The organism is Achromobacter sp. 18P8.1.1, from assembly GCF_057799415.1.
This window is the reverse complement of sequence record NZ_JBYOKH010000055.1, coordinates 1-47,086: the sequence shown is the minus strand read 5'-3', so window position 1 is coordinate 47,086 and position 47,086 is coordinate 1. Positions and strand designations below refer to the sequence as shown.

36 protein-coding genes and 1 pseudogene are annotated in these 47,086 nt (G+C 66.6%); 16 read left to right on the top strand and 21 right to left on the bottom strand.

All coding sequences use genetic code 11. The annotated features are described in order from the left end of the window. Positions 1–150: 150 nt before the first annotated feature. Together AC27VE_RS26045 and AC27VE_RS26040 are read right to left on the bottom strand one after the other, a co-directional pair. On the bottom strand, positions 151–1,155 hold the full coding sequence (locus AC27VE_RS26045) for a FecR domain-containing protein (RefSeq protein WP_488705392.1): 1,005 nt from the start codon (positions 1,153–1,155) through the stop codon (positions 151–153). Beyond that, complete coding sequence (locus tag AC27VE_RS26040; RefSeq protein ID WP_454676278.1) at positions 1,134–1,670, bottom strand: sigma-70 family RNA polymerase sigma factor; 537 nt, start codon at positions 1,668–1,670, stop codon at positions 1,134–1,136. The genes AC27VE_RS26045 and AC27VE_RS26040 overlap by 22 nt, the downstream gene beginning before the upstream one ends. A 210-nt stretch (positions 1,671–1,880) precedes the next feature. Here AC27VE_RS26040 and AC27VE_RS26035 point away from each other — a divergent pair, with 210 nt between their 5' ends. The 6 genes from AC27VE_RS26035 (at position 1,881) to AC27VE_RS26010 (ending at position 8,668) form a co-directional block, all read left to right on the top strand. Further along, positions 1,881–2,750: an alpha/beta hydrolase family protein gene (locus AC27VE_RS26035; RefSeq protein WP_006223710.1), complete on the top strand. Its 870-nt coding sequence runs from the start codon at positions 1,881–1,883 to the stop codon at positions 2,748–2,750. 58 nt (positions 2,751–2,808) lie between these two features. Beyond that, positions 2,809–3,753, top strand: coding sequence for an ABC transporter permease (locus AC27VE_RS26030; protein ID WP_006223711.1), 945 nt, complete (start codon positions 2,809–2,811; stop codon positions 3,751–3,753). After that, positions 3,750–4,571: an ABC transporter permease gene (locus AC27VE_RS26025; protein ID WP_006223712.1), complete on the top strand. Its 822-nt coding sequence runs from the start codon at positions 3,750–3,752 to the stop codon at positions 4,569–4,571. Before AC27VE_RS26030 ends, AC27VE_RS26025 begins: the two co-directional genes overlap by 4 nt. Continuing rightward, the gene (locus tag AC27VE_RS26020) at positions 4,568–6,223 is read left to right on the top strand and encodes an ABC transporter ATP-binding protein (protein ID WP_006223713.1); all 1,656 of its coding nucleotides are present in this window, start codon (positions 4,568–4,570) and stop codon (positions 6,221–6,223) included. Before AC27VE_RS26025 ends, AC27VE_RS26020 begins: the two co-directional genes overlap by 4 nt. Positions 6,224–6,304: 81 nt before the next feature. After that, positions 6,305–6,925, top strand: coding sequence for a GntR family transcriptional regulator (locus tag AC27VE_RS26015; protein WP_006223714.1), 621 nt, complete (start codon positions 6,305–6,307; stop codon positions 6,923–6,925). Between the two features lie 192 nt (positions 6,926–7,117). Next, positions 7,118–8,668, top strand: a complete 1,551-nt coding sequence (locus tag AC27VE_RS26010; protein ID WP_006223715.1) for an ABC transporter substrate-binding protein — start codon at positions 7,118–7,120, stop codon at positions 8,666–8,668. A gap of 72 nt (positions 8,669–8,740) precedes the next feature. Here AC27VE_RS26010 and AC27VE_RS26005 read toward each other — a convergent pair whose 3' ends face one another. The 12 genes from AC27VE_RS26005 to AC27VE_RS25950 form a co-directional block, all read right to left on the bottom strand. Next, the gene (locus AC27VE_RS26005; RefSeq protein WP_488705391.1) at positions 8,741–11,257 is read right to left on the bottom strand and encodes a TonB-dependent siderophore receptor; all 2,517 of its coding nucleotides are present in this window, start codon (positions 11,255–11,257) and stop codon (positions 8,741–8,743) included. Positions 11,258–11,447: 190 nt separating this feature from the next. Then, positions 11,448–12,425, bottom strand: coding sequence for a FecR family protein (locus AC27VE_RS26000; protein ID WP_488705390.1), 978 nt, complete (start codon positions 12,423–12,425; stop codon positions 11,448–11,450). 49 nt (positions 12,426–12,474) lie between these two features. Beyond that, the gene (locus AC27VE_RS25995) at positions 12,475–12,981 is read right to left on the bottom strand and encodes an RNA polymerase sigma factor (RefSeq protein ID WP_427955544.1); all 507 of its coding nucleotides are present in this window, start codon (positions 12,979–12,981) and stop codon (positions 12,475–12,477) included. 105 nt (positions 12,982–13,086) lie between these two features. Next, positions 13,087–14,082 (bottom strand): Bug family tripartite tricarboxylate transporter substrate binding protein, encoded by a 996-nt coding sequence (locus tag AC27VE_RS25990; protein WP_488705389.1) that lies wholly within the window; start codon positions 14,080–14,082, stop codon positions 13,087–13,089. Between the two features lie 44 nt (positions 14,083–14,126). After that, positions 14,127–15,053 (bottom strand): allantoinase PuuE, encoded by a 927-nt coding sequence (locus AC27VE_RS25985; RefSeq protein ID WP_488705388.1) that lies wholly within the window; start codon positions 15,051–15,053, stop codon positions 14,127–14,129. A gap of 24 nt (positions 15,054–15,077) precedes the next feature. Then, the gene (locus AC27VE_RS25980; protein ID WP_488705387.1) at positions 15,078–15,572 is read right to left on the bottom strand and encodes an ureidoglycolate lyase; all 495 of its coding nucleotides are present in this window, start codon (positions 15,570–15,572) and stop codon (positions 15,078–15,080) included. A gap of 4 nt (positions 15,573–15,576) precedes the next feature. After that, entirely contained in the window at positions 15,577–16,215 is a 639-nt protein-coding gene (locus tag AC27VE_RS25975) for a GntR family transcriptional regulator (protein WP_488705386.1), read from the bottom strand. Between the two features lie 560 nt (positions 16,216–16,775). Then, positions 16,776–18,338, bottom strand: coding sequence for an ABC transporter substrate-binding protein (locus AC27VE_RS25970; protein WP_006223723.1), 1,563 nt, complete (start codon positions 18,336–18,338; stop codon positions 16,776–16,778). Positions 18,339–18,373: 35 nt separating this feature from the next. Continuing rightward, positions 18,374–19,510 carry a C45 family autoproteolytic acyltransferase/hydrolase gene (locus AC27VE_RS25965; protein ID WP_006223724.1) on the bottom strand — a complete coding sequence of 379 codons (1,137 nt, stop codon included), beginning with the start codon at positions 19,508–19,510 and terminating at the stop codon, positions 18,374–18,376. Positions 19,511–19,617: 107 nt separating this feature from the next. Continuing rightward, a complete protein-coding gene (locus tag AC27VE_RS25960) occupies positions 19,618–20,388 on the bottom strand; it encodes a polysaccharide deacetylase family protein (RefSeq protein ID WP_488705385.1) in 771 nt (256 codons plus the stop codon). Continuing rightward, positions 20,385–21,269 carry a polysaccharide deacetylase family protein gene (locus AC27VE_RS25955; protein ID WP_424626707.1) on the bottom strand — a complete coding sequence of 295 codons (885 nt, stop codon included), beginning with the start codon at positions 21,267–21,269 and terminating at the stop codon, positions 20,385–20,387. The genes AC27VE_RS25960 and AC27VE_RS25955 overlap by 4 nt, the downstream gene beginning before the upstream one ends. Continuing rightward, positions 21,269–22,291, bottom strand: a complete 1,023-nt coding sequence (locus AC27VE_RS25950) for a Bug family tripartite tricarboxylate transporter substrate binding protein (RefSeq protein WP_488705384.1) — start codon at positions 22,289–22,291, stop codon at positions 21,269–21,271. Before AC27VE_RS25950 ends, AC27VE_RS25955 begins: the two co-directional genes overlap by 1 nt. A 231-nt stretch (positions 22,292–22,522) precedes the next feature. Between AC27VE_RS25950 and AC27VE_RS25945 the strand changes: the two genes are divergently transcribed. Continuing rightward, the gene (locus tag AC27VE_RS25945) at positions 22,523–23,293 is read left to right on the top strand and encodes an IclR family transcriptional regulator (RefSeq protein ID WP_088587917.1); all 771 of its coding nucleotides are present in this window, start codon (positions 22,523–22,525) and stop codon (positions 23,291–23,293) included. 40 nt (positions 23,294–23,333) lie between these two features. On the opposite strand, the gene AC27VE_RS25940 is transcribed toward AC27VE_RS25945, so the two are convergent. The 3 genes from AC27VE_RS25940 to AC27VE_RS25930 are packed head-to-tail and all read right to left on the bottom strand — an operon-like array spanning position 23,334 to position 29,103. Then, positions 23,334–24,806, bottom strand: coding sequence for an efflux transporter outer membrane subunit (locus tag AC27VE_RS25940; RefSeq protein ID WP_488705383.1), 1,473 nt, complete (start codon positions 24,804–24,806; stop codon positions 23,334–23,336). A 14-nt stretch (positions 24,807–24,820) separates the two neighbouring features. Beyond that, positions 24,821–27,973: an efflux RND transporter permease subunit gene (locus AC27VE_RS25935; protein WP_488705382.1), complete on the bottom strand. Its 3,153-nt coding sequence runs from the start codon at positions 27,971–27,973 to the stop codon at positions 24,821–24,823. Further along, positions 27,970–29,103: an efflux RND transporter periplasmic adaptor subunit gene (locus AC27VE_RS25930; protein WP_488705381.1), complete on the bottom strand. Its 1,134-nt coding sequence runs from the start codon at positions 29,101–29,103 to the stop codon at positions 27,970–27,972. Before AC27VE_RS25930 ends, AC27VE_RS25935 begins: the two co-directional genes overlap by 4 nt. Positions 29,104–29,287: 184 nt before the next feature. On the opposite strand from AC27VE_RS25930, the gene AC27VE_RS25925 reads away from it, so the two are divergent. Next, positions 29,288–29,917 carry a TetR/AcrR family transcriptional regulator gene (locus AC27VE_RS25925; RefSeq protein WP_315132556.1) on the top strand — a complete coding sequence of 210 codons (630 nt, stop codon included), beginning with the start codon at positions 29,288–29,290 and terminating at the stop codon, positions 29,915–29,917. 6 nt (positions 29,918–29,923) lie between these two features. On the opposite strand, the gene AC27VE_RS25920 is transcribed toward AC27VE_RS25925, so the two are convergent. Further along, positions 29,924–30,310, bottom strand: a complete 387-nt coding sequence (locus tag AC27VE_RS25920) for a VOC family protein (RefSeq protein WP_488705380.1) — start codon at positions 30,308–30,310, stop codon at positions 29,924–29,926. Between the two features lie 124 nt (positions 30,311–30,434). Here AC27VE_RS25920 and AC27VE_RS25915 point away from each other — a divergent pair, with 124 nt between their 5' ends. The 5 genes from AC27VE_RS25915 to AC27VE_RS25895 all read left to right on the top strand — a co-directional run bounded on the left by AC27VE_RS25915 (position 30,435) and on the right by AC27VE_RS25895 (position 39,021). After that, a complete protein-coding gene (locus AC27VE_RS25915; RefSeq protein WP_088587923.1) occupies positions 30,435–32,408 on the top strand; it encodes a BCCT family transporter in 1,974 nt (657 codons plus the stop codon). A gap of 160 nt (positions 32,409–32,568) precedes the next feature. Continuing rightward, positions 32,569–33,699, top strand: a complete 1,131-nt coding sequence (locus AC27VE_RS25910; protein WP_488705379.1) for an efflux RND transporter periplasmic adaptor subunit — start codon at positions 32,569–32,571, stop codon at positions 33,697–33,699. Between the two features lie 17 nt (positions 33,700–33,716). Continuing rightward, positions 33,717–36,818, top strand: a complete 3,102-nt coding sequence (locus AC27VE_RS25905) for a MexW/MexI family multidrug efflux RND transporter permease subunit (RefSeq protein WP_488705378.1) — start codon at positions 33,717–33,719, stop codon at positions 36,816–36,818. A gap of 10 nt (positions 36,819–36,828) precedes the next feature. Then, a complete protein-coding gene (locus AC27VE_RS25900; RefSeq protein ID WP_488705377.1) occupies positions 36,829–38,307 on the top strand; it encodes an efflux transporter outer membrane subunit in 1,479 nt (492 codons plus the stop codon). 54 nt (positions 38,308–38,361) lie between these two features. After that, on the top strand, positions 38,362–39,021 hold the full coding sequence (locus AC27VE_RS25895; RefSeq protein WP_006223738.1) for a helix-turn-helix transcriptional regulator: 660 nt from the start codon (positions 38,362–38,364) through the stop codon (positions 39,019–39,021). A 203-nt stretch (positions 39,022–39,224) separates the two neighbouring features. Here the strand turns inward: AC27VE_RS25895 and oprZ are convergent, their stop codons facing one another. From oprZ to AC27VE_RS25880, 3 genes are read right to left on the bottom strand one after another with little or no spacing between them, the layout of a single operon-like run. Then, positions 39,225–40,616: a multidrug efflux RND transporter outer membrane subunit OprZ gene (gene oprZ, locus AC27VE_RS25890; protein WP_488705376.1), complete on the bottom strand. Its 1,392-nt coding sequence runs from the start codon at positions 40,614–40,616 to the stop codon at positions 39,225–39,227. After that, positions 40,613–43,750 carry a multidrug efflux RND transporter permease subunit gene (locus AC27VE_RS25885; protein WP_488705375.1) on the bottom strand — a complete coding sequence of 1,046 codons (3,138 nt, stop codon included), beginning with the start codon at positions 43,748–43,750 and terminating at the stop codon, positions 40,613–40,615. The genes oprZ and AC27VE_RS25885 overlap by 4 nt, the downstream gene beginning before the upstream one ends. Positions 43,751–43,753: 3 nt before the next feature. Continuing rightward, positions 43,754–44,923, bottom strand: coding sequence for a MexX/AxyX family multidrug efflux RND transporter periplasmic adaptor subunit (locus AC27VE_RS25880; RefSeq protein ID WP_488705374.1), 1,170 nt, complete (start codon positions 44,921–44,923; stop codon positions 43,754–43,756). A gap of 319 nt (positions 44,924–45,242) precedes the next feature. Between AC27VE_RS25880 and axyZ the strand changes: the two genes are divergently transcribed. From axyZ to AC27VE_RS25865, 3 genes and pseudogenes are all read left to right on the top strand, one after another. Next, the gene (gene axyZ / locus AC27VE_RS25875) at positions 45,243–45,881 is read left to right on the top strand and encodes a multidrug efflux transcriptional repressor AxyZ (RefSeq protein WP_427961793.1); all 639 of its coding nucleotides are present in this window, start codon (positions 45,243–45,245) and stop codon (positions 45,879–45,881) included. Between the two features lie 38 nt (positions 45,882–45,919). Continuing rightward, positions 45,920–46,816, top strand: a complete 897-nt coding sequence (locus AC27VE_RS25870) for a LysR family transcriptional regulator (RefSeq protein ID WP_488705373.1) — start codon at positions 45,920–45,922, stop codon at positions 46,814–46,816. Positions 46,817–46,936: 120 nt separating this feature from the next. Further along, positions 46,937–47,086 (top strand): annotated as a pseudogene (locus AC27VE_RS25865) (ABC transporter substrate-binding protein); the annotation flags it as partial.

The following is a 47,086-nucleotide window of genomic DNA, read 5'->3' as shown; positions in this document are numbered from 1 at the left end:
GTGCGGGTCAAAGCTGGCCGTGAGCCAGGACGGCGGTGCGCCATGGGGTTCTCCGTAGATGGGCGTGTTGTGGTGTTGCTGGGGTTGTTGACACGCGAACGGAGAAAAGCGGACATGCAATGGCCGGGAAAGTTGTAACTACGCGGCGGTTCAGGCCGATCCGCCCCTGGCCTCCACCGTGACCCAGTAGCGGGTCCGGGTCACCACGCGCACGGGCAGGGTGGCGGGCAGCAGGGAAAGGATGCGGTCGGTGTCTTGCAGCTGGAACCCGCCCGACAGGCGCAGGTCGGCTACGGCCGGATCGCAACGGACGATGCCGGGCCGGTAACGCGATAGTTCGTCCAGGAAATCCGCCAGCCGGATGTTGTCGGCGACCAGGACGCCGCGCGCCCATTCCCCGGCGCCAGCGGGCAGGGCCGCGACGGGGTCGGCGCCGGTTTCGTCGAACCGCACGCATTGGCCTGCCGCGACGCGCAAGCGCTGGGCGGGGGCGTGTCGGGGCGCGATTTCCACGGCGCCGTCCAACACCGACACACGGCAGTCCTTATCGGTCTGCCGGACGGTGAAGCGGGCGTCCTGCGTGCGGATCGCGCCCGAGTCGGTCGAGACCAGGAAGGGCCGGGCCATCGCCGGATGGGCGGGGTCGGCGGCCGTGCGTACCAGGATTTCGCCGGACCGGAGGATAAGGCGCCTGACCGTGGCATCGAAAGCCACGTCCATGGCGCTGGCGGTGTTCATCTGCACGACGCTGCCGTCGGCCAGCCGGATTTCGCGGCGCACGCCCGTGGCGGTGCGGTATTCGGCTGCCCAGCTGGACCAGGGAGCCATGCGCCACGCGGCCCACGCGGCGGGCAGGCCAACCGCCATGCCGCCCAGCGCGGCAAGCGCCTTGCGCCGGGGCATCTTGCGGTTCAGCGCAGAGCGCGCCAGCTCGGGCGGCAGCGTGCTGAACTGGGCGTTGAACTGCTGCGCGCGTTGCCACGCGCGTTCGTTGTCCGGGCTTTGCGCGCGCCAGCGCTCCCATTCCTGGAAGGCTTCCGGCGCCGGCTCGGCGCCGGCGTGCAATCGCATCAGCCATTGCGCAGCCTGGCGCAACGCCAGCCGGTCCAGCGGGGCTTCGTGCGGACTGCCCATCAAGCGGCCAGCAGCAGGCATTGCTCGAACGCCTGCGCCATGTAGCGGCGCACCGTGCGGTCGGTGATGCGCATGGCGTCGGCGATCTGCCGGTAGGTCATGCCGTCAAGCTGCGCCATCAGGAACGCGGTGCGGGCCTTGGCGGGCAGGCCATCCAGCATGGCATCGATCTGATGCAGGGTTTCCAGGATGACGAGCCGCTGTTCGGGCGAGGGGGAGGTGGGCTCGGGCATCTGCGCCAGCGCCTCCAGCCAGGCGCGTTCCAACGATTGCCGGCGGTGGAAGTTGCACAGCACGTGCTTGGCGACGGTGGTCAGATAGGCGCGCGGCTCTTGCAGCCGAAGCTCCTGCGCGCCCGGCTTGCGGCGCGCCTCAAGAATGCGGGTGAACGTGTCCTGCGCCAGGTCGGCGGCATCGGACGTATTGCCCAGGCGCTTGTTCAGCCAGTTTCTGAGCCATCCGTGATGGCCGGCATAGAGTGTCTGGACGACATCCACGGCAGGATCCCCAACACGCCGGGTCCTGCCCGCACGCATCTATATTGATAATGATTCCCAATTGTATATGAGCATGGCGGCTGCGAGGGTGGCGGCGAAACAACGGACCCGGCTTGCGGCCTAGGGAATCCCCTGCCTTGTTGACCGGAAACGCATGCGCCTAAAATTGGCGCCAATTTATGTGATTATTGTTCTGACCACCGGCATAGACCATGTGCCCGCCCGCGCGGCCATGGAAACGAGGAAATCATGCAGTCCAACGCAGCTCCCGCCATCCAACCCGACGCCGCCCGCGCGCGGGCCATGTACGACCTGGGCCACAGCACCGTTTTCGCGGCCCGCACCGATCCGCGCTTTTCCTATTGCATGTATGTGCCCCCGCACATCGACGCCGCCAAGCACCCGATGGAGCTGGTGGTGATCATGCACGGCACCGGCCGCGCCTTCGTGGAATACCGCGACGCGTTCGCCGAGTTCGCGCGCTGGAACGACTGCATCGTCCTGTGCCCGCTGTTCCCCGTGGGCCCGCTGGGCGACGGCAACCGCGACGGCTTCAAGCAGCTGCGCGAAGGCGACATCCGTTACGACCAGATCCTGCTGGACATGGTGGCTGAAGTCGGTGAGAAGTTCGGCCGCGATTTCAAGAAGTTCGGCCTGTTCGGCTATTCGGGCGGCGGCCAGTTCGTCAACCGTTTCGCCTACCTGCACCCGGAAAGCCTGTGGGCCGTGTCGATCGGCGCGCCGGGTTCGGTCACGCTGCTGGACCCGAGCCAGGACTGGTGGGTTGGTGTGCGCGACGCCGAGGCACGCTTCGGCAAGGGCGTCGACATCGAGGCGCTCAAGCAGGTGGCGGTCCACATGATCGTGGGCAAGGCCGACCTGGAAACCTGGGAAATCACCCATCGCGAAGGCGGCAAGTTCTTCATGCCGGGCGCTAACGACGCCGGCAAGACGCGCCCCGAACGCCTGGAGTCGCTGCGCCGTTCGTTCGAAGCTCAAGGCGTGAAGGCGGTACTGGACGTGGTGGAAAACGTGCCGCACGACGGCTTGAAGTGCGTGGGCCAGGTGCAGGACTTCCTGGCGGGCGCGCTGCACAAGTTGCGACATGCTGATAATTGATATCGCTGGACGCGGGCGCGGCGCACCGCCGCTCCGCGTCCGGGAATAGGAGAGGGCCATGCTGCGTTTTGCGCTATCCCGAATTGTCATGGCCGTGCCGACCCTGCTGATCGTGGCGGTGGCGGTGTTCGTGATGATCCGGCTGATTCCGGGCGATCCTGCCCAACTGCTGCTGGGCGACCTGGCGACGCCGGCCGCCCTGGCGGACCTGCGTGCGCGCCTGGGGCTGGACCAGACCTGGCTGACGCAGTTCGGCATCTGGTTCGGCAACATGCTGCACGGCGATCTGGGATCGTCCATCAACACTGGCCAGCCCGTGCTGCCGCTAGTGTGGGACCGTTTCCTGATCAGCGGGCGCGTGGTGCTGGTGGCGGTGCTGTTTGCCGCGCTGGTGGCCGTGCCCGCCGGCATGATCGCGGCCTGGAAGCAGAACAAATGGCCCGACCTGTTCCTGGTCGGTTCAGCAACCCTGCTGGTGTCCATCCCGACTTTCTGGCTGGGCTTGCTGCTGCTGATCTTCTTCGGCCTGAAGCTGCAGTGGCTGCCGGTGGTGGGCTACGTGTCCATTGGTGAAGACTGGAAGGCGGGCCTGCTGTACCTGGCCATGCCGATCCTGACGCTCTTTCTGCATGAAATCGGGGTGCTGATGCGCATGGCGCGCGCCAGCACGCTGGAAGTGCTGCGGCTGGACTACATCACCCATGCGCGTGCCAAGGGCCTGTCCGAATCGGCCGTGCTGATGCGCCACGCCTTTCGCAACGCCTTCGGCCCGACCTGGACGCTGATCGGCCTGGTGCTGGGCAACCTGCTGGGCGGCATCGCGGTGGTGGAAACGGTGTTCACCATTCCCGGACTGGGGCGTTTGCTGGTGGATTCGATCTTCGCGCGCGACTACCCCGTGATCCAGGGCTGCCTGCTGTTTGTGGGCGTGGTCTACGTGATCGTGAATCTGCTGATCGACCTGTGCTATCCCATCTTCGACCCGAGAGTGACCGCCGAATGAAAAAGCGAATCGCAGCTAACGCGCTCCTGGGCGGCGTGATCGTCGGGGCGATGATCGTCGCGGCGATCATGGGCGCCTTCTGGACGCCGCATGACCCGCTCAAGATCAACTTCGTCGCCCGGCTCAAGCCGCCCGGCGGGGACTTCCTGCTGGGCACCGACGAATTCGGCCGCGACGAGCTGTCGCGCCTGTTGGCCGGCGCATCCAGCAGCGTCTGGATCAGCCTGCTGACCGTCACGTTCGCCATCGTGGCGGGCACCGCCATCGGCACCCTGACGGGTTTCGTGCGCGGTTGGACCGACCGCATCATCATGGCCTTCAACAACGCGCTGCTGGCCTTTCCGGGCCTGTTGCTGGCGCTGGGGCTGCTGGCGGTGGTGGGCGCCAACAAGTACGGCATCATCCTGGCGCTGGGCCTGGCCTATACGCCGTCGGTGACGCGCATCGTGCGGGGCACGGTGCTGTCATTGCGCGAAAAGGAGTTCATTGAATCGTCCCGGGTGCTGGGCAATTCCGAGCTCTACACGATGTTCCGGCACGTGCTGCCCAACTGCGTGGCGCCGCTTACCGTACTGGCCACATCCATGTTCGGCTGGGTGATCCTGGCGGAAAGCGCGCTGTCCTTCCTGGGCCTGGGCGTGCCGCCACCCGCACCGACCTGGGGCAACATGCTGGCCGCCGCGCGTCCGTTCATGGCGCAGGCGTCGTACCTATCCATTCTTCCCGGCCTGGCCATCGCGCTCGCGCTGCTGGGGATCAACCTGCTGGGCGATGCGGTGCGAGACCGTCTCGATCCCCGCATGAGGGGCGTGCAATGAGCGCACTGGTATCCGTATCGAACCTGACCCTGACGGTGGGCGCCGGCGGCCGCGAGATCGTCAGCGGCGTGTCCTTCGAGGTCGCGCCCGGTGAAATGGTCGGCATCGTCGGGGAATCCGGCAGTGGCAAGACCCAGGCCGCGCGCGCCATCATGGGTCTGACGCCTGCGCCGCTGGTGGTGGCGGGCGGGGCCATCCTGTTCGAAGGCGTGGACGTGACGAAGGCCGAGCCGGCCGTGCTGCGCAAGCTTCGCGGCGCGCGCATCGGCATGGTCTTCCAGGAGCCCATGACGTCGCTGAACCCATCCATGCCGATCGGCCGCCAACTGGACGAAGGCCTGAAGCTGCACCGCAAGGACCTGTCCACGGCGCAGCGCCGCGAGCGCATTCTTGAGATGCTGCGCCGCGTGGGCATCCGCGACCCCCAGGGGGCGATGGACGCCTGGCCGCACGAGTTTTCGGGCGGCATGCGCCAACGCATGATGCTGGCCTCGGTGATGCTGCTGGAGCCTGCGCTGCTGATCGCCGACGAGCCCACCACCGCGCTGGACGCAGTGGTGCAGCGCGACGTGCTGGAACTGATGGTGGATCTGACGCGCGAACATCACACGGCGGTGCTGATGATCAGCCACGACCTGCCGATGGTGGCCCGCTACACCGAGCGCATGGTGGTGATGCAGCACGGCAAGGTGCTGGAAACCGGCACGACCGCCGGCATCCTGGAGCGCCCGCAGCATCCGTACACGCGCAAGCTGCTGGACGCCATGCCGCGCCGCCTGCCGGCCCGCAAGCTGGCGCCGGAGGCGCCCATCGTCGAAGTCAAGAACCTGGTGGTGGACTACGCAGGCCATCAGCGCCTGTTCTCCCGCACGGGCGCCAAGCGCGCTTTGAACGGCATCGACCTGCACGTCCAGCCGCGCGAAGTCGTGGCCGTGGTGGGCGGATCGGGCTCGGGCAAGACGACGCTGGGCCGGGCAATCGCCGGGCTGTTGTCGCCCACGTCGGGCCAGATCCTGTTCCGCAACCAGCTGGTGAACCGGCGGTCTCCCGCCTGGCGCGACTACCGGCTGAATTGCCAGATGGTGTTCCAGGACCCGTATTCGTCGCTGGACCCGCGCATGACCATCGGCCAACTGGTGGGCGAAGGCCTGCGCATGCTGGACGACATGCCTTCGGCGGATAAGCGCCGCCGCGTGGACGAGGTGCTGGCCGAGGTAGGCCTGGGGTCCGAATACGCCAAGCGCTTTCCGCACGAAATGTCCGGCGGCCAGCGCCAGCGCGTGGCGATCGCCCGCGCCATCGTGCGCCGGCCCGCCTTCGTGATTGCCGATGAGCCGGTGTCCGCGCTGGACGTGACCGTGCGGGCGCAGGTGCTGGACCTGTTCGCCGACCTGCAGGAACGGCACGGCTTTTCGTGCCTGTTCATCAGCCACGACCTGGGCGTGGTTGAGCAGGTGGCCGACCGGGTGGTGGTGATGCGCGACGGCGGCATCGTCGAGCAAGGTTCGCGCGACGCCGTGTTCGACCGGCCGCAGGAAGACTACACGCGCAGCCTGCTGTCGGCGATTCCGGCCCTGGAATCCACCGATACCGGAGGGGTGCGCCTGCGTTGGCGGCTGGACGGCCAGGAGCCCTTGCGGGCAAGCGCGTGAGGGCAGGGGGGAACCCCCTGCTATCGCCGCAAGAAGTTATGCCTAAAATACGCGCTTGGAATTGATTGACGGGAGTGGTCCATGCCGAAAGCGGCAGCGACGCAACCCGGCCTGGTTGACCGTATTGCCCATGATATTCAGTCGGGTATGTATGGTCCCGGCGCCTGGTTGAAACAGATCGACCTGCAAGAACGCTATGACGCCAAGCGTCTGGACGTCCGGCGGGCGTTAGACCAATTGGCCGCCAAGCGGCTGATCGCGCACATCCCGAACCGGGGTTACCACGTGTACGCGATGGATCCGGACCAGCATCTGCAGATCCGCGACATCCGCGTCTTGCTGGAAACGGGGGCGGCCGCCGACCTGATGCCCAACGTCACGGCCGCCAAGGTCCGCGCCTTGCGCACCCTGGCCGAACGCTTCGCCAAGCTGCTGCACGACGGCACCTTGCTGGAGCAGTACGAGGTCAACCTGGCGTTCCACGCGGGGATGTACGACCTGTGCAGCAACCGTGAACTGGCCGCGCTGATCCAGGAAACCCGCGCGCGAGGCCCCGCGGCGCCCGCCAAGGAATGGGTGACCCGGTCACGCATCGAGATCTCGGCGCGCGAGCACTTCGATATGGTCGATGCGCTGGAGGCCCGCGACGTCAAGCAACTGCAGAAAATCATCGCCCAGCACGTGGGCCAGGATATTTCCTGACGCGAGCTTCCTGACCGGTTTGCGTTTCCCCCATGCGGCGGCTTCCTGAAAAGGGAGCCGCCGCGGTGTTTTTGCGCAGCCGTTTCAGGGATACCCCCGATGGCGGCCCTTGGCAGAGTCGCCATAATTAGCAGATTATTTTGGCGCCAATATATGCGTGAAATCTGCGCCGCACGCCGGGGAGTCTTTTCCATGCACCACCATTTCGTTCCGCGGGCGCTTGCGCTCTCCCTGGCGCTTGCCGCCGTGCCGGTCCACGCCGCAGTGCTCACCGTGGCGCAACCGGCCGACATCCGCTCGACCAACCCCGGCGTCAACCGCGACAACACCACCGACGGCGTGGTGCTGAACATCGTCGAAGGCCTGGTCGGCTACCGCGAGAACGGCACGGTCGGCCCGCTGCTGGCCAAGTCGGTCGACTTGTCGCCAGACGGCCTGACCTACACCTTCACGCTGCGCGACGGCGTCAAGTTCCACAACGGCGCCACGCTGACCTCGGCGGACGTGATCTGGAACTGGCAGCGCTACATGGATCCCAAGACGGACTGGCGCTGCCGCAGTGACTTCGACGGCCGCAACGGCCTGAAGGTGACGGACGTGTCCGCGCCCGATGCGAAGACCGTCGTGATGAAGGTCGACCGCAAGTCGGCGGTATTCCTGGATTCGCTGGCGCGCACCGACTGCGGCATGACCGCCATCATCTCCAAGGATTCGGTGGCGGCGGACGGGTCGTGGATCAAGCCCGTGGGCACCGGACCCTACATGTTCAAGGATTGGAAGCGCGGCGAATACACCCTGCTGTCCGCGTTCAAGGACTATGTCTCGCCCGAAGGCGACAAGCCGGACGGCTACGTCGGTTCCAAGCGCCCGCTGGTGGACGAGGTGAAGTTCCTGGTGGTGCCGGACCCGTCGACGTCCAAGGCCGGCCTGATGTCCGGCGCCATCGACGCCAGCCAGATCACCAATACCGACGTGGGCGAATTGAAGAGCGCCAAGAACCTCACCGTCTTCAGCCCGCACGACGCCGTCAAGCACGTGCTGCTGTTCCAGACGCAGGACCCGGTGCTGAAGAACGTGAAGGTGCGCCAGGCGATCGCCGCTTCGCTGGACATTCCGCAAGTGGTCGCCGCCGCCTCCGAAGGCCTGGGCCAACTGAACAACTCGGCGGTCTACGCCGGCTCGGCCTACTACAAGGAAGCGGAAAAGCGCAGCTACAAGTACGACCCGGCGCGCGCGCAGCAGTTGCTGAAGGAAGCGGGCTACAAGGGCGAACCCATCGTCATCTACGCCAACAAGCGCGCCCACGTGCCCAGCTATCAGGTCGCCGTGATCGCGCAGGCCATGATGCAGTCGGTCGGCCTGAACGCCAAGATCGAGGTGCTGGAATGGGCCACGCAGCTGGACCGCTACAACACCGGCAAGTACCAGGTCAGCTCGTTCTCGTTCTCGTCGCGCCTGGATCCGTCGCTGAGCTTCGAGCAGTTCGCCGGCGACAAGGAAAAGCAGCCCCGCAAGGTCTGGGATGACCCCGCGGCGCAGAAGCTGATCGACGAGAGCTTCCTGGAATCCGACCCGGCCAAGCGCCAGGCCCTGTTCGACCAGCTGCACGCCCTGATGCTGGAACAGACCCCGATGCTGATGCTGTACAACGGGGCGGACGCCTGGGCGGTCAACAAGCGCGTTGAAGGCTTCTCGGTCTGGGAAGGCAAGCCGCGCGTTTGGGAAACCAAGATCGCGAACTAAGGCGGCGCGCCTGCGCGGGCGCCGTCTTGCACACTGGGCCCCGTGGCGATACCGCCCCGGGGCCCAGTGCGTTCAGAACGTGGCGCGCATCGTCAGCATGACGTTGCGCGGCGTGCCGTAGTAGTTGTTCTTGCTGTTGGAGCCCAGGCCCGAGTAGTAGCGCTTGTCGAACAGGTTGTTGACGTTCAGCGTGGCGCTCATGGATTTGCTGATGTCGTACTGCACCAGCGCGTTGGCGACCGTGTAGCCGCCCTGGCGGGTCGTGTAGCCCGCCTGGCTCCATTCCCCGCCCGACTGCACCCATTCCTGGCCGCTGACCGAGCTCTTGCTTTGCACGGCCACGCCACCGCCCACCATCCACTTGCTGTACTGCCCCGGCAACCGGTAGGTGGACCACAGCTTGAACAGATGCGCCGGCGTGTTCTTGGCGTAGCGCTGGTCGCCCTGGCGGTCCTTGTTGTGGTTGAAGGTATAGCCCGCGTACAGCTGCCATCCGGGCGCCAGTTCGCCGCTGGCTTCGAGGTCGATGCCGCGGCTGACCACCTTGCCCTGCGCGATGTAGCAGCAGGCGCTGCCGTCGTCGGGGTTGGAGTCGGTGGGATAGCGGCCGTCGGGTGCGGCCTCGCCATTGCGCTCGGTGTAATAGAGCGCGGCCGACGTGTTGAGCTTGCCGCCCATGTGCGATCCCTTCACGCCCCATTCATAGGTGCGGCCGGTGATCGGGTCCAGCGGCCTGCCGGGCTGCGGGCCCGACAGGTATCCCGCCTGCGGCTTGTAGATCTCGGCATAGCTCACGTAGGTAGTCCAGGCCTCGTTCAGGTCGTACGTGACCGCGCCGAACGGCGTGATGACGTCGTTGTCCTTGAAGTTGTAGCGCTCGGTCCAGTTGGCGGTGCCGTCGTCGGCCATGCCCGAGCGTTCCAGGAACTGCTTGTAGTTGCTGATCCGCAGCCCGCCGATGACGTGCAGCGGATCGGCCAGCGACAGACGCAACCGGGCATAGGCGCCAGAGCGCTCTTCACCGTAATACGGGAAGTCGATGTAGGACGTGCCAACGCCGAAGTCAGGCGTCTCGGGTTCAGGCCAATACGCCTGCGACAGGTCCGCCAGGTTGACGGGGCCGCCGCCGGCAAGCTCCGTGCGCTTGGCGTGTGCCTTGTGCTTGCTGTAGTCGGCGCCGATGATGAAATCGTGCGAGCGTCCCAGCAGGTCAAAGCTGCCGGCCAGGTTGGCGTCCAGTTGGTTCTGGTAGCCGGCCGAGCGGAAATAGGCGCCGCTGTAAGCCATGCCGTCGCCGGTTGCCGGATCGACGGCGCCGCTCAGGTAGCCGTACTTGTCGTTGTAGTGCTGGGCGGAATGCGTGGCCGATAATGAGAATTTCCAGCCGTTGGCAAACGTGTGCTTCACGTCGCCGAAGATGTCCCAGGCCTCATGGTGCTTGGCGCTCCAGTCGGTTGCCAGGCTGGTGCTGCGGGTGAAGCCGATGTCCTCGCCGGTGTTGTAGCGCGGCAAACCGTAGTACCAGGGCGTTTCGCGTCGCTTGTCGTAGCTGGCGCCCAGCATGACCGTGGTGCGCGGGGCGACGTCGGCCTCCAGCACGCCGTAGAACGTCTGGCCGGCCGATGTGGCGGTGTCGTAGAAGTAGCGCTTGGTGTCGGCCGCCGCCACGATGCGCCCGCGCAGCTTGCCGTTCTCCACCAGCGGGCTGCTCAGGTCCGCGACGGCGCGATAGTTGTCCCAACTGCCGGCCGACACGCTACCCTTGGCCTGGAATCCTTCCAGTGGCCGCTTGCGCACCAGATTGATGGTGCCGCCGGGTTCGCCCGCGCCGGAATACAGGCCGTCCGCGCCCCGCAACACTTCGATGCGGTCGTACTTGACCAGATCCGGGTCCGCGATGAAATCGTTCTTGCCCAGCGCCGCGACCGCGCCGCCATCCACCCGGATGTCCGTGATCTGGAACCCGCGCGAAAAATACTTGCCGCCCGTGACGTATTCGTCGGGGACCACGGTGATGCCGGTCGCCGCGCTCATCGCGTCCGCCAGCGTCGTCATGCCGCGGTCTTCGATCTGGCGAGAGGTAATGACCGTGACGGATTGCGGCGTTTCGCGCAGTGATTCGGCGGTCTTGCCCAGGGTAACGGCCTGGGCGGCATAAGAATTGGTGTTTTCGGATGTGGCATCGTAGGCGCCCGTCACGGTGACCGGCGCGAGCTGCACCGGACCGGGCGCCGAGGTCAGCGTGATGCTGCCCCCGTCGCGCACGTAGCGGATGCCCGTGCCCTGCAGCAGTTGGTCCAGCGCTTGTTCCGGCGTCATGGTCCCGCTGACCTGGCGGGCGTTCAGCCCGGCCACCAGGTCAGGCACGAAATAGATTTCGATAGGCGCCTGCTGGCCGAGCTGCAGCAGCGCCTGGTTCAGCGATTGGGCTGGGATGTCGATCCGGACAGCGGCAGGTTGGGCCTGCGCGGTGCTGGGGGCGGGCAGGGTGCCCAGGCTTGCAGCCAGGCCGCAAGCGCCGATCCAGGTGCGCCAGGCGGCGGGGCGGGAAAGCGCTGGCTTACGCTGGCGCGAAATGTCGATGCTCACGATCCTTCTTTTCCATGACGAGGCGTGCAGGCGCGATGCGCCGGTTTTCCTTTGGCCAAAGGTGCTTTGGAAGGCGGCGGGAATCCCGCCGCGCAACCGCTACTGTCCAGAGTGGAAAACGCGCAAAAGTCCGTAATGGAAAGCGCAGGTTAATTGCAACTAAATGTATATACTCGCGCCGCCGGGCGGCTCAGCGCGCACGGATGACGATGCCGCCGTCGCTGCCCCGCAAGACCTCGACGGGAACCATCGACGGCAAGGCGTTCAGGAAGGCGCTGGGGTCGTCGACGCTGAAGACGCCTGCAATTCGTAGCCGTCCCAGGCGCGCATCGGCCAGCAGGATGGGTTGCGCCAGATATCGGTTCATTTCGCTGGTGACTTCCGCCAGCGGCGCATTGGCGACGACGATCTTTCCCTGGCGCCAGGCGGTCAGCGCCTGTACGTCGACGGATTCGATGTCCGACAGTGCTTGGCCCGCGGGCTTGCGTACGCCTTGGCCGGCGGTCAGGTTGACGGCTTGCCGTCGCCACCAGCTTCCCGTCGTCACGGCAACCGATCCGGATTCGACGGCGACGGACGTCGCATCGCCATCGCGGCGGACGTTGAACCGGGTGCCGGTCACGCGGACGTGCGTCTGACCCGCGTCGATCAGGAACGGCCGCTGCGCGTCCGGCGTCACCGAGAACATGATTTCGCCCGAATCCATGTCCACCATCCGACGGTCCGCGTAAAGCCGCACACGCGCGCGGGTGGCCGTGTTGATCTCGAGCATGGTTCCGTCCGCCAGCAGCACCTGGCGCCTTTCGCCCGCACGGGTCGTGATGACCTGTTCTTGCAGGATCGGGTCGGATGGCCACAGATTCCAGCTGACCCCGGCGATCGCGGCCGCGCTCAGCCCCAGTCCGAACGCCAGGCGCCGGCGGGCGATATTCAACGGGCGGCGCGACGGCAGCACGCGGCGCAAGCGCTCGGCGTCGAACTGGGCTGTGGCCTGCCAGACGGCTTCCATCTCGGCGTAGGCGGCGGCGTGGGTGGGATTCGCCTCTCGCCACACCTCGAATTCCGCCTGCTGGGCGGGCGTCATCCCACCCGACCGCACACGCGCGAACCAGTCCGCCGCCGCTTGCGAGGCAAGGTCGCTGGAATCGGGTTGAGAGGGATCCGTCATGGGCGCGCGGGTTGATGCCGTCTTGGGAAGCCGAAGACTATACAGGGGCTCAAGGGGCATGCTGCTTCAACCTGACGTGCAGATGGCGCATGCAGCGGGCCATATGCTTTTCCACCATGCTGACCGACAGGTCCATGCGCTGCGCGATCTCGCCCATGGTCCGGCCTTCCAGCCGATGCCAGGCAAAGACCTGCTGGCAAGGCAGGGGCAGTTCTTCCAGCGCTTGCTGCAAGGCGTCGGACAACTGGGCTGCCCGCGTGTTCGATTCGACTTCCGCGGCGGCAGGGTGCTCGTGTTCCGCCAAATCCTGCCAGGCCACGCTATGGACCGAGACCTTGTCGCGATAGCGTGCCGTCATGCCATTGCGGATGCTGCGCCGCAGGTAAGCAGCGGGATCCCGAAGCAGATCGGGCTGCGCGGCCTGCAACAGGCTCAGCGCCGCATTCTGCGCGGCATCCTGCCCCTCATCGGCATCATGCTTGCGCCGTGCCCACGCACTGACGAGCTCAGCGTAATGGGCCAGCCATCCGGGCAGGGGCGGGCGTCGGGAGGACACGGGATAGGGGCCATTGGGGACAAAGGGGCGTGCATTATTGCAAATCGTTCTCAATACAGCAATTGCCCCTCGTGCCCTACCCGAGCCCCTGACCCGCCAGGGGCGTTAATCGAGCTTCACGCCCGCCTGCTTGATGACGGCAGCCCAATCCTGGACTTCCTTGCCCAGGAAGGCGCCTAGTTCCGCAGGCGTGGAGGGCGCCAGGATCAGGCCTTCGTCGGCGTAGCGCTTGCGCAGGTCCGGGTTGGTCAGCACCTGCTGCAGCGCGGGTTGCAAGCGCTCAATGACGGCTGCCGGCACGCCGGCGGGCGCCATCAGGCTGTACCAGGTGGTCGCTTCCAGTCCTTTCACGCCCTGCGACCTCGCCGTCGAGACGTCGGGCAGCGCGGGCGACTTCTCGGTTCCCGTCACTGCCGCGGCGGCGACCCGGCCCGCCTTGTACTGGGGCAGCATTTCCACGACCTGGGTGACGCCCATGCTCAGTTCACCCGAGGCCACGGCCAGCAGCACCGGCGAACTCCCCTTGTAGGGCACGTGCACCAGTTTGCCGCCCGTGGCCAGGTTGAGGACTTCGCCCGTCAGATGGGTGATGCTGCCGGCGCCCGAAGAGCCGAACGTCAGCTTGCCGGGCTCTTTCGCGGCCAGGGCAATGAGTTCGGGCAGATTCTTCGCGGGCAGGGCCGGGTTGATGGCGAAGACTAGCGGGCTCTTGCCGACGAGGGTGATCGGCTGGAAGTCCTTGACCGGGTCATAGTTCAGGTTCGGGTACAGGCTGGGCGCGATCGCCAGCGTCGATACGTTGCCCAGCAGCAGCGTGTAGCCGTCCGGCTCGGCCCTGGCCACCGCGTTGGTCCCGATAGTGCCGCCCGCGCCTGCCCGGTTCTCGACGATGACCTGCTTGCCGAGCGTGTCGTTCAGTTGTTGTGACAGGGCGCGCGCCAGCGTGTCAGCCGCGCCGCCGGGCGGGAAGGGCACAACGATGCGGATGGGCTTGTTCGGATAGGGTTGCGCTTGCGCGGCCGTCCCCAGGCCCAGCGCCAGTAACGCAGCCAGCGCCGTGGTCATCGCGCCGCGGCGATTGAATTTCCTGTACTTCGACATACTGCTCTCCTGAAAGAGAAAACGTGGTCATTGCAGAAAACGAATCAGCGCAGCGCGTCCTGGGCGTACGGATGGCAGGCGTGCCAGTGGCGGGCGATATCCTCGCGGCGGCACACCCACACATCGCGATGGGCGGCCACGTGGTCCAGGAATCGCGCCAACCCTGCCGCGCGGCCGGGCTGGCCGACCAGGCGCAGGTGCAGCCCCACGGACATCATCTTGGGGGCCGCCGACCCTTCCTCGTAAAGCACGTCGAAGGCGTCGCGCAGGTACTCGAACAAGTCCTGTCCCGTGGCCATGCCGCCTCGGATGAACTTGGCGTCGTTGTTGGCCAGACCGTACGGCACAAGCAGATGCGGCTTGTCGCCGACTTGCGTCCAGTAGGGCAGTTCGTCGTTGTAGGTGTCGGAGTCATACAGAAACCCGCCTTCCTCCACGAGCAGCGCGCGGGTGTTCAGGCTGGGGCCGTAGCGGCAATACCAGCCCAGCGGTCGGGAGCCCACCGAGCGGGTAATGGATTGCACCGTGCGGCGGATGCGCTCGCGCTCTTCTTCCAGTGTCAGAGTCTGGTGCCGTTCCCAGCGCCAGCCGTGCGCACAGACGTCATATCCCGCGGCCTTGATCGCCTCGCAGACCTCGGGATTGCGTTCCAGCGCCAGGCCGCAACCCAACACGGTCGCGGTCATGCCGCGCGATTGCAGCATCCGATGCACTCGCCAGAAGCCGATGCGGCTGCCGTACTCGAACATCGACTCGGCGGCCAGATCACGGCCGGTGAAGCCGCCCGCGCCGCCTTCGGTCAACCCGGTCTCGGATTCCGGGTCGCCGTCCGGCACTGAAGGCTCGCCGCCTTCCTCATAGTTGATGCACAGGTTCAGCGCCAGACGCGCGCCGCCGGGCCATTGGGGATCGGGAGGATTTGCGCCATAGCCGATGAAATCGCGGCGCAAGTGGGGAGGATCGAAGTTCATGACGGACAAGCCACCTGAGAGGAATCAACCGGGAAGGGAAACGACGGCATGTGGGGCCGGCGCCTGCCAGAATTCATCGTCGTCATCGCGGCCGGTCTGGCCCATCAAGACAAGGAATTCCGCCGGCCCGCCCAGCACGGTCAGGCCGTGATGCCAGGTGCCGACGCGATAGCACACGCCCTGGCTGCCGGAAGCCAGAAAGGCCTCCAGCCGCGCCATATCCGGCAAGCCATCGGCCCCGGTTGGCGCGACCACGACAAGGTAAGGCGTCGCCGTCAAGGGAACGAAGGTCTGGGCCGCATGCGGATGCCGCTCCATCAGTTCGATCACGACCGGACCGGCCGGCCGCGCATTCACGCGGCTGACCCAGCAGGCCTGCCGTGTGGCCTGCGGCCCGTGCCGCATCGGCTCCGTCAGGAAGTGGCGGCGTTCCGCACCCTGGTGCGCAACCACCTCGCCATAAGGCGCGAACGCGTCGGCGGTAAGCGGCCGCGCGTGCACGATGGAGGGGGAATGCATCACGTCACGCGCCATGGGTCAGGTATCCCAGCGAGTTGACGTAGCTGCGGCGCACGCTCTCCAAATGGGCGACCATCGCCTGGCGCGCGCGCGCCGAATCGCCGGACAACAACCCCTGCACGATTGCCAGGTGTTCTTCCCGGGCTTGCACCTGCCGCTGCGGCAAGCGTTCAACGTCGCACATCCGCACCTGCCGGCGGGTCGCGGTGATCATCGACGCCAGGTTCCGGTTGCCGCAATAGGCGGCCACCAGATCATGCAGGGCGTTGTCGACCTCCCAATCCGACTTTTCGTCAGGCGTCTGGGCATTCAGCAAGGCCTGGAGACGCGTGCGCAGTCCTTCCAGCGGCTCGGCCGGAATACGCCCCGTCGCCATCGCCGCCGCCTCGCTTTCCAAGAGGCTACGGATCTGCAGCAGTTCCAGCAGATCCGTCACACCGAACGACCGCACCACGATCGACCCGTTGGACAGGCGCTCCAGCATGCCTTCGCCCAGCAACCGATTCATCGCGGCGCGCAACGGCGTGCGCGACACATCCAGCTCATCCGCCAGGCGGCGCTCCTCCAGCACCTCACCAGCCGGAATCCGGCGCGAAACGATTTGGTCCAGCAATGTTTGATAGGTGCGTTGCGTAGCGTTCATGGCGTGTTGCAGAAATAGAAGCGGCGCCGCCACCAGAAAAACCGGGTCGCGGCCATGCGATGCTGAACGGTACTTCATTGGTATCCCAGTGGGATACCAGTAGTATCCCGAGTATAGGGGCCGAACGCGCCTGCGCAGGCGAAGGGCAAAAAACGAGAAACGGAAATGCCCCGATCAGAGACCGGAGTCGAAGAGGAAGGAGGAAATACGCCAGAAAAGGGGGGGGGGCGGAATTGGCGCATAGACACCGCCACGACGCCCACAACCATGTATGCCGATTGTGGCCGCCCGCGCGGCCGCAATTCGGCGGGCGACGCAAGACTCTCCACCAACACGGGTCTAGCAGCGCCTCGAGCCAAGACGCGGGTAGCCCGTCGGTGCAGTCATCCTGATGGCGCGCAACCTCGATGCGCCCGAGGGAATCTGAAGGCAGCGGCCGCAGGCCGCAACGAAGATGACAAAGGGGCAGTCCGGAGCGAAGGCTCCGGACCGCAATCGTGGGCGCGCGCCATCAGGATGGCTGCGCCGATGGGCGGCCTACCTCACCACGTTTACAGCGCTTACTGAGCAACCCGCTCCACTTCCCAAGCACGCGGCTTCTTCACCGCCCAAGGTTGGTACCCCTTGATGCTGCTCCGATAAGCCCCGATATCCAGCCCGTTATAGAGCGGAATGCTCGGCACATCCGCCAGGAACAGCTGATGCAGTTGGTCGAACGCCGCCTGCCGCTTGGCATGGTCCGTATCTACCGACGCCGCTTCCACCAGCTTCGCGGCCTCCGGGTTGTCCCAGACCTTGCGCGGTTGCTTGGCCTTGTCGCCCGTCACCATCTCGTAGTTCAGCGCCGCATCCAGGCGCGCGGAATACGGGAACGTCATCATCTGGTAGGTGCCTGCGTTGTAGCGGTCAAGCTGCGTTGCCCACTCCACCACCGACAACTGCGCATTGATGCCCACCGACTGCAACATCGCCTGCACGATCACCGCCGAGTTATACGACTGCGGGTAACGCTTGGTCGTCAGGATCGACAGTTCCTGGCCCTTGTAGCCCGCTTCCTTCAACAGCTTCTGCGCCGCGGCCGGATCGTAATCCCAGCCTTTCTTCTGGACCGCGTCATGGTAGGGCGAGACCAGCGGCACGATGGAATTGTTGGGCTGGGCCAGGCCTTCCGTAACGGCTGCGGCCAATTGCTTGTAATCGATGGCGTGGGCCAGGGCCTGGCGCATCTTCGGGCTGGACAGTACCGGGTCCTTGGTCTGCAGCAGCAGCGCCGTCATGCTCATCACCGGGGCGTAGGCCACCTTCACGTTCGGGGTGCCTTGCAGCACCGGCACGTCGTTGTTGGACACGTCTTCGATGATGTCGATGTTGCCGCGCTGCAAGGCGGCCTTGGCCGTGGAGTCGTCCGGCACGATCATGAAGCGCACTTCGTCCACCAACGGACGCTTCGAACCGGTGTAGCCGTCGCGCTTGCCGTCCAGGTTCGAATAGCCCGCGAACTTGGTCAGGCGGATGTACTCGCCGCGCTTCCATTCGGCCAGTTCGAACGGGCCGGTGCCGATGGGCTTGATCCACGCGCCGTCCGCCCCGACGGAATCCTTGGACAGGATGCCGGTGCCGCCGCAATCGGTGCGGGCCAGCGACGCGAGGAACAGGCTGGTGGGTTTCTCCAGGTGGTAGACGACAGTCTGCGCGTCGGGCGCTTCCACGCCGGTGACCTTCACCGTGCCGCGGCCGTCGAACTCGCTGGCGCAACGCCAGCCGGAATTGGCGGCGGTGTAGTGCTGCCAGGTCCACAGCACGTCGGCCGAGGTCATCGGCTTGCCGTTATGGAACTTGATGCCGTCGCGCAGCTTGAACGTATAGGTCTTGCCGTCCGGACTGATGTCGACCGACTTGGCCAGCAGCGGCCGCACTTCGGCGTCTTCGCCATAGGCAACCAGGCCTTCCACGATGTGCAGCACGACGGCGTCGCTGTTGCTGTCGCGGTTGACGCCGGGTTCGGTCGAGCGGATGTCGGCCGTCAGCGAAATGCGCAGCGGCGGCGCCGACTGTGCGGCGGCCGTGCCGGCCAGGGTGGCCAGCGCCAGCGCAACCGCGGCGCGCAAACAATGGTTCTTCATTGATATTTCCTCGGGTTGCGCGGGCGCATTGCCGGTCAGGCGGCGGCCAGCAGTTCGGGTTCTGCGGTCAGGCTGTAGCGGGTGAACGTGCGGTTCAGCGCAGGCAGCGGCGCCACTTCCATCAGGCCGGCGGCGGGTTCCATGACGACCATGGCGACCGTGGCCGACAGGTTGTCGTGACTGCCGGGGCGCGGCGGGCGGCAAACGGAATAGGGCGAACCGAAGTCGTCGAACAGGGCGTGCTTCAGGTCTTCGCGCGTCAGCTGGGTCTTCTCGTTCAGCAGGCGGCGCACGCGCCAGTCGCGGTAGGCGCTTTCCGGCGTGCTGGCGCGGCCGGTGTCGCGCAGCTTGCCCAGCGCCACTTCGCTGACCCAATGATTGGCGTGCACGATCAGGTCGTCGGCGCCCGGGTAGATCGGGAAGGCTTCATCGGTGGTGCATTCGTAGTCGACGCCAAAGCCCGCGGCCATGCCGATCATGATGTTGTTCGAGCACGACTTGGGCGTGGTGGCGACGGCCTTGATGGCCAGCGCGAAATGCTGTTGTTCCAGCACCTTGCGGCGGATCAGCGACAGCGGCACGCCCAGTTGGCGGAAGTCGCGGTCGGATTCCAGGTAGTTGGCGGTGATGGACACGCCGGCGCTGTTCAGGCCGCTACGGGCCAGGCCGCCGGCTTCCACGAAAGTCAGGATGTCCGGGCCGTTGTCGTTGCGCACGCGCAGCACGATGGCGGTTTCGGCGCATTCGGCGCGCCAGTCCCAGTTCTGGCCATGGATCAGGTTGCCGTTGGCTGAGCGCGTGGGCAGGATCAGGGCGCCCGTGCAGCCGTCGCCAGGTTCCAGTTCGGCGGCTTTCTTCTTTTCGGCACGTGCCTTGGCGACGACTTCGGTGCGGGCGTTCACCATCACGATGTCTTCGAACGGCACGTCCGCACCCGCGGCGATGCCGCGCATTTCTTCGAGGTAATGCGGGGCGAAGTCCTCGATTTCACGGGCGAAGTGAGCGATGAGCTGGGTGCGCGCCATGGCGTCGTAGCCCAGGTCGACCAGCGTCTGGCCGTACATGGCCGCGCTTTTGCGCACGCGGTCGGCGGCTTGCTGGCCATAGGAGCGGCCACGGGCTTCGGGCGTGCCGGAAACCGATACGAAGGGGAATTGGGTGATCTGGGTCATGGACGGTAAGCGGCGACGCGCGCCGTGTAGTCGGAGGGAAATCGAAATTGCAAAAATGTTAGCTTATTTTGGCGCCAATATTGCTCAGGGTTTACCCAATGACGAGCCTAGCCTGCCGGTAACGCACGCGCCGCCAGGTCGCCGCCAGTTGTGAACTCGGCCCCGGCCGCCCGGAAGCGTTCCAGCAATTGCTCCACTTTCTGCAGCCGCGCCGCCCGGCCCACGCCGTTGTCAGCGCGCGGATGCAGGGTCAGGCAGGCGTAGCCGTCGGCGGCCAGCAACGCGTCGCCCTGTTCCACCCAGTGCGCGTAGGCGCGGTCCTGGGTGACGCGGCGGCTGAAATGGGTGGCGTCGCACAGGCCTTCGCTCCAGGGCAGTTCGACCATGCCTGCGCCGCCGTCGGCGTCCAGCGCATAGGGCGCGTCGTCATCGATCGCGCTGCTGTCATAGCGGTAGCCCAATTGGTGCAGGAGCGGCACGGTGCGCGCTGAAAATGCGCTGCTGGTGTAGCGGAAGCCTTGCGGCGCGATGCCCGTCAACTGGGTAAGGCGGTCGCGGGCGCGTTCCAGCACCTCGGCCTCGCGGTCGCCGAGGGTGCTCAGGTCTTCAAAGGCGTTGCCCTGGGAGGCCGCCTCGTGGCCGTCGCGCAGGCTCTGTTCGAGCAGGTCGCGGCAGCGTTCGGCTTCGAAGATCGACCAGAACAGCGTGGCGCGGATGCCTTGGCGGCGCAGCATGTCCAGCACGCGGGCCAGGCCGCCGCCATAGGTGTAGCGGCCATGGGCGTCACGGCCGTGCAGCGCGGTTTCGGGCTGGGTCGCGGCTTCGGGACCGATGCCTTGCACGTTCAGGGTGACCAGCACGGTCTTGGGGGCGGTCATGCGCGTCTCCAGTTGTCGGGGTGGGCAAGGCAGTGGCGGGCCAGCGCTTCCAGCGTCATGACGTGCACGTCCGGTTGCGCGGCGACGTGGCCCAGGAAGCGGTCCAGGGCCGCCGCGCGGGCGGGCGTGCCGGAACCGCCGGCCGCCTTGGGGTGCACGGTCAGGTGCACATAGCCTTCCGCCTGGCGCAGCGCCTCGAACTCCTGGACCCAGTTGTCGCAGGCCTCGGCGGCCAGGCTGTGGCCCGAGAAGTAGAAGGGGTAGTCGTCCAGCGACACGGTGTTGTTGGGCAGCATGATGAAGCCGTCGTCGCCATCGGCCAGGTAGGGCCGGTCCTGGTCCTTTTCGCTGGCGTCGTAGCAATAGCCCAACTCGCGAAGCGCGGGCAGGGTGCGATGGCTTTTGCGCCCCGACGGCGAACACCAGCCCACTGGCGTCACGCCCAGCTCCTGCTGGATGATCCGGTGGGTCTTGGCCAGCAGCGCGGGTTCTTCGTCGCCCAGGTCCCAGGCTTCGTGCAGATAGCCGTGCGCGGCAATTTCGTGGCCGGCGGCCAGGATGGCGTGGAAGGTGGCGGGGTAGTGTTCGACGTCGTATCCGCACGCGAAGAAGGTGGCGGGCATGCGGTGCCGCGCCAGGATCTCCAGGTGCCGGGGCACGCCGCGCCGGATCGCGTAGCGGCCCGCGGTGTAAGGGCCCGCCGGAAACTGCTTGCGGCCGACTTCGACGGCGGGGCCGTCCACGTGCACGGTGACGCAGACCACGGCGCGCACCGGCGGGGCGCCTGCGGCCCGCAAGCCTTGGGCGCGCAGTTCGTGGTCCAGCGGCAGCCAGGGGTTGTCGTCGGCGCGGATGGCGGCGCCGTAAGGAATTCGTTGCATCAGGTGGCCTTGATGTCGGCGTTTTTAATCAGGGTGCGCCACTTCTCGCTTTCGCTGGCAACGAAGCGGCCCAGTTCTTCGGGCGTGCCGCCATGCAGCTCCAACCCGTTTTGCGTCAGTTGCGCCAGCGCCGGCTGCTTGAGCGCGCTTTGCACCGCGCCGTTCAGCGTCTTGACGATGGCGGCGGGCGTGCCGGCCGGCACGAAGATGCCGTTCCAGCCGATGGCTTGATAGCCGGGGAAGCCGGATTCGGCCACGGTGGGCACATCGGGCAACGCCTGTGCGCGCTGCGCGGACGTCACCGCCAGCGGGCGCGACTTGCCGCCGTGGATGAACTGCTGCTGGTTGATCACGACGTCCATCAGGATGGGGAACTGCCCGCCCAGGAAGTCGTTGACCGCCGCTGCGGCGCCCTTGTACGGCACGCCAGGCAGGTCCAGTCCCGCCGTGGCCTTCAGCAGCTCCATGGCCAGATGGGCTGAACTGCCGTTTTGCGTGATGCCGTAGAAGTACTTGCCCGGATTCGCCTTGATCAGGGCGACCAGCTCTTGCAGCGTGCGCGCCGGAAACGACGGGTGCACGACCAGCACGTTGTTGTAATAGCAGACCATCGACACGGGCTCGAAGTCCTTGACCGGGTCATAGCCGATGTTCTGGTACAGGCTCTGGTTCACGGTGTGCGTGCCGGTGGAGCCCAGGGCGATCGTGTAGCCGTCGGGTGCCGAGCGCGCCGCCTGCTGGGTGCCGATGTTGCCCGCCGCCCCGCCTTTGTTGATGACCACCACGCTTTGCTTGAGCGCTTCGCCGATGCCCTGCGCCAGCGGCCGGGCCACCAGGTCGGTGCCGCCGCCGGCGGGAAACGGCACGATGAACTGGATCGCGCGCCCCGCCGGATAGTCCGCCGCCCAGGCTTGCCCGGGGCGGACGATCGCCGCACCGGCCAGCGCGGCGGCGGATGCCGTCAGGAATTGCCGGCGGCTCATGCCGCCTTGCGGTACGTCATTGCTGCATGACTGCTTCATGATTTTCCCCTTGGGTCCTGCTTCTAGTTAAATATCATTATTCGATAAAAATTCATTCTTACCAATTAGTATTTATCTATAAATGATAAAAACTAGAAAGACGATAGCCCGGGTTTGGTCGCAATCGAGATGCCGATAGCCTGTCTTCATGACGTCATGCCCTGCAGCCGGACGCTGTGATACGCTGCGCCGGTCCCGCGTCGTCCCTTGCCCCCAGTTCCCACGTCCCCCATGTCCACCCTGAAGCGAGCCCTGGCGATTCTTGATCTCTTCAGCCTAGACACTCCGGTGCTCACGGCCGAGGACATCATTTCCCGCCTGGCGTATTCGGCGCCCACGGGCTACCGCTACATCCGCGATCTGTCCGACCTGGGTTACCTGCTGCGCATGACGGGCGGCGGCTACAAGCTGGGGCCGCGCATCATCGAACTGGACCACCTGATCATCGATGGCGATCCGGTGCTGGCCGTGGCGCGGCCGATCATGCGCGAGGTGGTCGATCAAGTCGGCGGCGACGTGCTGCTTAGCGTGATCCACGGCTTGCGCATCCTGAACATCCATCACGAACGCGGCCCCGACGAATTGGGCATTGCCCATGGCCGCGGCCGCGCGCATCCCTTGTTCCGCGGCGCCACGGCCAAGACCATCGTGGCGTTCCTGCCGCGCAAGGACCAGCGCAAGCTGTACGAGGCGCACACGGACGAAGTCCGTGCACTGGGCCTGGGCGATACCTTGGGTGAATTCACGGCGCGGCTGGACACAATCCGCGTGCAGGGCGCTTACCTGGGCGTGGGGGAAATCTCACCCGAGCGGGCGGGCATCGCAGTGCCGGTGTTCCAGGAAGACCGCCGCATCTTCGGCGCGCTGACCGTCACCTTCCTGGCGACGCGGCTGAACACGATCGCGCAGGACAAGACGACGGCGCTGCTGCAATCCGCGGCCCGCCGCATTGAGTCGCTGGCGTTGGCGGCGCGCATGAAAGAACAGGCCCCTGCGCCGTAAGCGCCGAGGCCTGTCTCAATCCCGCCGGACTCAGGTCGCCTCAGGGCTGCCGGGCAGCGGTCTCCGGAGCCCGCGCGGGCGAACCCATGGCCTGGAACAACGCCGCGGTTTCAGTCAAGCGGGCGTTCGCGTATTCCAGTTCGCGCAGCCGCGCCGCCACGTAATGCTGTTGCGCCGCGTATTCCGTATAAGGCGCCAGCGCGCCCAGCCGCACGCGGCTGGCCGTATTGCGGTAGGACTGCTCGGCTGCCCGCCGCGACGCTTCCGCCGAAGCCAGCGCCTGCCCGTCGGCATCCAGGCGCGACAAGGTATCGGCCACGTCCTGGAACGCGGTCAGCACGGTCTGCTTGTACTGCAGCACGGCCGCCTGGTAGCGCTCCTGGGCGGCGCGCCGTTCGGCCAGCAGCGCGCCGCCGTGGAAGATGGGCTGCGTCAGCGACGCGCCGATTGCCCAGATCGACCCGGCGCCCGACAGCGCGGTCGGCCAGCTGAAGCCGCCTTTGCCCATGGACGCGGACAGCGACAGGCTGGGGAACAGCTGCGCGGTGGCGACGCCCACATCGGCCGCGGCGGCCTGCACCACCGCGTCGGCCACCAGCACATCCGGGCGCGACGCCAGCAGTTCAGACGGCACCACCACCGGCACCTGCGCGGGCACCGCCAGCGTGCTGAACGCCAGATCGTCCGGGGCCTGATCGGGGCTGCGGCCCAGCAGGACGGCCAAGGCGTGGCGCGTGGCATGCCATTGCGCCCGCAGTCCGGGCAGCGACGCCTCCAGCGTGGCAGCGTCCTGGTCGGCGTCCAGCGCATCGTTCTGCGAAGCGGATCCCAATTCGTAGCGGCGCTGCGTATCGCGGGCCACCTGGCGCAGCAGCACCACCTGCTTTTCCGTCAGCGCCACGCGCTCGGCCAGCGACGCGGACGTGATGGCGCCAGTGACGATATTGCCCGCCAGCGAGCGCCGCGCGGACTCCAGCTGGAACGCCTGTTGCTCCACTTGCGCCGCCAGCGACGCGTTGGCGAAGCGCGCGGCGCCGAACAGGTCCAGATCGTAGGTAGCCTGGATCTGTCCGGTGAAGACGTTGTAGAGCGCCGTGGGCTCGGCCAGATTCGGCATGGTCAGCGCGCGGTTGCGTTTGGCGTTCCCGCCTGCGTCCACGGACGGTAGCAGCGACGAATTGACCTGCGCGCGCAGTTGCTCGCGTGCGCCGGCCAGATTGCGTTCCGCAGCGGCCAGGTTGGGACTGTTGGCCAGGCCTTCTTGCACCAGCGCATCCAGCGCGCTGGAACCGTAGCGCTTCCACCATTCGGGCACGGGACGCGCGCCCTGCTCGAAACGTTGCGCCACGCCCTGGGCGGGGGCGCCGGCAGGCGGCACGGTTTGCACGCCGTACTGCGCGGGCGACGCCACCGCGGGCGGCTTGCTGTCCGGGGCGAAGGCGCAGGCGCCCAGCGCCGCGATCAGCGGCAGCGCGAGCGGCAGCTTGGCCAGCCGGAGGGAAAGGGTCTTCATCGTCAGATTCCTCGTTACAGCGTATCGGCGGCGTTGGCGCCGGGCGGTACGTCTTCCGGTTCGTCGCGTTCGTCGTGGCGCACGCGGAACCAGGCCGCATACAGCGCGGGCAGGAAGAACAGCGTCAGCACCGTGGCGCTGGTGATGCCACCCATCAACGCCGTCGCCATGGGGCCGAAGAAGTTGCTGCGCAACAGCGGGATCAAGGCCAGCACGGCTGCCGCGGCCGTCAGCACGATGGGGCGGAAACGCCGCGCCGTGGCGCCGACGATCGCGTCCACCCGTTTGTGGCCGTTCAGGATGTCCTGCTCGATCTGGTCCACCAGGATCACCGAGTTGCGCATGATGATGCCGAACATCGCGATCACGCCCAGCATGGCGACGAAGCCGAAGGGCTTGCCGAACAGCAGCAGCGCCGCGACCACGCCGATCAGGCCCAGCGGCGCCGTCAGCACCACCATCAGCACCCGCGCAAAGCTCTGCAGCTGCACCATCAGAAGCGTCAGCACGGCCACCGCCATCAGCGGCATCTGCGCGTTGATGGACGACTGGCCCTTGGCGCTTTCCTCGACCGGGCCGCCCACTTCGATGCGGTAGCCGACCGGCAGTTCGGCCCGGATGGCGTCCAGCTTCTTGTCGATGGCATGCGTGACGTCGATGCCCTGCGATCCGCTGGTCACGTCCGCTTGCACCGTGATGGTGGGCTGGCGGTCGCGTTCCCAGATGACACCGTACTCAAGGTCGTAGCGGACGTGCCCAAGGCTGCCCAGCGGCACCGGGCCGTTGGGCGTGGGCATCGCCAGCGTGGCCAGGCGGCCGGGGTCCACGCGTTCGTCGCGCGGCGCACGCAGGCTGACGGTGATCAGCTTGTCGCGCTCGCGGTATTGCGTCACGTTGTAGCCCGACAGCGTCATGGCCAGGAAGTCGGAAATGTCGCTTGAACTGATGCCCAGCTCGCGCGCCTTCTGCTGGTCGATCTCGAAGCGCACCGAGCGTTCGGAGGGTTCGTCCCAGTCGAACTGCACATTCACCGAGCGGTTGTCGGCGCGGACTTCGGTGGCGACTTTTTCGGCCACGGCCCGCACGTCGGAGATCTTGTCGCCGCTGACGCGGAACTGCACCTGATAGCCCACGGGCGGCCCGTTCTCCAGGCGCGACAGGCGGGTGCGGATGGCGGGGAATTCCTCGCGCAGCATCGGCGCCAGCCATTGCGCCAGCTTTTCGCGGTCTTCCACCGAATGCGCGGTGATGACCAGCTGGGCGAAGTTGGGCGTGGCCAGTTGCTGGTCCAGCGGCAGGTAGAAGCGCGGCGCGCCGGTACCCACGAAGCTGACCGAATGGTCGATCTCGGGCCGGCCGTCCAAAGCCTTTTCCAAGCGCTCCACCTGACGTAGCGTGGCGGCGAACGACGCGCCTTCCTGCAAGCGCACGTCCACCAGCAATTCGGTGCGGTCCGAGCTTGGGAAGAACTGCTGCGGCACCAGCTTGAACCCCGCCATCGACACGACGAAGATCAGCACGGTGCCGGCCAGCACCCAATAGCGGCGGTCCACGCACCACGCCACCCAGCCGCGCAGGCGCTGATAGAAGCGGGTGTTGTAGATGTCGTGTTCGTGATCGTGGGGCAGATGCGCTTCGCGCTTGCGCTCGGGCAGCAGCCGGTAACCCAGCAGCGGGATCAGCACCACCGCGGCGAACCAGGACGTGATCAGCGCAATGGCCGACACCTGGAAGATCGACCGCGTGTACTCGCCGGTGCTGGACTTGGCCAGCGCAATGGGCAAAAAGCCCGCTACGGTGACAAGCGTGCCGGTCAGCATGGGGAAGGCGGTGCTGGTGTAGGCGTAGGCCGCCGCGCGGGCGCGGCTCCAGCCTTGCTCCAGCTTCACCGACATCATTTCCACGGCGATGATGGCGTCGTCCACCAGCAGGCCCAGCGCCAGCACCAGCGTGCCCAGCGACACCTTGTGCAGGCCGATGCCGAACACGTCCATGAACAGGGCCGTGACCGCCAGCACCACCGGAATCGAGATCACCACCACCATGCCCGTGCGCAGCCCGAGCGACACCAGGCTCACGATCAGCACGATGGCGACGGCTTCGGCCACGGACCGCAGGAAGTCGTCGACGGAGTGCGAGACCGCCTGCGGCATGCTGGACACTTCGGTCAAGGTCAGGCCGGCGGGCAACTGGGCCTTCAGTTTCTCGAAGGTCGTGCCCAGCGATTTGCCCAGGCGCACCACGTCCTGCCCGGGCTGCATGGTGATGCCGATGCCCAGCACCGGGGCGCCGCCAGCACGCATCTGTTCGACGGGCGGGTCGTCGTAGCCGCGATGGATCGTGGCGATGTCGCCCAGCCGGATGGATTTTCCGTTCACCCGGATCAGCGTGTCCGCCAGCGCGCGGCTGTTCTCGAACTGGCCGGTGGGGCGCACGAAGATGCGGTCGTCGGCGGTCGTCAAGGTGCCGGCGCTGGCCACCGCGTTCTGCGTATTGATCGCCTGGGCGATCTGCTGCGGCGAGACGCCCAGCCGGGTCAGCTGCGTGTTGGAGATTTCGATGTAGACGTGCTCGGCCTGGTCGGCAAAGTAGTCCACCTTGGCCACCCCGGGCACGCGTAGCAGCACCGTGCGCAGCTTGTCCGCATAGTCATGCAGTTGCGCCGGCGAGAAGCCGTCGCCGTGCAGGGTGTAGATATTGGTGTAGACGTCGCCGAACTCGTCGTTGAAGAACGGGCCCTGCACGCCCTGGGGCAGCGTGGCCTGGATGTCGCCGACTTTCTTGCGGATCTGGTACCACTGGTCGGCCACGGTACTGGCGGGCGCCGAGTCCTTCATGGTGTAGAAGATCAGCGATTCGCCGGGGCGAGAGTAGCTGCGCAGGAAGTCCGTGTTGGGGGTCTCCTGGAGCTTCTTGCCGATGCGGTCGGTGACCTGTTCCTGCACCTGCTGCGCGGTCGCGCCCGGCCACAGGGTCTTGATGACCATCACGCGGAACGTGAAGGGCGGATCTTCCGACTGCGCCAGCTTGGAATACGACAGCACGCCGAACAGCGTCACCAGCGTAATGATGAAGATCACCAGCGGCTGGTGGCGCAACGCCCAGGCCGACAGGTTGAACTTGCCTTCTTCGTGGCTGTGGCCAGGCTCCCGATCCGGCGCGCTCATGACGCGAAGTCCTCAGGATGCAGCGGCGGCACGGCGCGCACTTTTTCGCCGGCTGATACCGTGTGCACGCCTTGCCAGACCAGGCGTTCGCCGGCCTTTACACCGCCTGCCAGCGTGACGGTGCGGGCGTCGTAACGCAGCACCTGCACGCGGCGCAGCTCCAGCGTGTCTTCCTGCGGCTTGACGACCCAGACGGCGGGCTCCTTGCCGTCATGGAACAGCGCGGTGGCCGGCACCGTGTAGGTGGCCTGGCTGTCCGAACCGCGGTTGTCGAAGCTGATGTTGGCGGTCATGCCCAGCCGGACGTCCGGCGAGGGCGATTCCAGCGTGAGCTTGACGCGGTAGGTGCGGCTTTGCGGATCGGCGGCCGGCGCAATTTCGCGCAAGATGGCAGCAAAGGTCTTGCCGGGCAGCGGGCCCAGCGTGACGTGGGCGCGTTGGCCTACGGCAAGCCCCGCCAGCACGCTTTCGGGCACGTCGCAGATCGCGTCGATGTCGCCGGACCACGCCAATTGGTAGACCGGCGTCCCCGCCGCCACGTTCTGGCCGGTGTCGGCCTGTTCGGCGGTGATGACGCCCGCGTGGTCGGCCTGCAGGGTGGTGTATTTCAGCTGGTCGGCCGACAGCGCCGCCTGCTGCGCGGCCTGGTCGCGCTGCGCCAGCGCCGAAGCGTAGGCGTTGCGGGTCTGCTCAAGCTGGTTCGCGGCGATCAGGTTTTCGCGCGCCTGGGCGCGGTCGCGGTCCAGCTGCTGGCGCGCATAGTCCAGCTGATGCTGGGCGGCCGACAACTGGGCTTTCGCGGCGGCCGCGTTCTTGGTCGCATCGGCGGGGTCCAGCTTGGCCACGATCTGGCCCGGGGTGACGCTGTCACCCAGCCTGACCTGGCGTTCGATGATCTTGCCGCCTACGCGGAACGACAGCGGCGTGCTGTAGCGCGCCTGCACCTCGCCCGGCAAGGTCCAGGCCGGCAGGCGCTCGTCGGCTTTGGCCGGCATGGCGACCACCGGCCGCGGCGCGGGAGCAGGCGCTTCCTTGCGGCCGCAGGCGGACAGGGCCACCGCTATCGCCAAGGCAGCCGGCAAGGCCAGCCGGCGCGTCCAGCGGCGGGGGGAAGAAAGGGGCAGCGCCACAGGGGCGGCAAGGTCGAGCGCGGCGGGGCGCGCGCAAGGGCCAGGACAATTCACGAAACACCTCGCGGCGCGGAAAAGGGCAAAAGAGGGGCGAGTCAGACTCGATACGGCCTGGATTCTAATGCAACTCTGTATTCAGATACAACACTGTATTTGAAATGGACGCCAGTGCTAAACTCGCGCCATGTCAAAAATCCGCCTTACCCGCGAGCAAAGCCGAGACCAGACGCGCCAGCGCCTGTTCGACGCTGCGCAATCGGTTTTCCTCAGCAAGGGTTTCGTGGCCGCCAGCGTCGAGGACATCGCCGAACTGGCGGGGTACACGCGCGGGGCCTTTTATTCCAATTTCGGCAGCAAGTCCGAACTGTTCCTGCAATTGCTCCGGCGCGATCACGAAAAAGTGATGGCCGACATGCGCGCCATCTTCGAGGACGGCGAATCGCGCCCGCAGATGGAGGCGCGCGTGCTGGAGTACTACAGCACGCACCACCGCGAAAACGACTGTTTCCTGCTCTGGATGGAAGGCAAGCTGCAAGCCGCGCGCGACCCGGAATTCCGGGTGGGCTTCACGGACTGCCTGCGCGAACTGCGGGCGGCCACGACCGAATACGTCCGCCAGTTCTCCGCCCACGTGGGCACGCCGCTGCCGCTGCCGGCAGAGCAACTCGCCATCGGCCTGCTGGCCTTGTCGGACGGCATGCAGTTCAGCTATGCCTTCGATCCGCAGGGCGTCACGCTGGAAATGACCGAGGCCGTGCTGGCGGGATTCTTCCGCCGCGTGGTCTTCGGCGACCCGCCGCCCGAGGGGCAGTAGGGCGCTCTAGGATTGGGCCAGCAATTCCGATATCTCGATCAGATTCAGGTCCGGGTCGCGCAGATATACGGATCGGATCTTGCCGGTGGCGCCAGTGCGTGGCACCGGGCCTTCGATGATCGTGGCGCCGGCCTCGTTCAAGCGGGCGATCACCTCGTCCAGGGGCCGGTCGGCGATAAAGCACAGGTCCAGCGCGCCCGGCACGGGCAAGTGTGCCTTCGGCTCGAATTCGTGGCCGCGCACGTGCAGGTTGATTTTCTGGTTGCCAAAGCGCAACGCCTGGCGGCCTTCGCCGAAGGTCTCCAGGCGCATGCCCAAAATCCGGGTGTAGAAATCCACCGTGGCCTCGGGGTCGGTGCAGGTCAAGACCAGATGGTCCAGGTGATCGATCATGCGCTTGTCCGTTATTTCAGATTGTCAGCCGTACTCTGGGCGTGATAGTAATACCTGCGGCGCGCGGCCAGACTGAGGGGGCCGGCGCCGGTTTTTTCAACCCTCGGGCGAAAGGAGCGGCAGCTTGACTTCAGAAACCCGACCATCCTCCACCATCAACAAACCGGTCTTTTTTTCGGCCGCGCTGTTCACCCTGCTACTCGTGGGCTTTGCCATCGCGGCCCCGAAGACCGCGCAGAACCTGTTCGAAGCGATGCAGGGCTGGATCCTCGGCAATGCCAGCTGGTTCTACATCCTGGTCGTGGCCATCATCTTGCTGTCGGTCACGTTCCTGGCGGTCAGCCGTTACGGCGACATCAAGCTGGGCCCCGACCACAGTGAACCGGACTACCGCAATTTCACGTGGTTCGCGATGCTGTTCTCGGCCGGCATGGGCATCGGTCTGATGTTCTTCGGCGTGGCCGAACCCGTCATGCACTTCATGTCGCCGCCGGTCGGCGAGGGCGGCAATGCCGCCGCCGCCCGCGAGGCCATGAAGATCACCTTCTTCCATTGGGGGCTGCATGCGTGGGCGATCTACGCCGTGGTGGCGCTGACGCTGGCGTTCTTCTCTTTCCGGCATGGCCTGCCGCTGACCCTGCGTTCCGCGCTGTACCCGCTGATCGGCAACCGCATCCACGGGCCCATCGGCCACGCGGTCGACATCTTCGCCATCATCGGCACGGTGCTGGGCGTGGCGACCTCGCTGGGCCTGGGCGTGGCGCAGATGAACAGCGGGTTGAACCACCTGTTCGGCATCCCCGTGGGCGTGACCACGCAGATCATCCTCATCATCATCACTTGCGGGCTGGCCACGCTGTCCGTCGCAAGCGGCCTGGACAAGGGCATCCGCATCCTGTCCGAAGCCAACATGGTGCTGGCGGTGATCCTGCTGCTGTTCGTGCTGATCGCCGGCCCCACGGTGTTCCTGTTCCAGACCTTTGTGCAGAACACCGGCGCTTACCTGTCGGACATCGTCAACAAGACCTTCAACCTGTACGCCTATGATCCTTCCGACTGGATTGGCGGCTGGACGCTCTTCTATTGGGGCTGGTGGATCGCGTGGTCGCCGTTCGTGGGCCTGTTCATCGCGCGCATCTCGCGCGGGCGCACCATCCGCGAGTTCGTCTGCGGCGTGCTGCTTGTGCCTGCCGGCTTTACCCTGTTCTGGATGACGGTGTTCGGCGATACCGCCATCCACTTCATCCTGGTCGACGGCGTGAAAGGGTTTGCCGAGACCGTCGAAGCCGACAGTTCGCTGGCGCTTTTCGCGTTCCTTGAACAACTGCCCTGGAGCAACGTGCTATCCGTGTTCGCTATCGCGATGGTGGCGGTGTTCTTCGTCACGTCGGCGGACTCGGGGGCGCTGGTGGTGGACCTGCTGGCATCCGGCGGGGCGGACCGCACGCCGGTGTGGCAGCGCATCTTCTGGTCGCTGTCGATGGGGGCTGTCGCCATCGCACTGCTGCTGGCCGACGGACTGACCGCCTTGCAGACGGCCACCATCGCAAGCGCGCTGCCGTTCTCCATCATCCTGCTGCTGTCGTTGTGGGGGCTGTTCAAGGCGCTGCGGCTGGACGCGACCAAGCGCGGCATTCGCTACCAGTCCCTGACCCTGTCGCGGCCGGCGCGCGGCGGCCAGTCCTGGGAACGGCGCCTGCGCAATATGGTCATGATGCCGCGCCGCGCCCACGTGCTGCGCTTCATCAGCGACGTGGTGCGGCCGGCGCTGGACGATGTGGCCGACGAATTGCGCCGCCAGGGCTATGCGGTGGCCGTGCGCGAAGACGAGAGCGAAGGCGGCGTGACCCTGGAGGTGTCCCATGGCGACCACCTGGACTTCTGGTACGCGGTGCGCCCCGAGGCGTTCGTCCGTCCCAGCCTGACCCCGGAAGAGGCCGCCGACGAGGAAGAGCGCAAGTACTTCCGCGCGGAAGTCCACTTGCGCGAAGGCGGACAGGACTACGACATCATGGGCTGGAGCCGGGACGCCGTCATTGGCGACATCCTGGACCAGTACGAACGCCACCGCCATTACCTGCATATGGTGCGAACCTAGCAGCGGCGGCGCGCGCGCCACGCCATGCCGCCGGGTTTTCCCGGCGGTTTTTTTTCGTCCATAGCCTGCCGCTATCCCGGGCATTGCTTTCGCCACTTTGACGGATTCGCCGGAATCGTGGATTATCCAAGCATATTCTTGGATAAATAGAGAGTGAATCATGAAGGCGAAATCAGGGGCATGGGCGGCGGGCGTCGTCGTGCTGGCGGTGGCGGTGGGGGGCGGGCTGGTCTGGACATTCAGCGGCACGTCGCAAAAGGGCGGTTGGGCGATGCCGCCCGCCAAAGTGGCGGTGGCGCCTGCCGTTCGGGCGGACTTCCCCGTGGCGTTGACCGGCATCGGGTCGCTGGAGGCGACGCGCCAGGTCCAGGTGCCGGCTGAGGTGGACGGCCGCGTCACCCAGATCCTGTTCACGGCCGGCCAGCACGTGCAGGCCGGGCAGTTGCTGGTGCAGTTCAACGATGCGCCCGAGCAGGGCGAACTGGCGCGTCTTCAGGCCCAGGCGCGCAACGCGCGGACCTTGCTGGAACGCACGCGCCGCCTGCTGCCGCAACAGGCCGCCACGCGGGAACAACTGGATCAGGCGCAGGCGGACTACGACCAGGCGGCCGCCGACATCAAGCGGGTGCAGGCGTTGATCGAACAAAAGCGCGTGAAGGCGCCGTTTGACGGCGTGCTGGGCGTGCGCCGCGTCAATCTGGGCCAATTCGCCAAAGCGGGTGATCCGCTGGTCTCGCTGACCGACGCGACCACGCTGTATGCCAACATCACCTTGCCCGAACAGGCGCTGGGCGCGTTGCGCACCGGCCAGTCCGTGACCGTGACGGTCGACGCCCACGCCGGGCGAGAGTTCTCGGGGCAGGTCACGACCGTTGAGCCACAAGTCGACCCGGGTTCACGCACCGTGCGCGTGCAGGCCACGCTGCCCAATGCCGATGGCGCGCTGGCGGCCGGCATGTTCGCCCACGGCCGCATCGGCCTGCCTGATCGCCCCGACGTCATCACCGTGCCTGAGACCGCGGTCAGCTATAGCGCCTATGGCGATTCCGTCTACGTCCTGACGCCGCCTGCGGCGGACCAGCAGGGCGCGGCCCCCACCGTGCGCCAAGCCTATGTGAAGACGGCCGAGCGCGTGCGCGGCCGCGTGGTCGTGACGGAAGGGCTGGAAGCGGGCGACCAGGTCGTGACCTCCGGGCAGTTGCGCCTGCATAACGGCGCGGCGGTCGACATCATCGCCACCGACACCGTGGCGCTGGGCGATGCGCAGCAAGCCACGGCGCAAGCCCGGTAACGGGGCAGGAGGCAATCATGAAATTCACCGACCTCTTCGTCCGCCGGCCCGTGCTGGCCCTGGTGGTCAGCACGCTGATCCTGCTGCTCGGCATCAAGGCGCTGAGCGGCCTGCCCGTGCGGCAGTACCCGCTGACCGAAAGCACCACCATCACCATCACCACCCAATACCCGGGCGCGTCGCCCGACCTGATGCAAGGCTTCGTCACGCAGCCCATCGCGCAGTCGGTCGCCACCGTGGAAGGCATCGACTACCTGTCTTCCTCATCGACCCAGGGCCGCAGCGTCATCACCGTCCGGATGAAACTGAACGCCGACTCCAACAAGGCCATGACCGAGGTCATGGCCAAGGTCAACGAGGTCAAGTACCGCCTGCCGCAAGACGTGTACGACCCCGTGCTGGTCAAGTCCGCGGGCGAGGCGACCGCGGTGGCCTATGTGGGCTTTTCCAGCACCACGTTGTCGCTGGCGGCGCTGACCGATTACCTGTCGCGGGTCGTGCAGCCGCAGCTGTCGTCGATCGACGGCGTGGCAAGCGTCGAACTCTATGGCGGCCAGAAGCTCGCCATGCGGGTCTGGCTGGACCCCAACCGGATGGCCGCACGCGGCATTTCCGCCGGCGAACTGGCGCAGGCGCTGCGCGACAACAACGTGCAGGCCGCGCCAGGGCAGGCCAAGGGCCTGTACGTGGTGTCCAACATCCAGGTCAACACCGATCTCGTGAATGTGGCGGAATTCCGCGACCTGGTGGTCAAGCGCGACGGCGACGCCATCGTGCGGTTGGGCGACGTGGCAACCGTCGAACTGGGGGCGGCGTCCACCGATTCCAGCGGCTTGATGGATGGCGAACCGGCTGTGTACTTCGGCCTGAACGCCACCCCGGTCGGCAACCCGCTCGTCATCGTCAAGCGCTTGAACGAGCTCGTGCCCAATATCAAGCAGAACCTGCCGCCGGGCACCAGCGTGCAGGTGCCGTTCGAGCTGGCCCGCTTCATCAGCGCGTCCATCGACGGCGTGATGCAGACATTGCTGGAAGCCGTCGCCATCGTGGTGGTGGTGATCTTCCTGTGCCTGGGGTCGCTGCGCGCCGTGCTGATTCCGGTCATCACGATTCCGCTGTCCATGCTGGGCGGGGCGGCCATCATGGCGCTGTTCGGCTTCAGCGTGAATTTGTTGACCCTGCTGGCGATGGTGCTGGCCATCGGCCTGGTGGTGGACGATGCCATCGTCGTGGTGGAAAACGTGCACCGCCATATCGAAGAAGGCAAGTCGCCCGTGCGGGCCGCGCTGATCGGCGCGCGTGAAGTGGCGGGGCCGGTGATCGCCATGACGATCACCCTGGCGGCCGTCTATGCGCCCATCGGGCTGATGGGCGGGCTGACCGGATCGCTCTTCAAGGAATTCGCCTTCACACTGGCGGGCGCCGTGGTCGTATCGGGCGTGATCGCGCTGACGCTGTCGCCCGTGATGAGTTCTTTCCTCTTGAACAGTCACGTGTCGGAAGGCTGGATGGCGCAGCGCGCCGAACGCTTCTTCGGGCGGCTGGGCGACGCCTACGGCCGCGTGCTGGACGTGTCGCTGCATCACCGCTGGGTGACGGGGCTGATCGCCGTGGCGGTGCTGGTCAGCCTGCCGTTCCTGTACAACGCAGCCCAGCGCGAGCTGGCGCCCGTCGAAGACCAGTCGACCGTGCTGACGGCGATCAAGTCGCCGCAGCAGGCCAACATCGACTATGTCGAGAAATTCGGCAAGAAGTGGGACGACGTCATGAAGACGTTGCCCGAACAAAAGGGCCGCTGGCTGATCAACGGCTCGGACGGCGTGTCCAACAGTATTGGCGGCGTCGACTTCGTCGACTGGAAGGACCGCAAGCGCTCGGCCGACGAGATCCAGGCCGACATGCAATCGATGGTCAATCAGGTCGAAGGCAGCAATATTTTCGCTTTCCAATTGCCGTCCCTGCCGGGTTCCACCGGCGGGCTGCCCGTGCAGATGGTGCTGATGAGCGCGGCCGATTACCCGGTCGTGTACGAGGCCATGGAAAGCCTGAAGAAGGCGGCGCGCGAAAGCGGCCTGTTCATGGTGGTGGACAGCGACCTGGACTACAACAATCCGGTGGTGCAGCTGAAGGTGGACCGCGCCAAGGCCAACAGCCTGGGTGTCACCATGAAGGCCATTGGCGATACGCTGGCCGTGCTGGTGGGCGAAAACTACGTCAACCGCTTCGGCATGGACGGCAGGTCCTATGACGTGATCCCGCAGAGCCTGCGCGAACAGCGCATCTCGCCTGCATCGTTGGCGCAGTTCCACGTCAAGAGCGCCAGCGGCGCGCAGGTGCCGCTGTCCAACCTGGTGTCGGTATCCATGGGGGTGGAACCCAATTCGCTGACGCAATTCAACCAGTTGAACGCCGCTACCTTCCAGGCCATTCCGATGCCGGGCGTCACGATGGGCGACGCGGTGCGGTTCCTGACGCAGCAGGCGCAGCAATTGCCTGCCGGCTTCAGCTACGACTGGCAGTCGGATGCGCGCCAGTTCAGCCAGGAAGGCTCGGCGCTGATGATCACCTTCATTTTCGCCATCATCGTCATCTATCTGGTGCTGGCGGCGCAATACGAAAGCCTGCGCGACCCGTTCATCATCCTGGTCAGCGTGCCCATGTCGATCTGCGGCGCCCTGATTCCGCTGGCGCTGGGCATGGCCACCGTCAACATCTATACCCAGATCGGCCTGGTGACGCTGATCGGCCTGATCAGCAAGCACGGCATCCTGATGGTGGAGTTCGCCAACGAGATGCAGGTCAGCCATGGGCTGGACCGGCGCACGGCGATGGAGCAGGCCGCCCGCATCCGCCTGCGTCCCATCCTGATGACGACGGCAGCGATGGTGATGGGGCTGATCCCGCTGCTGTTCGCCTCCGGCGCGGGCGCGCACAGCCGCTACAGCCTGGGACTCGTCATCGTGGTGGGCCTGCTGGTGGGCACCTTGTTCACGCTGTTCGTCCTGCCCACCGTCTACACCGTCTTCGCACGTGACCACCGTGCCGCCAACGACACGCCGCGCGCCCGGGAACTGGCGGCGGCGCAAGCAGCGGACGCCACTGTGGCCGCCTCGCATTAAGGAACCGATCATGAACCCATCCATTCACCCCAAACGCCTGCGCCGCGGCCTCGCCGTGCTGGTGGCGGCCCTGGCCACCGCGGGTTGCGCGGTCGGGCCTGATTACCAGAAGCCGCAGGCCGCGCCCGTGGCCCTCGCCAGCCCGGAGCAGGCGCTGTTTTCCACGGACCGGCTGCAGCGCGACTGGTGGAAGCAGTTGCAGGACCCCCAGCTGGACCGCCTGATCGGCCTGGCCCTGTCCCGCAACCACGACATCCGCATCGCCCAGGCGCGCCTGGCCGAGTCGCGTGCCGTGCTGGACGAAAAGGAGCTGGACCAATTGCCCGCGGTGACGCTGGACGGCCGCTACGAGCGCAGCCTGTCGCAAGCCAATGCGGGCGCTGCCGGACAGCGCAATCTGGCTCAGAGTTACCGCGCCGGGTTCGACGCCACCTGGGAACTCGACCTGTTCGGCCGTCTGCGCCGGACGGCCGAAGGGGCTGCGGCACGCAGCGAGGCCCAGGCCGCAGACCTGGCGCAGGCGCGCATCGTGGTGGCAGCGGAGGTCGCGCGTAATTACTTCGAACTGCGCGGCGCCGAACAGCGGTTGACCGTGGCGCGCGCCAATCTGGACAGCCAGCGCGACAGCCTGCGCGTCACCCAGGCGATGGTCTCGGCCGGCCGCGGCGACGAAGGCGATCTTGCAAGTGCGCGGGCTGAACTGGAAACTGTGCAGGCCAGCGTGCCCGTGCAGGAAACGGCCAGGCGGCTGGCGCTTTACCGCATCGCGGTGCTGGCCGGGCTGCGCCCCGCCGAACTGGGCGAGCTGGACGCCGGCCGGCCACTTGCGCCGTTGACCGCCCGCTTGCCGATCGGCGACGTGGGCGCCTTGCTGTCGCGTCGTCCAGACATCCTGGCGGCCGAACGCAATATGGCCGCCGCCAATGCGGACGTGGGGGTGGCTACCGCCGAGCTCTATCCCCGGTTCGACCTGGGCGGCTTCCTGGGATTCGTGGCATTGCGCGGGGCCGACTTCGGTTCATCGTCCAGCCGCGCGTTCAGCGTGGCTTCGGGGGTGAACTGGCCGGCGTTCCACCTGCCGACGGCGCTGGCAAGAAAGCGCGGCGCCGTGGCCCGATCCGAAGGCGAAGTGGCGCGCTACGAGCAGACCGTGCTGCGGGCCGTGGAAGAGCTTGAAGCGGCATTGACGGAATTCGGCCAGACGCAGCAGCGGCTGGGCAACCTGGCGCAGGCGGCGATGCACAGCAGCCGGGCGGCCGACCTGGCGCAACTGCGCTACCGGGAAGGCAGCGCCCCGTATTTGACGGTGCTGGATGCGCAGCGTACGCTTTTGCGCGCCCAGGACGCCGTGGCCGTTGCCGAAACGGAGTCCTATACCCGCCTGATCGCGCTGTACAAGGCGCTGGGCGGGGGCTGGGAGGCGGGGCCGGAAACGGCAAGCGGGGAATCGACAGGGGAGGGATCCAAGCCGTCGCCCGCCGCCGGCTGACCTTCGCCCCGGTTCGTGGCACCATAGGAAAAAACCTGGAGTTCCGTTATCGCCATGTCTGACAGCCTGTCCCAACCCGTCACCTGGACGCCGCATCAACCGGCCGACCGCGTGCTCATGACCTTGAAGACGCGCGGCCCGCAGTCCATTGCGGTCATCGCGAAGGCCATGGACGTGACGGCCGAAGCGGTGCGCCAGCAGATGACGCGGTTGCATGCCGATGGGCTGGTGGATTCCGAAAGCCATAGCGCCGGGCGCGGCCGGCCGACCCAGATCTGGTATCTGACGGAGGCCGGCCACGGCCGCTTTCCCGACACGCATGCGGAAATGACGGTGCAGATGATCGGGGCCGTGCGCCAGGTGTTCGGCGACGAGGGCGTGGAAAAGCTGATCCAGGTGCGCGAAGCCGCCATGCTGAACAGCTACCACCAGGCCATGCTGGGCGCCAAGGACCTGGCCGGCCGGCTGGAACGCCTGGTCCAGGTGCGTTCCTCCGAAGGCTACATGGCCGAACTGCGCCAGGACGGCGCGGACTATCTCTTCATCGAAAACCACTGTCCGATCTGCTCGGCGGCCAAGGCCTGTATGGGCTTTTGCCGCAGCGAACTGGAACTATTCCGCAACGTGCTGGGCGCAGGCGTGACGGTCGACCGCGAAGAACACATCCTGGCCGGCGCGCGCCGCTGCGCCTACCGCGTCAGCACGCGGGCGTGACAGACGGGCGGCCGCGCACGTGAATCCGTAGGATGGGTGAAGCGCGAGAGTTCTTCGGCAAGAACTCCGACGTTCAGCGCGCGCAACCCATCAAGCGGCGGTCATCCTATAGCCGAATCGGATAAGAAAAGTAGCGCCGCTTGATGGGTTACGCGCGCTGAAGGCCTGCGCTCAGACGCACTCCCTCTCGCGCTTCACCCATCCTACGAGCCCTTATCCGCCGGCGTTTCCCACCCGCCCAGCGCCTTGTACAGGTCCACCGCGTTGACCAGTCGGCGCTGCTGCAGCCGGATGTACTCCTGCTCGGATTCGAACAGGCTGCGCTGCGCCTCCAGCATTTCCAGATAACCCGCCACGCCGCGGTCGTAGCGTCGTTCGGCCAGCCGCTGGCGGTCGCGGTCGGCGTCGCGCACCTTGCGTTGCGCGTCGATCTGTTCGCGCAAGGTGTCCCGCGCGGACAGGGCGTCGGCCACCTCGCGGAAGGCCAGCTGGATGCTGCCTTCATACTGCGCCACGGCGATATCCTTGCGGGTTTCGGCCAGCGACAGGTTGGCGCGGTTGCGGCCCGCGTTGAAGATGGGCAGCGTCAGCGTGGGCGCGAACACCCAATTGCCCGTGCCCGATCCGAACAGGTCCGAAAAGCTGCCAGCCGTGCTGCCGATATCGGTCGTCAACTGCACCGACGGGAAGAAGGCCGCCCGCGCGGCGCCGATGTCGGCGTTGGCGGCGCGCAGCGTGTTCTCGGCCTGGCGCAAGTCGGGGCGGCGCGTCAGCAGCGTCGACGGCAAGCCGGCAGCCAGCGGCGTCAGGCTCTGGCTTTCCAGCGACACAGCTTCGGTTCCTGCCGGCAGCGAGAAGTCGCCTGCCAACAGGCCCAGCGCATGCACGGCTTGCCGGTATTCCCGGCTGAGCTCGGCATGCGTGGCGCGGGATGACTCCACCAGCATCTGCGCGGTGCGCAGCCCGATCGCGGTTTCCAGCCCGGCGTCGTAACGGCGCCGGGTGATCTTCAGCGTCGCCTCGCGCAGCGCCAGCGTGCTCTCTGTCAGCCGCAGTTGCTCGGCCAGCGAGCGCTGGTTGAAGACCGCCGTTGCGGTTTCCGCCACCAGGGACAAGGTTGCGGCGCGGTGTGCTTCTTCGCTGGCCAGGTAGCGTTCTAGCGCCGCGTCGCTCAGGCTTTTCACGCGGCCGAAGAAGTCCAGTTCGAAGGCTGTGATGCCGACGGCAGCGCGATAGCGGTTCGCCACCGGCAATGGACCCTGTCCGGGTTCCACGCTGCGGCCCCGGCTGAATTCGCCGCGCCCGTCCAGGCTCGGCAAGCGGTCTGCGTCCTGGACACCATACAGCGCGCGCGCCTCCTGGATGCGCAATGCCGCCACGCGCAGGTTGCGGTTGTTCTGCAGCGCGGCTTCGATCCAGGCCTGCAACGCCGGGTCGTTGAAATACACGCGCCAGTCCTGGGGTATTTCCGCCTGTCCGTCTTGCGCGGGCGTGTCGTAAGCCGCGGGGATGGGCGCGGCGGGGCGCTCATGCACGGGCGCCAGCGAGCAGCCCGCCAGGGCTGCCGCCAGTAGGGTCATGGCCATGGCTTTCATGGCGTGGTCTCCACAGGGTCGCGGTCGGATTGACGCGCGGGGCGGGCGCGCCCGCCGAACAGGCGGCCCACGATCAGGAAAAACAGCGGCACCAGGAAAATGGCCAGTACGGTCGCCGTCAGGATCCCGCCCAGCACGCCGGTGCCAATTGCCGCCTGCGCGCCGGATGCCGCGCCTGTCGCCAGGGCCAGCGGCAGCACGCCCACGCCGAAGGCCAGCGAGGTCATGACGATGGGCCGCAGCCGCAGCCGCGCCGCCTCCAGCGTCGCCGACACCAGGCCCTGGCCGTCGCGCACCAGGTCCTTGGCCACCTCGACGATCAGGATGGCGTTCTTGGCCGACAAGCCGATGGTGGCGATGAGGCCCACCTTGAAGTAGATGTCGTTAGGCATGCCGCGCAGCGTCACGCCCAGCACGGCGCCGATCACGCCCAGCGGCACGACGAGGATCACCGCCAGCGGAATGGTCCAGCTTTCATACAGCGCAGCCAGCGCCAGAAACACGATCAGCACCGACAAGGCGAACAGCGCGGCCGCCTGGTTGCCCGACAGCCGTTCCTCGTACGATTGGCCCGACCAGTCGAAACCGATGCCACGCGGCAGTTCCGCGGCCAATTCCTCCATGGCGCGCATGGCTTCGCCGCTGCTATGCCCCTTGGCCGCCGAGCCGTTGATCGTGAAGGTGGGAAAACCGTTGTAGCGGCTGAGCTGCGGCGGGCCCATCGTCCACTTCAGCGTGGTGAACGCGGACAGCGGCACCATCTGGCCCTGCACGTTGCGCACGTGCAGGCGCGACACGTCGTCCACGTCGACCCGGCTCTTGCCGTCCGCCTGCACCGTCACGCGCCGCACCTGGCCGTTATGCATGAAGTCGCCGATATAGTCCGACCCGTACATCACCGCCAGCGCCGTGTTGATCTCTTCCACGGCCACACCCATGGCCTGGGCCTTGTCGCGGTCGATGTTCAACTGTAGTTGCGGCGCTTCTTCCTGGCCGGCGAACACCACTTCCGTCAACGCGGGGTGCTTGGCCGCGGCGGCCAGCAACTGCTGGCGCGCCTGGGTCAAGGCTTGATAGCCCAGGCCAGCACGGTCCTGCAGCCGGAAATCAAAGCCCGAGGTGGAACCCAGGTCCGGCAGGGGGGGCGAATTCAGCGCCTGCACCATCGCGTTCTTGCGCTCGGCAAAGGCCTCGTTGATGCGTTCGACGACGGCGTCCACATGTTGGCTGGCGTCGCGCCGTTCCTTCCAGTCCTTCAACGTCACGAAGAACATGGCCGAGTTCGGGCCGCTGCCGTACAGGCTGAAGCCATTGACCGAATACACGAACTCGACCGGTTCGTTGTCCAGCATGTAGCGTTCGACTTCCTTCACCAGCGCCATCGTGTCGCTCTGCGGCGTGCCTTGCGGCAGGATGACCATGGCCATGAAGCTGCCCTGGTCTTCGTCGGGCAGGAACGAGGAGGGCAGGCGCATGAACAGGAACGCCACCGCGGCGATGACGGCCAGATAGGCCAGTCCGAAGCGCACCGGCCGGGCCAGCACGCCCGCCACACGGGCGGTGTAGCGCTCGGTCAGGCGGGCGAAGGCGCGGTTGAACCAGCCGAAGAAGCCGCGCTTCTCGTGGTGGCCGGCAGGCACGGGCTTGAGCAGGGTGGCGCAGAGCGCCGGCGTCAGCGACAGCGCCAGGAACGCGGAAAACGCGATCGACACCGCCAGCGTCACAGCGAACTGGCGGTAGATGTTGCCCACCGCGCCGTCGAAGAAGGCCATCGGCACGAACACCGACACCAGCACGACGGTAATGCCCATGATGGCGCCGCTGATCTGGCGCATGGCGCGCACGGTGGCGTCGTGGGCCGACAGGCCTTCCTCGGCCATGATGCGTTCCACGTTCTCCACCACCACGATTGCGTCGTCCACCAGGATGCCGATGGCCAGCACCATGCCGAACATGGTCAGCACGTTGATGGAAAAGCCCAGCCACAGCATCACGCCCAGCGTGCCCAACAGCGCCACCGGCACCACCAGCGTCGGGATGAGCGTGGCGCGGAAGTTCTGCATGAACAGGTACATCACGCAGAACACCAGGGCCACCGCTTCCAGCAGGGTCATCAGCACCTTCTGGATCGAGATCTCGACAAAGGTCGAGGTCTCGTAAGGCAGGTCATAGGTGACCCCGGGCGGGAAGTACTGCGCCAGCTCGTCCATGGTGGCACGGATGCGGCGCGTGGTGTCCACGGCGTTGGATCCCGGGGCCAGCTTGATGCCCAGCCCGGTGCCCGTCATGCCGTTCACACGCGACAGGTACATGTAGTCCGTGCCGCCCAGTTCCACCCGCGCCACGTCCTTCAGGCGCAGCGTGGCGCCGCCCGGCTGCGTGCGCAGCGGGATGTTGGCGAACTGCTCGGGCGTGTGCAGGGACTCGCCCGCCACGATGCTGGCGTTCAGCGGCGCGTCCTTGGGCACGGCCTGGTTGCCCAGTTCGCCGATGGTGACCCGCGCGTTGTAGTCGCGCAGGGCGCGTGCGATGTCGCCGGGCGTGAGCGACATGGCCGTCAGCTTGGCGGGATCGGGCCAGATGCGCATCGCCGCTTCGGCGCCGAAGGACTGCACCTTGCCCACGCCTTCCACGCGGCGCAGCGCCTGCAGCACGTTGGAGGCCGCCAGCTCGCCCAGTTGGATGTCGTCCAGGCGTCCGTCGGACTTCAAGGAGACCACCAGCTGGATGTTGTCGGCCGCCTTTTCCACGCGCACGCCGTCGCGCCGCACGGATTCGGGCAGGCGCGGCTCGACCGCCTTCAGGCGGTTCTGCACTTCCACGGCAGCGATGTCCGGGTTGGTGCCTTGCTTGAAGGTCAGGTTGATGCTGGCCCAGCCCGTGGAGTCGCTGGTGGACGACGTGTACATCAGGCCGGGCGCGCCGTTCATCTCGCGTTCGATGATGGCCGTGACGGCCTCTTCGACCACCTGTGCCGACGCGCCGGGGTAGCTTGCGCCGATGTTGACCACGGGCGGCGCGATGTCCGGATACTGCGCGACCGGCAGTGCGCGGATCGACAGGATGCCGATCAGCATGATCAGCAGCGAGATCACCCACGCGAAAACGGGGCGATCAATAAAGAAACGCGCCATGGTTTATCCCTTCTTGCCCTCGGGGGCGGTTTGCGCGCCGGGGGCTGGTTTTTCAATGGGCTTGATCTTCTGGCCCGCAGCCAGCTGGGCGGCGTTCTCCACGACGATGCGTTCGCCGCCCACCAGCCCTTGCGTCACGATCCAGTTCGGGCCTTGCAGGCGATGCGCGGCCACCGGGATGCGGCGCAGTTCGCCGGTCTCGTCCGCCGCCAGCAGGTGTGCGCCCTCGGCGGTGCGCAGGAGCGCGTCGCGCGGCACCAGATAGGCCTCGCGGTTGATCGCCTGCTCCAGCTTGACGCGCACGTACATGCCCGGCAGCAATTCGCGGCCGGGGTTGTCGAACAGCGCCCGCATCGTCACGTTGTCCGTGCCGGGGTCCACGGCCAGGTCGGCGAACGACAGCGTGCCGCCGCGCGCGTACTCGGACCCGTCCGGCAGCACCAGGCGCACCCGCACCTGGTCCGGCGCCACGCCTTGCAGCGCGCCCGCGCGGATCTGCTTCTGCAGCTGCATCACCTCGGCGGCGGGCTGGGCGAAGTTCACGTAGATGGGGTCGATCTGCTGCACGACCGTCAGCGGCGTGGCCTGGCCTTCGCCGACCAGCGCGCCTTCGGTGACCAGCGCGCGCCGGGCGCGGCCGTCGATGGGCGAGGTGACCCGTGCGTACCCCAGGCGCAGCTTGGCGCTTTGCAGGTTGGCGCGAGCCAGCGCGACTTGCGCGCGCGCCTGGCGTTCATCGGCCACGCTTTCGGCATGGTCGCGTTCGCTGATGGCGCGGTCGCTCACCAGGTCGGCGTAACGGCGCAGCTTGTCGGCGGCGGCCGACAGGCTGGCCTGGGCGCGCGCCAGATTGGCGGCCTCGGAATCGTAGGCGGCCTGTAGCGGCGCCGGGTCGATCTGGAACAGCGCGGCGCCGCGCACGACGTCCTGGCCTTCTTCGTACAGGCGTTCGGTGACGATGCCGGCCACGCGGGCGCGCACTTCGGCCTCGCGATAGGGTTCCAGCCGTCCGGGCAGGTCGGTCGTGACGGCGGTGGGCGTGGCCCGGGCGACGATGACGCCGATTTCGGCGGGCGCTTTGGCGTCTTCTTCCGGCGCCTTTTTCGAGCACGCGGAAATAAGAACCAATACGGATAGAAAGGCGAGCTTTTTGTAGGGGACTCGTTGCTTCATTTTTGATTGTTGTTGTGGTGTGCCCGTGGGAAGGGCAGAGGGGTGATGCCGTGCCGGGAATGCGCGGGTTTTCCCGGTGGGAGGCGAGTCTATCATTTAATCCGTCATGCTTGATTGATTATCTTGTTGGAAAGTATGCTCATGGCTGCACACTTCTTAACAGTGTGGAAATGGCGGCTCCTCGACGGGCCGCCGTTTTTTTGTTGCTGGGCCGCCCCGAGACAAAAAGCCCCCCGGGGGGCAGCAAGCGCGAAGCGTGCGCGGCGTGGGGGCCCTTTTTCCGCTCGTTCCCGACAACCCCTTCATGGAGATTTCCTGCATGGCCCGCAAGACGAAAGAAGAGTCCCAACGCACCCGCGACCGCATCCTCGATGCGGCAGAGCATGTGTTCCTGTCCAAAGGCGTGGCCAGCACCACCATGAGCGACATCGCGGACCACGCGGGGGTATCCCGGGGCGCCGTCTACGGCCATTACAAGAACAAGATCGACGTCTGTATCGCCATGTGCGACCGCGCGCTCGGCGAGGCGGCTTCGCTGACCCAGGTGTCGACCGAGGGCGAAGCCCTGGAATCGCTATACGTCTCCATGCGCCAGTTCATCCGGATCTATTCGGAAGAGGGTTCGATGCAGCGCGTGCTGGAAATCCTGTACCTGAAGTGCGAACGCAGCGACGAGAACGCGCCGCTGCTGCGCCGCCGCGACCTGTGGGAACGCTACGCGCAGCGCACGTCCGAAAAGCTGCTGCGCGCCGCCGTCGAGCGCGAAGACCTGCCGCCCTCGCTGGACGTGCGGCTGTCCAACATCTACCTGCATTCGCTGGTGGACGGCGTGTTCGACAGCATCTGTTGGTCGGATCGCCTGAAGGGCGACATCTGGCCTCGCGTCGAACGCATGCTGCGCGCCGGCATCGACACCCTGAGGCTGTCGCCCCACCTGTTGATGCCGCGGCTGGCCTAGCGCCGCCGGGGCGGGGCGCCTCCCCCTACAATCGCCGCATGACCCTCAAGCAACTCGAAGCCTTCTATTGGGCCGCCACCTGCGCCAGCTTCGCCGTGGCTGCCGAACGCCTGCACCTGTCGGTGTCGTCGCTGTCCAAGCGCATCACCGAGCTTGAGGAAGCGCTGGGCCAGGCGCTGTTCGACCGCAGCGGCCACAAGGCCGCGCTGACCGATGCGGGCCAGCGGCTGGTGGCGCAGGCGCGCGAACTGCTTGCCGCGGCTGACCGGGTGCGCGCCTCCATGACCGAAACGCCGGGCTTGCGTGGCCGCTGCCGCTTCGGGGTGGGCGAGCTGACCGCGTTGACCTGGCTGCCGCGCCTGATCGCCGGAGTACGCGCAGCCTACCCCGATCTGGTGCTGGAGCCCTACGTGGACATCGGCCAGGTGCTGGAGCAGCGCGTGGCGGACGGCGAACTGGATTTCGCCGTCATCGCGGGACGCTCGTCGCGCGTGAACATCGCCTCCACACCCATCGGCCAGGCGCGCTTCGCCTGGGTGGCGTCGCCGTCCGCGCTCGACGGTGAAACCCGCATGACCGCGGCGCTGCTGGCGCGTCTGCCGCTGGTGACGCTGCCCGCCGGCGCGGGCACAAGCCGCATCATCGATGATTGGCTGGCCGGGCGCGAGGCGTCCGGCGAACGCCTGTGCTGCAACAACTGGGGCGCCATCGCCGGCCTGCTGATCGAAGGCATGGGCGTTGGGCTGCTGCCCAGCCATTGGGCCGACGCGTTGCAAGCCGAAGGCAGCCTGCGCGTCTTGCACGGCGAGCCGGCGCTGGCCGCCTTGCCCTACTCATTCCAATACCGGCGCGACGACACGCGGGCGCTGGTCGCCTGCTTGCGCGACGCCGTCGCCGTCGCGGTCGATTTCTCGGCGCCTTGCCGGCTGCCCTGAGCGCGGCCGTCCGCGAGGCGGCCGTCGCTCGCCCCATTTAGCTGTCCGACAGCCCGCGCTCTATACAATCGCGGCGCGCCTGGCGCAGAATCCAACAAAATCAATCGAGGGAGAACATCCATGCGTAAACTTTGCGCCGCCATGGCCATGGCGGGAATGCTTGTGGGCGGACTGGCCCATGCCCAGTCCACCTTGCGGATCGGCCTGCAGGACGACCCGGACGTGCTGGACCCGGGGGGGGGGGGGCCCCTCGTGGGGCGGCTCGTCTTC

What these genes read in the sequence shown, in the direction of transcription:
- oprZ (WP_488705376.1), bottom strand. Translation starts at nt 40,616, where the DNA reads ATGAAAGCCATGGCCATGACCCTACTGGCGGCAGCCCTGGCGGGCTGC.
- AC27VE_RS25910 (WP_488705379.1), top strand. Translation starts at nt 32,569, where the DNA reads ATGAAGGCGAAATCAGGGGCATGGGCGGCGGGCGTCGTCGTGCTGGCG.
- AC27VE_RS25905 (WP_488705378.1), top strand. Translation starts at nt 33,717, where the DNA reads ATGAAATTCACCGACCTCTTCGTCCGCCGGCCCGTGCTGGCCCTGGTG.
- AC27VE_RS26045 (WP_488705392.1), bottom strand. Translation starts at nt 1,155, where the DNA reads ATGCCTGCTGCTGGCCGCTTGATGGGCAGTCCGCACGAAGCCCCGCTG.
- AC27VE_RS26025 (WP_006223712.1), top strand. Translation starts at nt 3,750, where the DNA reads ATGAAAAAGCGAATCGCAGCTAACGCGCTCCTGGGCGGCGTGATCGTC.
- AC27VE_RS26020 (WP_006223713.1), top strand. Translation starts at nt 4,568, where the DNA reads ATGAGCGCACTGGTATCCGTATCGAACCTGACCCTGACGGTGGGCGCC.
- AC27VE_RS25950 (WP_488705384.1), bottom strand. Translation starts at nt 22,291, where the DNA reads ATGAAGCAGTCATGCAGCAATGACGTACCGCAAGGCGGCATGAGCCGC.
- AC27VE_RS25975 (WP_488705386.1), bottom strand. Translation starts at nt 16,215, where the DNA reads ATGAACGCTACGCAACGCACCTATCAAACATTGCTGGACCAAATCGTT.
- AC27VE_RS25870 (WP_488705373.1), top strand. Translation starts at nt 45,920, where the DNA reads ATGACCCTCAAGCAACTCGAAGCCTTCTATTGGGCCGCCACCTGCGCC.
- AC27VE_RS25935 (WP_488705382.1), bottom strand. Translation starts at nt 27,973, where the DNA reads ATGAGCGCGCCGGATCGGGAGCCTGGCCACAGCCACGAAGAAGGCAAG.
- AC27VE_RS25925 (WP_315132556.1), top strand. Translation starts at nt 29,288, where the DNA reads ATGTCAAAAATCCGCCTTACCCGCGAGCAAAGCCGAGACCAGACGCGC.
- AC27VE_RS25920 (WP_488705380.1), bottom strand. Translation starts at nt 30,310, where the DNA reads ATGATCGATCACCTGGACCATCTGGTCTTGACCTGCACCGACCCCGAG.
- AC27VE_RS25980 (WP_488705387.1), bottom strand. Translation starts at nt 15,572, where the DNA reads ATGCATTCCCCCTCCATCGTGCACGCGCGGCCGCTTACCGCCGACGCG.
- AC27VE_RS25960 (WP_488705385.1), bottom strand. Translation starts at nt 20,388, where the DNA reads ATGACCGCCCCCAAGACCGTGCTGGTCACCCTGAACGTGCAAGGCATC.
- AC27VE_RS25985 (WP_488705388.1), bottom strand. Translation starts at nt 15,053, where the DNA reads ATGAACTTCGATCCTCCCCACTTGCGCCGCGATTTCATCGGCTATGGC.
- AC27VE_RS25970 (WP_006223723.1), bottom strand. Translation starts at nt 18,338, where the DNA reads ATGAAGAACCATTGTTTGCGCGCCGCGGTTGCGCTGGCGCTGGCCACC.
- AC27VE_RS26000 (WP_488705390.1), bottom strand. Translation starts at nt 12,425, where the DNA reads ATGACGGATCCCTCTCAACCCGATTCCAGCGACCTTGCCTCGCAAGCG.
- AC27VE_RS26015 (WP_006223714.1), top strand. Translation starts at nt 6,305, where the DNA reads ATGCCGAAAGCGGCAGCGACGCAACCCGGCCTGGTTGACCGTATTGCC.
- AC27VE_RS25955 (WP_424626707.1), bottom strand. Translation starts at nt 21,269, where the DNA reads ATGCAACGAATTCCTTACGGCGCCGCCATCCGCGCCGACGACAACCCC.
- AC27VE_RS25885 (WP_488705375.1), bottom strand. Translation starts at nt 43,750, where the DNA reads ATGGCGCGTTTCTTTATTGATCGCCCCGTTTTCGCGTGGGTGATCTCG.
- AC27VE_RS25895 (WP_006223738.1), top strand. Translation starts at nt 38,362, where the DNA reads ATGTCTGACAGCCTGTCCCAACCCGTCACCTGGACGCCGCATCAACCG.
- AC27VE_RS26040 (WP_454676278.1), bottom strand. Translation starts at nt 1,670, where the DNA reads ATGCGTGCGGGCAGGACCCGGCGTGTTGGGGATCCTGCCGTGGATGTC.
- AC27VE_RS25965 (WP_006223724.1), bottom strand. Translation starts at nt 19,510, where the DNA reads ATGACCCAGATCACCCAATTCCCCTTCGTATCGGTTTCCGGCACGCCC.
- AC27VE_RS25945 (WP_088587917.1), top strand. Translation starts at nt 22,523, where the DNA reads ATGTCCACCCTGAAGCGAGCCCTGGCGATTCTTGATCTCTTCAGCCTA.
- axyZ (WP_427961793.1), top strand. Translation starts at nt 45,243, where the DNA reads ATGGCCCGCAAGACGAAAGAAGAGTCCCAACGCACCCGCGACCGCATC.
- AC27VE_RS25880 (WP_488705374.1), bottom strand. Translation starts at nt 44,923, where the DNA reads ATGAAGCAACGAGTCCCCTACAAAAAGCTCGCCTTTCTATCCGTATTG.
- AC27VE_RS25990 (WP_488705389.1), bottom strand. Translation starts at nt 14,082, where the DNA reads ATGTCGAAGTACAGGAAATTCAATCGCCGCGGCGCGATGACCACGGCG.
- AC27VE_RS25940 (WP_488705383.1), bottom strand. Translation starts at nt 24,806, where the DNA reads ATGAAGACCCTTTCCCTCCGGCTGGCCAAGCTGCCGCTCGCGCTGCCG.
- AC27VE_RS26035 (WP_006223710.1), top strand. Translation starts at nt 1,881, where the DNA reads ATGCAGTCCAACGCAGCTCCCGCCATCCAACCCGACGCCGCCCGCGCG.
- AC27VE_RS26010 (WP_006223715.1), top strand. Translation starts at nt 7,118, where the DNA reads ATGCACCACCATTTCGTTCCGCGGGCGCTTGCGCTCTCCCTGGCGCTT.
- AC27VE_RS25900 (WP_488705377.1), top strand. Translation starts at nt 36,829, where the DNA reads ATGAACCCATCCATTCACCCCAAACGCCTGCGCCGCGGCCTCGCCGTG.
- AC27VE_RS26030 (WP_006223711.1), top strand. Translation starts at nt 2,809, where the DNA reads ATGCTGCGTTTTGCGCTATCCCGAATTGTCATGGCCGTGCCGACCCTG.